This window comes from Neorhizobium sp. 05N33 (assembly GCF_056397445.1).
The window spans coordinates 1-56,957 of the sequence record NZ_JBFTNK010000020.1 but is presented as its reverse complement, the minus strand read 5'-3'; the positions used below and the strand labels follow the sequence as shown (position 1 = coordinate 56,957).

52 protein-coding genes and 1 pseudogene (1 of these 53 running past the window's edge) are annotated in these 56,957 nt (G+C 62.0%); 34 read left to right on the top strand and 19 right to left on the bottom strand.

Annotation, left to right across the window (positions count from 1 at the left end):
- Nucleotides 1-344: the 3' portion of a chromate efflux transporter gene (gene chrA, locus AC1DLT_RS28420; protein ID WP_477488958.1), read on the top strand. The gene continues 1,060 nt to the left of window position 1, outside the view; the window shows 344 of its 1,404 coding nt (coding positions 1,061-1,404); the start codon falls outside the window, past its left edge; it ends in the stop codon at nt 342-344.
- A gap of 113 nt (nt 345-457) precedes the next feature.
- Nucleotides 458-1,279, top strand: coding sequence for a bifunctional allantoicase/(S)-ureidoglycine aminohydrolase (locus AC1DLT_RS28415; RefSeq protein WP_477488957.1), 822 nt, complete (start codon nt 458-460; stop codon nt 1,277-1,279).
- 49 nt (nt 1,280-1,328) lie between these two features.
- Here the strand turns inward: AC1DLT_RS28415 and AC1DLT_RS28410 are convergent, their stop codons facing one another.
- The 6 genes from AC1DLT_RS28410 to AC1DLT_RS28385 form a co-directional block, all read right to left on the bottom strand.
- Nucleotides 1,329-2,165 (bottom strand): GNAT family N-acetyltransferase, encoded by an 837-nt coding sequence (locus tag AC1DLT_RS28410; RefSeq protein WP_477488956.1) that lies wholly within the window; start codon nt 2,163-2,165, stop codon nt 1,329-1,331.
- Nucleotides 2,162-2,908 (bottom strand): aspartate/glutamate racemase family protein, encoded by a 747-nt coding sequence (locus tag AC1DLT_RS28405; protein WP_477488955.1) that lies wholly within the window; start codon nt 2,906-2,908, stop codon nt 2,162-2,164. The genes AC1DLT_RS28410 and AC1DLT_RS28405 overlap by 4 nt, the downstream gene beginning before the upstream one ends.
- Nucleotides 2,909-2,913: 5 nt before the next feature.
- Nucleotides 2,914-3,732, bottom strand: a complete 819-nt coding sequence (locus AC1DLT_RS28400) for an ABC transporter permease (protein ID WP_477488954.1) — start codon at nt 3,730-3,732, stop codon at nt 2,914-2,916.
- A gap of 19 nt (nt 3,733-3,751) precedes the next feature.
- A complete protein-coding gene (locus tag AC1DLT_RS28395) occupies nt 3,752-4,669 on the bottom strand; it encodes an ABC transporter permease (protein ID WP_477488953.1) in 918 nt (305 codons plus the stop codon).
- A 173-nt stretch (nt 4,670-4,842) separates the two neighbouring features.
- The gene (locus AC1DLT_RS28390) at nt 4,843-6,132 is read right to left on the bottom strand and encodes an ABC transporter substrate-binding protein (RefSeq protein ID WP_038547544.1); all 1,290 of its coding nucleotides are present in this window, start codon (nt 6,130-6,132) and stop codon (nt 4,843-4,845) included.
- Between the two features lie 36 nt (nt 6,133-6,168).
- Nucleotides 6,169-7,260 carry an ABC transporter ATP-binding protein gene (locus AC1DLT_RS28385; protein WP_477488952.1) on the bottom strand — a complete coding sequence of 364 codons (1,092 nt, stop codon included), beginning with the start codon at nt 7,258-7,260 and terminating at the stop codon, nt 6,169-6,171.
- Nucleotides 7,261-7,500: 240 nt separating this feature from the next.
- Between AC1DLT_RS28385 and AC1DLT_RS28380 the strand changes: the two genes are divergently transcribed.
- Nucleotides 7,501-8,229, top strand: a complete 729-nt coding sequence (locus AC1DLT_RS28380) for a GntR family transcriptional regulator (protein WP_247136962.1) — start codon at nt 7,501-7,503, stop codon at nt 8,227-8,229.
- Here AC1DLT_RS28380 and AC1DLT_RS28375 read toward each other — a convergent pair.
- From AC1DLT_RS28375 to AC1DLT_RS28365, 3 genes are all read right to left on the bottom strand, one after another.
- Nucleotides 8,226-8,783 (bottom strand): nucleoside 2-deoxyribosyltransferase, encoded by a 558-nt coding sequence (locus tag AC1DLT_RS28375; RefSeq protein WP_477488951.1) that lies wholly within the window; start codon nt 8,781-8,783, stop codon nt 8,226-8,228. The two genes, AC1DLT_RS28380 and AC1DLT_RS28375, sit on opposite strands and share 4 nt — an antisense overlap.
- Before the next feature lie 109 nt (nt 8,784-8,892).
- Nucleotides 8,893-9,996, bottom strand: a complete 1,104-nt coding sequence (locus AC1DLT_RS28370; protein ID WP_477488950.1) for an NADH:flavin oxidoreductase/NADH oxidase — start codon at nt 9,994-9,996, stop codon at nt 8,893-8,895.
- 123 nt (nt 9,997-10,119) lie between these two features.
- On the bottom strand, nt 10,120-11,994 hold the full coding sequence (locus tag AC1DLT_RS28365; protein WP_477488949.1) for an adenine deaminase: 1,875 nt from the start codon (nt 11,992-11,994) through the stop codon (nt 10,120-10,122).
- Between the two features lie 267 nt (nt 11,995-12,261).
- On the opposite strand from AC1DLT_RS28365, the gene AC1DLT_RS28360 reads away from it, so the two are divergent.
- From AC1DLT_RS28360 to ccoS, 12 genes are all read left to right on the top strand, one after another.
- Nucleotides 12,262-13,302 carry an ABC transporter substrate-binding protein gene (locus AC1DLT_RS28360; protein ID WP_038591776.1) on the top strand — a complete coding sequence of 347 codons (1,041 nt, stop codon included), beginning with the start codon at nt 12,262-12,264 and terminating at the stop codon, nt 13,300-13,302.
- 90 nt (nt 13,303-13,392) lie between these two features.
- Entirely contained in the window at nt 13,393-14,217 is an 825-nt protein-coding gene (locus tag AC1DLT_RS28355) for an ABC transporter permease (protein WP_477488948.1), read from the top strand.
- The gene (locus tag AC1DLT_RS28350) at nt 14,214-15,005 is read left to right on the top strand and encodes an ABC transporter permease (RefSeq protein ID WP_477488972.1); all 792 of its coding nucleotides are present in this window, start codon (nt 14,214-14,216) and stop codon (nt 15,003-15,005) included. Before AC1DLT_RS28355 ends, AC1DLT_RS28350 begins: the two co-directional genes overlap by 4 nt.
- Before the next feature lie 6 nt (nt 15,006-15,011).
- A complete protein-coding gene (locus tag AC1DLT_RS28345) occupies nt 15,012-16,070 on the top strand; it encodes an ABC transporter ATP-binding protein (RefSeq protein ID WP_477488947.1) in 1,059 nt (352 codons plus the stop codon).
- Between the two features lie 137 nt (nt 16,071-16,207).
- Complete coding sequence (ccoN, locus tag AC1DLT_RS28340; RefSeq protein ID WP_247137839.1) at nt 16,208-17,833, top strand: cytochrome-c oxidase, cbb3-type subunit I; 1,626 nt, start codon at nt 16,208-16,210, stop codon at nt 17,831-17,833.
- 12 nt (nt 17,834-17,845) lie between these two features.
- The gene (gene ccoO / locus AC1DLT_RS28335) at nt 17,846-18,577 is read left to right on the top strand and encodes a cytochrome-c oxidase, cbb3-type subunit II (RefSeq protein WP_477488946.1); all 732 of its coding nucleotides are present in this window, start codon (nt 17,846-17,848) and stop codon (nt 18,575-18,577) included.
- 12 nt (nt 18,578-18,589) lie between these two features.
- On the top strand, nt 18,590-18,742 hold the full coding sequence (locus AC1DLT_RS28330) for a CcoQ/FixQ family Cbb3-type cytochrome c oxidase assembly chaperone (protein WP_038549889.1): 153 nt from the start codon (nt 18,590-18,592) through the stop codon (nt 18,740-18,742).
- Between the two features lie 2 nt (nt 18,743-18,744).
- Nucleotides 18,745-19,608, top strand: a complete 864-nt coding sequence (gene ccoP / locus AC1DLT_RS28325; RefSeq protein WP_477488945.1) for a cytochrome-c oxidase, cbb3-type subunit III — start codon at nt 18,745-18,747, stop codon at nt 19,606-19,608.
- Between the two features lie 146 nt (nt 19,609-19,754).
- Entirely contained in the window at nt 19,755-21,335 is a 1,581-nt protein-coding gene (ccoG, locus tag AC1DLT_RS28320) for a cytochrome c oxidase accessory protein CcoG (RefSeq protein WP_477488944.1), read from the top strand.
- Nucleotides 21,332-21,841: a FixH family protein gene (locus AC1DLT_RS28315; protein ID WP_051899915.1), complete on the top strand. Its 510-nt coding sequence runs from the start codon at nt 21,332-21,334 to the stop codon at nt 21,839-21,841. The genes ccoG and AC1DLT_RS28315 overlap by 4 nt, the downstream gene beginning before the upstream one ends.
- On the top strand, nt 21,838-24,129 hold the full coding sequence (locus AC1DLT_RS28310; RefSeq protein ID WP_477488943.1) for a cation-translocating P-type ATPase: 2,292 nt from the start codon (nt 21,838-21,840) through the stop codon (nt 24,127-24,129). The genes AC1DLT_RS28315 and AC1DLT_RS28310 overlap by 4 nt, the downstream gene beginning before the upstream one ends.
- Nucleotides 24,126-24,272 (top strand): cbb3-type cytochrome oxidase assembly protein CcoS, encoded by a 147-nt coding sequence (gene ccoS / locus AC1DLT_RS28305; protein ID WP_007757373.1) that lies wholly within the window; start codon nt 24,126-24,128, stop codon nt 24,270-24,272. The genes AC1DLT_RS28310 and ccoS overlap by 4 nt, the downstream gene beginning before the upstream one ends.
- 107 nt (nt 24,273-24,379) lie before the next feature.
- Here the strand turns inward: ccoS and AC1DLT_RS28300 are convergent, their stop codons facing one another.
- Together AC1DLT_RS28300 and AC1DLT_RS28295 are read right to left on the bottom strand one after the other, a co-directional pair.
- A complete protein-coding gene (locus AC1DLT_RS28300; protein ID WP_477488942.1) occupies nt 24,380-26,302 on the bottom strand; it encodes a hybrid sensor histidine kinase/response regulator in 1,923 nt (640 codons plus the stop codon).
- A gap of 11 nt (nt 26,303-26,313) precedes the next feature.
- Nucleotides 26,314-27,069 carry a cyclic nucleotide-binding domain-containing protein gene (locus AC1DLT_RS28295; RefSeq protein ID WP_247031813.1) on the bottom strand — a complete coding sequence of 252 codons (756 nt, stop codon included), beginning with the start codon at nt 27,067-27,069 and terminating at the stop codon, nt 26,314-26,316.
- Nucleotides 27,070-27,188: 119 nt separating this feature from the next.
- Here AC1DLT_RS28295 and AC1DLT_RS28290 point away from each other — a divergent pair, with 119 nt between their 5' ends.
- Nucleotides 27,189-27,914 (top strand): response regulator, encoded by a 726-nt coding sequence (locus AC1DLT_RS28290; RefSeq protein WP_477488941.1) that lies wholly within the window; start codon nt 27,189-27,191, stop codon nt 27,912-27,914.
- On the opposite strand, the gene AC1DLT_RS28285 is transcribed toward AC1DLT_RS28290, so the two are convergent.
- From AC1DLT_RS28285 to AC1DLT_RS28255, 7 genes are all read right to left on the bottom strand, one after another.
- Nucleotides 27,915-29,066 (bottom strand): CapA family protein, encoded by a 1,152-nt coding sequence (locus tag AC1DLT_RS28285; RefSeq protein ID WP_477488940.1) that lies wholly within the window; start codon nt 29,064-29,066, stop codon nt 27,915-27,917. It lies immediately after the preceding gene.
- A gap of 8 nt (nt 29,067-29,074) precedes the next feature.
- Nucleotides 29,075-30,979 carry a CocE/NonD family hydrolase gene (locus tag AC1DLT_RS28280; RefSeq protein WP_477488939.1) on the bottom strand — a complete coding sequence of 635 codons (1,905 nt, stop codon included), beginning with the start codon at nt 30,977-30,979 and terminating at the stop codon, nt 29,075-29,077.
- A 109-nt stretch (nt 30,980-31,088) separates the two neighbouring features.
- Entirely contained in the window at nt 31,089-32,663 is a 1,575-nt protein-coding gene (locus AC1DLT_RS28275) for an ABC transporter substrate-binding protein (protein WP_477488938.1), read from the bottom strand.
- A gap of 20 nt (nt 32,664-32,683) precedes the next feature.
- Nucleotides 32,684-33,739: an ABC transporter ATP-binding protein gene (locus AC1DLT_RS28270; RefSeq protein WP_477488937.1), complete on the bottom strand. Its 1,056-nt coding sequence runs from the start codon at nt 33,737-33,739 to the stop codon at nt 32,684-32,686.
- Entirely contained in the window at nt 33,736-34,707 is a 972-nt protein-coding gene (locus tag AC1DLT_RS28265) for an ABC transporter ATP-binding protein (protein WP_247031825.1), read from the bottom strand. The genes AC1DLT_RS28270 and AC1DLT_RS28265 overlap by 4 nt, the downstream gene beginning before the upstream one ends.
- A gap of 5 nt (nt 34,708-34,712) precedes the next feature.
- On the bottom strand, nt 34,713-35,612 hold the full coding sequence (locus AC1DLT_RS28260) for an ABC transporter permease (protein ID WP_038591825.1): 900 nt from the start codon (nt 35,610-35,612) through the stop codon (nt 34,713-34,715).
- Nucleotides 35,609-36,583 (bottom strand): ABC transporter permease, encoded by a 975-nt coding sequence (locus AC1DLT_RS28255; protein ID WP_038591829.1) that lies wholly within the window; start codon nt 36,581-36,583, stop codon nt 35,609-35,611. Before AC1DLT_RS28255 ends, AC1DLT_RS28260 begins: the two co-directional genes overlap by 4 nt.
- A gap of 209 nt (nt 36,584-36,792) precedes the next feature.
- On the opposite strand from AC1DLT_RS28255, the gene AC1DLT_RS28250 reads away from it, so the two are divergent.
- The 6 genes from AC1DLT_RS28250 to scpA all read left to right on the top strand — a co-directional run bounded on the left by AC1DLT_RS28250 (nt 36,793) and on the right by scpA (nt 45,052).
- Nucleotides 36,793-37,689 (top strand): LysR family transcriptional regulator, encoded by an 897-nt coding sequence (locus tag AC1DLT_RS28250; RefSeq protein ID WP_038591833.1) that lies wholly within the window; start codon nt 36,793-36,795, stop codon nt 37,687-37,689.
- Between the two features lie 134 nt (nt 37,690-37,823).
- Nucleotides 37,824-39,356 carry an acyl-CoA carboxylase subunit beta gene (locus AC1DLT_RS28245; RefSeq protein ID WP_477488936.1) on the top strand — a complete coding sequence of 511 codons (1,533 nt, stop codon included), beginning with the start codon at nt 37,824-37,826 and terminating at the stop codon, nt 39,354-39,356.
- Nucleotides 39,357-39,408: 52 nt separating this feature from the next.
- Nucleotides 39,409-39,783 (top strand): hypothetical protein, encoded by a 375-nt coding sequence (locus AC1DLT_RS28240; protein ID WP_038549891.1) that lies wholly within the window; start codon nt 39,409-39,411, stop codon nt 39,781-39,783.
- Nucleotides 39,783-41,792, top strand: coding sequence for an acetyl-CoA carboxylase biotin carboxylase subunit (locus AC1DLT_RS28235; protein ID WP_477488935.1), 2,010 nt, complete (start codon nt 39,783-39,785; stop codon nt 41,790-41,792). Before AC1DLT_RS28240 ends, AC1DLT_RS28235 begins: the two co-directional genes overlap by 1 nt.
- A 223-nt stretch (nt 41,793-42,015) precedes the next feature.
- Nucleotides 42,016-42,816 carry a DNA adenine methylase gene (locus AC1DLT_RS28230; RefSeq protein ID WP_477488971.1) on the top strand — a complete coding sequence of 267 codons (801 nt, stop codon included), beginning with the start codon at nt 42,016-42,018 and terminating at the stop codon, nt 42,814-42,816.
- A 97-nt stretch (nt 42,817-42,913) separates the two neighbouring features.
- Nucleotides 42,914-45,052 carry a methylmalonyl-CoA mutase gene (scpA, locus tag AC1DLT_RS28225; protein WP_477488934.1) on the top strand — a complete coding sequence of 713 codons (2,139 nt, stop codon included), beginning with the start codon at nt 42,914-42,916 and terminating at the stop codon, nt 45,050-45,052.
- A gap of 3 nt (nt 45,053-45,055) precedes the next feature.
- Here scpA and AC1DLT_RS28220 read toward each other — a convergent pair whose 3' ends face one another.
- The gene (locus tag AC1DLT_RS28220) at nt 45,056-45,994 is read right to left on the bottom strand and encodes a sugar-binding transcriptional regulator (RefSeq protein ID WP_247137817.1); all 939 of its coding nucleotides are present in this window, start codon (nt 45,992-45,994) and stop codon (nt 45,056-45,058) included.
- A gap of 150 nt (nt 45,995-46,144) precedes the next feature.
- Here AC1DLT_RS28220 and AC1DLT_RS28215 point away from each other — a divergent pair, with 150 nt between their 5' ends.
- The 12 genes and pseudogenes from AC1DLT_RS28215 to AC1DLT_RS28160 form a co-directional block, all read left to right on the top strand.
- Nucleotides 46,145-47,470, top strand: coding sequence for an extracellular solute-binding protein (locus tag AC1DLT_RS28215; RefSeq protein ID WP_477488933.1), 1,326 nt, complete (start codon nt 46,145-46,147; stop codon nt 47,468-47,470).
- Nucleotides 47,457-48,449 (top strand): ABC transporter permease subunit, encoded by a 993-nt coding sequence (locus AC1DLT_RS28210; protein WP_477488932.1) that lies wholly within the window; start codon nt 47,457-47,459, stop codon nt 48,447-48,449. The genes AC1DLT_RS28215 and AC1DLT_RS28210 overlap by 14 nt, the downstream gene beginning before the upstream one ends.
- 2 nt (nt 48,450-48,451) lie before the next feature.
- On the top strand, nt 48,452-49,372 hold the full coding sequence (locus AC1DLT_RS28205) for an ABC transporter permease subunit (RefSeq protein ID WP_477488931.1): 921 nt from the start codon (nt 48,452-48,454) through the stop codon (nt 49,370-49,372).
- 16 nt (nt 49,373-49,388) lie between these two features.
- The gene (locus AC1DLT_RS28200; RefSeq protein ID WP_477488930.1) at nt 49,389-50,141 is read left to right on the top strand and encodes a glycerophosphodiester phosphodiesterase family protein; all 753 of its coding nucleotides are present in this window, start codon (nt 49,389-49,391) and stop codon (nt 50,139-50,141) included.
- Entirely contained in the window at nt 50,128-51,654 is a 1,527-nt protein-coding gene (locus AC1DLT_RS28195; RefSeq protein WP_477488929.1) for an alkaline phosphatase D family protein, read from the top strand. The genes AC1DLT_RS28200 and AC1DLT_RS28195 overlap by 14 nt, the downstream gene beginning before the upstream one ends.
- Before the next feature lie 23 nt (nt 51,655-51,677).
- Nucleotides 51,678-52,361 carry an HAD family hydrolase gene (locus AC1DLT_RS28190; protein ID WP_477488928.1) on the top strand — a complete coding sequence of 228 codons (684 nt, stop codon included), beginning with the start codon at nt 51,678-51,680 and terminating at the stop codon, nt 52,359-52,361.
- 113 nt (nt 52,362-52,474) lie between these two features.
- On the top strand, nt 52,475-53,608 hold the full coding sequence (locus AC1DLT_RS28185) for an ABC transporter ATP-binding protein (RefSeq protein WP_477488927.1): 1,134 nt from the start codon (nt 52,475-52,477) through the stop codon (nt 53,606-53,608).
- Between the two features lie 42 nt (nt 53,609-53,650).
- Nucleotides 53,651-54,784, top strand: a complete 1,134-nt coding sequence (locus AC1DLT_RS28180) for an ABC transporter substrate-binding protein (protein ID WP_477488926.1) — start codon at nt 53,651-53,653, stop codon at nt 54,782-54,784.
- 172 nt (nt 54,785-54,956) lie between these two features.
- Entirely contained in the window at nt 54,957-55,778 is an 822-nt protein-coding gene (locus AC1DLT_RS28175; RefSeq protein WP_477488925.1) for an ABC transporter permease, read from the top strand.
- Complete coding sequence (locus AC1DLT_RS28170) at nt 55,775-56,614, top strand: ABC transporter permease (protein ID WP_477488924.1); 840 nt, start codon at nt 55,775-55,777, stop codon at nt 56,612-56,614. The genes AC1DLT_RS28175 and AC1DLT_RS28170 overlap by 4 nt, the downstream gene beginning before the upstream one ends.
- A gap of 7 nt (nt 56,615-56,621) precedes the next feature.
- Nucleotides 56,622-56,810, top strand: a pseudogene (locus AC1DLT_RS28165) (LacI family DNA-binding transcriptional regulator); the annotation flags it as partial.
- Nucleotides 56,811-56,873: 63 nt separating this feature from the next.
- Nucleotides 56,874-56,957 (top strand): transposase (locus AC1DLT_RS28160; protein ID WP_477488970.1); only part of this gene is annotated, 84 nt, incomplete at its 3' end.

Sequence of the window (56,957 nt, the reverse complement as noted above, 5' to 3'; positions counted from 1 at the left end):
CCTTCGTTCCATGCTTCCTCTGGATATTCCTCGGCGCGCCGTTCATCGAAAAGCTGCGTGGCAACATCGCGCTTGCCGGAGCGATGTCGGCGATCACCGCGGCGGTGGTCGGGGTGATCCTCAACCTCGCTATCTGGTTTTCGTTGCATACGCTGTTTGAAGAAGTCCACGTGGTCCGTCTGGGAGCGTTTTGGCTCGACATACCGGTCCTCGGTTCTATCGTCCTTCCGGCCGCTATCCTTTCGACCGCGGCCGCAGTTGCGATCTTTCGGTTCAGAGTCTCGGTGATTACCACGCTGCTCGCCTGCGCACTCGCTGGCATGGCGTGGACGCTCGCGACATGAGCGGAAATATCGGAGCCGTGGCATCCGAGGTCGAGTTTTTAGTTGCTTAGAGATGCGCGGCGCTTAAAGCATATGCGATCAGACGCCGCGAAATTGGACCGCAAAACAGACCCATGACCAACAGAGATTATTATTCGAAACTTGGTGGCCTGCCGCCGCAGACCGAACTGCTTTCCAGCAAGGCTGTTTTCACGACATCCTACGCCGTCATCCCCCGAACCGTCATGTCAGACATCGTGGCCAGCCTGCTTCCCCATTGGCAGGGAACCCGGGCATGGATCATCTCCCGCCCGATGACGGGGTTTTCGGAGACGTTCTCGCAATACATCATGGAGGTTCAGCCTGGAGGCGGAAGCGACCGGCCGGAACCCGATACCCGCGCCGAGGCGGCGATCTTCGTCGTCGAGGGCGAGATGTCGATCGAGTTCGCCGGAAGCGATCATGCGCTGAGGGCCGGTTCCTTTGCATATATCCCGGCCGGATCGCCATGGAAGCTGCGCAATCGGGCCACGGCGCCCGTCAAGTTCCATTGGGTCCGCAAGGCCTTCCAGGCGGTCGAGGGGCTGGATGCCCCGCCGGCGGTCTTCACCCATGAAGACGAGCATCCGATTTCCTGGATGCCGGACACGGGCGACCGCTGGGGAACCACCCGTTTCCTCGATACGTCCGACGTCCGTTACGACATGCATCTCAACATCGTCACGTTGGAGCCGGGCGCGACCATCCCCTTCATGGAGACCCATGTCATGGAGCACGGCCTCTACGTGCTCGAAGGCAAGGCGGTCTATCGGCTCAATCAGGATTGGGTCGAAGTGGAGGCCGGCGACTACATGTGGCTGCGCGCCTTCTGCCCGCAGGCCTGTTATGCGGGTGGTCCGGGACGTTTCCGTTATCTGCTCTACAAGGATGTCAACCGGCACACCCAGCTCTGGTAGTCGCTGGTTTTCGTGAACGCGAGCGGCGTCCGGGTGTCGGGACGCCGCCTCAGCCGAGTTCGAGAGTGGTAATTCCGAACACGCCCGGCATACGTACCGCCGGCGCCGTACCGCGATACATCCGCGCGGTCGTGAAGCCTTTCACGAAACGATGCGCCTCCAGATAGGTGGAAAATTCCGTCTGCGAGGCGGGTACGTCGACGTGCATGGTTTCGTTGCCGATCTCTGCGGCGCAGGCGTTCAGCAGCGTTTGAGCGTCGGCGGCGGTCTGGGCAAATAGCGGACCGATCTTGTAGCCGTCATGGCATTTGCGGCAGACCGCATAGCCGCAGACATTGCCGTCACGGATGATGACCTTGGCAGCCCGCGGTGGCTTCAGCCAGGCGGTCAGGAAAGTATCGCGCTCCGCAGGGAAGAAAGCCTGGTCATAGCCAAGAATGGCGGCCACGAGATCGTCGGTGATCGCGGTTTCATCGGCATCGCGGCTTCCGGCAAGGCTGCCGCTCCAGCGAAACGTCTCGTAGGCCAGCTCGAAGCCCATGCTGCGATAGTTCGCCTGCTGTTCCGGCACGCCGTCGAGGCCGATCGTCCGGCCGTCGAGATGCGCCATGCCGGCATCCCAGACCTTTCTGCCAAAACCTTTGCCGCGAAAATCGGGATGGGTGATGTACAGGCCGATGAAGCCGAAATCGGAACCGTAGCGGACTGCGGATATGCCGACTGCCATCTGGCCGTCCACGAAACAGCCGATGAAACCTTGAGGATCGGCGGCATGAAGAGCCGGCGCATCGGCAAGGCCCGGATTCCAGCCCTCGATCCGTGCCCAGTCGACGAGTTCTTCGACCTCGAAGGAGGTGAGCGCGCGAATGGTGGGTTGGGTTTTCATTTGGCGATGAGTTTCCCCGGCTCGAAATCTTCGAGCAGGCCTTTGTAAGGCTTGCGGACCGGCGAAGCATAAGCGCCTCGCTTGGCCGTCGACAAGCCCAATGTCACCAGCGCCTCGGCCTGTTTCACCGCTGCCGCGACGCCGTCGACCACAGGCACGCCGAATTCGCGGCGCAGTTCGGCCGTGAGATCGGCCATGCCGGCACAGCCGAGCACGATCGCCTCCGCCTTGTCGTCGCGCAGCGCCGTCGCGATCTCGCTGCGCAGCCGGTCGCGGGCGTTGGAATTCGGGTCCTCCAGCGAGAGGACGGGAATATCGGCGGCCCTCACCTTGCATCGGCCGGACATGCCGTAGCGATGAACAAGATGTTCGAGCAGCAGGCGCGAGCGTTCCATGGTGGTGACGATGGTGAAACGCTGGGCGATGAAGGCGGTCGTAGCCAGAGCCGCTTCGCAGATGCCGACCACAGGAATATTGGCCAGCGCCCGTGCGGCGTCGAGGCCGGTATCGTCGAAGCAGGCGATGATCGCCGCATCGGCGCCGGCTTTCTCAGCCTTGGCGATCTCGATCAGCAGGCCGGGCACCGCGAAGACCTCGTCATAATAACCTTCGATCGAGACCGGTCCCATGGAGGAGGTGACGGCAAGGATTTCGGTGCCGGCATTGGCGACGCGCATGGCGGAATCGGCGATCGTCGCCGTCATGCTGGCAGTGGTATTCGGGTTTACGACAAGAATGCGCATTCTGTTCACGACTGCAGGCGGCGGCGATTGAGGTGGACGATCAGGCCGAGCGTGCCGGCGATGACGAGGAAGGAGAATACCGTCGTCACGGTGCCGAGCGCGTAGAGCACCGGCGTCGTGACATTGGTCGTCATGCCGTAGATTTCGAGCGGCAGCGTGTTGAACGAGCCCGCCGTCATCAGCGTGCGGGCGAATTCGTCATAGGACAGCGTGAAGCCGAACAGGCCGACACCGATGAGGCTCGGCGCGATCATCGGCAGCACGACATGGCGGAAGGTCTGCCAGGGCGAGGCGCCGAGATCGCGCGCGGCTTCTTCGTAGGCCGGCGAAAAGCGGTTGAAGACGGCAAACATGATCAAGACGCCGAACGGCAGCGTCCAGGTGAGGTGTGCACCGAAGGCGGACGTATACCAGGAGGGCTGGAAACCGAGCTGCTGGAAGACGACCCCGATGCCAAGCGAGATGATGATCGACGGCACGACGAGGCTGGCGACCGCGAGATAGAACAGAGCGGTGGAGCCGATGAAGCGGCGGCGGAAGGCGAGGCCCGCCAGCAGCGAGACGACGACGGTGACGATCATCACCATGATGCCGAGCATGGCGGAACGGCGGAACGATCCGCCGAAATCGCCGACCGCCTGGGTCTCGAACAGGTTGGCGAACCAGCGCAGCGACACGCCGTTCAGCGGAAAGGTGAGGCCGCCGTTCGGTCCCTGGAAGGAGAGGATCAGGATCGCCGAAAGCGGGCCATAGAGGAACAGCACGAAAATGGCGAAGAAGATGGCGAGGATGTAGAATTCGCGGCCGCGCGTGTCGCTGTGCATCTCGGAGCTCTCCTTTTTCCTAAAGTTCTTTGCGGATGTCGACGATGCGAAGAATGCCTGCGACCATCAGGAGAACGAGGACAAGCAGCACGACCGCGTTGGCGGCGGCTGCCGGGTATTGAAGCAGCGACATCTGGTTTTTCATCATCAGTGCCACCGAAGCGCTCTGGCCGCCCGACATCACCTGAACCGTCGAAAAATCCGCCATGACAAGCGTCACCACGAAAATGGTGCCGATCGCCATGCCGGGCTTGGCAAGCGGAATGATGACGTTAGTGAGGATCTGGGTGCTGGAGGCACCGGCGTCGCGCGCGGCTTCGACCAGCGATTTGTCGATGCGCATCAGCGTGTTGAAGATCGGCGTCACCATAAACAGCGTATAGAGATGCACCATGGCGAGCACGACGGCAAAATCCGAATAGAGCAGCCATTCGACCGGTTCTGGGACGATGCCGGCATTGATCAGCGTCGTGTTGACGAGGCCGTTGCGCCCGAGCACCGGAATCCACGAGATCATGCGGATGATGTTGGATGTCAGGAATGGCACCGTGCAGACGAGGAAAAGCACCATCTGCATTGCGGTGGTGCGGATGTGAAAGGCCAGAAAATAGGCGACCCAGAAACCGACGAACAGCGTGATCGCCCAGACCAGCAAGGCGAATTTCAACGTGTTCAGGTAGGTCTTCCAGGTCACCCACGAACCGAGCGTCTCGGCATAGTTCATCGACAGGAAATCCGGATACATCTGGGCGAAATCGTAGTCCCAGAAGCTGACGACTGTAATCATCAGGATCGGCAGCAGCAGGAAGGCGCCGAGGATCAGCGCCAACGGCGTCGCCTGGAGATAGGAGATCAGCGCCGGCGACAGACGAAAGCTCCGGGGCTTTGTGTCCTCGGCCTTGGCCGTTTCCGGCTCGGATGATGCGATCGTCGCCATGTCTTGATGTCTCCCTGGGTTTGCCCCTCATCCGCCCTGCCGGGCACCTTCTCCCCGTCGGGACGGGGAGAAGGAGACTAGTGGTAAGCCGCTCGGTCCTCTTCAGTGCCTGCTTGGGGCACGTCCCCTCTCCCCGCGAGCGGGGAGAGGGCTAGGGTGAGGGGCAACTTTGTTTACGCCGCGATGAACTCGTTCCAGCGGCGGACCATGTAGCGGTCCTCGTCCATCACCGAGTTCCAGCAGGCCACGTGGCCCATGCGTTCTTCGAAGGAGCCGCCATCGCGCACGGCGCCGGCTTTTTCCATGATCTTGCCGTCCGGAGCGACGATATCGCCCTTGGCCGGCTTTCCTTCGATCCAGTAGCCCCATTCGTCGGCGGACATGTGTGCCTTGGCGGTTTCCATCGCGGCCGAGTAGTAGCCCTGACGGTTGAGATAGGCGCCGACCCAGCCGGACGTGTACCAGTTGATATATTCATAGGCAGCGTCGAGCTTGGCGCCCGAGAGATGGGCGGCAAGGCCCAGACCGCCGCCCCACGAGCGGTAACCTTCCTTGAGCGGCTGATATTTGCAGGCGATGCCCTTGGAGCGGACGGCGGCGACAGCCGGCGACCACATGGACTGGATGACGACTTCGCCAGACGCCATCAGGTTGACGCTCTCGTCGAACGACTTCCAGAAAGCGCGGAACTGGCCGGCCTGCTTGGCCTTGATCAGGAAATCGATCGTCTTGTCGATTTCCGCCTTGGTCATGTTGCCCTTGTCGACATACTTGATGTTGCCCATGGCTTCCATGATCATCGCGGCATCCATGATGCCGATCGACGGGATGTTGAGGATCGAGGCCTTGCCCTTGAACTTCGGGTCCATGATGTCGGCCCAGGTCGAGATCTCGCGGCCGACCAGGTCCGGACGGATGCCGAGCGTGTCGGCGTTGTAGATGGTCGGAACCATCGTGAACCACTTGGTTTCTTCCTTGGCGAAGGTCTTGTCGCCGGGTTTTGCGACGTAACCCACCGTGTGCGGCGCGGTCCCTTGCGCGATCACGCTGTCCGGCTTCAGCTTGCCGTTTTTGAACAGCGGCACGATCTTGTCGTAGTATTTCAGCTTGGTCGTGTCCATCGGCTGGATGACGCCGGCGGGATAAACCTTCTTCAGGATCCAGTATTCGATATCGGCGATATCGTAGGAGTTCGGCTGGGTGACGGCGCGCTGGGCGGCCGCGTCAGAGTCCGTCGCGGTCATTTCGAGCGTGATGCCGAGGTCGGCCTTGCACTTCTCGGCGATCGCGTTGAGGTTCGAAACGCCGGTGCCGAACTGGCGCAGCGTGATCGGGTTCTGCGCCCAGATGGTCGGGAAGCCGGTGATGGCGCCGGAGCCGGCGGCAAGACCGGCCGCAGCGGACGCCGTCTTCAGAAGCGTGCGGCGCGAAATGCCCTTTGTTGGTTTCTTGGTCTCAGTCATTGCCTTGTTCTCCTCTGGTTGAGTTTTTTGGTGGCATCAGTTCTTGAGGCGGCCGAGGACGATGGCGTCCTCGCGGCCCCAGGAAAGCGGGATCGCTTCTCCGACCTTGACCGGATTGGCGAAAAATTCAGCATCGGTCAGGATCGCGGTGAAATCCTCGATCCCGGCGCCGTTGACCGAGAGCTTCACCGAGGAACCGCGGTATTCGACGTTGGAGACCGAACCGGTGAAGCCGAGGCCTTTTTCGGAAGGCTGGCCAATACGGACATGGTCCGTGCGGATGGCGATATCGGCCACGTCGGTCAGCCCGGCGGCTCCATCGTCGGTGGCGAGGAAATCGCCGCCGGCGGGCACTGACAGCATCAGCTTCTCGCCGGAGCTCTGCGTCACCCGGCCGGAGATGACGTTGTGGTCGCCCATGAACTTGGCGACGAAGGCGGTTGCCGGTTTTTCGAACACCACGCGGGGATGGGCGGCCTGCTCGATGCGGCCGTCGTTCATGACGACGATCAGGTCGGCGAGCGCCATCGCCTCTTCCTGGCTGTGAGTCACATGCACGAAAGTGATGCCCAGCGAGGTTTGCAGCTTCTTCAGTTCCGCGCGCATGCGGATCTTCAGGAAAGGATCGAGCGCCGAAAGCGGCTCGTCGAGAAGCAGCGCTTCCGGATCGGTGATCAGCGCCCGGGCAAGCGCCACGCGCTGCTGCTGGCCACCGGAGAGCTGGGCCGGGCGGCGGGTCGCATAGGCTTCGAGCTGCATCAGCCGCAACATGTCCATCGCCTTGGCGCGCCGTTCGTCCTTGTCGACGCCCTTCATCTTGAGGCTGAAGGCGACATTGTCGACGAGGTCGAGATGCGGAAAGAGGGCGTAGGACTGGAACATCATCGCCGTGCCGCGTTTCGCCGGCGGCAGGTCGGTGACGACGGTATTGCCGAGGCGGACGTCGCCTGAGGAGATGCTCTCGTGCCCGGCGATCATCCGAAGCGTCGAGGTCTTGCCGCAGCCGGAAGGCCCGAGCAGGCAGCAATAGGTTCCGGCGGGAATCTTCAGGCTGATCGCATGAACGGCAGTGGTTGTTCCGTAGATCTTAGAGACTGAAGCGATGTCGATTTCGGCGGCTTTGCTCATCAGGCGCTCCCTTGCGTCTGATATTGTTATGCATCAGCCATGCCAACTTGATTAAACGTCCGGAAAGACTTGAATTTACCTGAAAGGGTCAGCGGCGAAGTTTTGCCGGTGCGCAAAAATCAGGCGATCGTTTTCGATCCGTTGGGCAAATCGTATGCAATCTTGCCATTGGATCAAAAACAAGTCGCTTGGCATCCTGTAGACACTCGGGTTACAAAGGCCGTACATTGGACCGCAGCAATGAATATCAGCGAAAAGATCAATCTTACCGATACGACGCCCGAGGATCGCTCCCCGGAAGATCGCTCCATGGCGATCCGGGAAACTTTGCGCAACGCGATCATCGATCGGCGTCTTGCGCCCGGCACCAAGCTGTCGGAAAGCGAAGTCGGCTCTCTTTTCGACGTCAGCCGCACGGTTGCCCGCGCCGCGCTGCAGATGCTTGCGTTCGAAGGCCTGGTGAAGACCGAGCGTAATCGCGGCGCCTTCGTTTCCAATCCGTCTCCGGAAGAAGCGCGTCAGATTTTTGCCTCCCGCCGGTTGATCGAACCCGGCATCGTCGCAGCCGCGGTCGAGCGCATCACGCCCGAGGATATCGCGGAGTTCCGCCGTCAGCTCGACGAGGAAGAGCGGTATCTGAACGAACGTGGTCCGGCTGCGCGGCGCGCCGAGATCAAGGCCTCCGGTGATTTCCACCTGATGCTGGCCTCCGTTGCCGGCAACGTCATCCTGCAGCGTTTCATGGATGAGCTGGTTGCGCGTTCGTCGCTGGTGATCGCGCTTTACGGCCGTTCCGGCGTGTCGAGCTGTGGGCATGCCGAGCATAGCGCCGTTCTCGACGCCCTGGAAAAGGGCGATGGCGAGCGCGCCGCCAAGCTCATGATCCACCACATCGACCATATCGAAGCCGATCTCGATCTTCAGCTGAAGCAGGGTCTTGGCCTTAAGGACGCTTTGTCGCTCGCCTAACCGCGCAAGTGTCGCAAGGCCTCGGTATAAGCGGCCAGGTCCCTTTCGGGATCGGCTGGCAGTGCCGCGGCGCGAATGACCCGGCCGCCACCTTCCTCGATGCCGACATCGATCATCAGATTGTCAGCCTTGCCATGGTTCTCGATCGACAGCCCGTCCGGGCCGCGAGGACGACCGCTGCTCTCGTCGATATCGAGCCCGGAATACCAGATCGACCGCACCCGCGTGCCATAGTCGTCGGGATGGTTGGTATAGGCCCAGACCCGTTTGCCGAGCGCGATCATGAAGCCGATTTCATAGACGGTGCCGGGATCGGCACTGATGCCGCGAAACGGCGTGATATTGGCAAGGCAGACATCCGCGCGCCGCATCGCGCCGTCGTTGCGCTGGTAGATCGCGGCTGCCGTCAGCTGGCCTACCGGCGCCTGGTTCTCATCGCTGCCGGGACCGGTCGGCTCAAAACCGAAGCTGCGGGCAAGCCGGCGTTTTTCGCCCATCACGGCCTGGGCATCGGGCAAAAATACTTCGGGGCCGGCGAGATAGATGGTGGGCATGAAAATCCTTTGATGAATCGGTCAGCACCAATGTTCCATAACGTCCTGTCCGGCGCATTGCGAGTAAGAATGCGCCGGCCGACCGCTTGAGCCGAGGAGGCCTGAGCCCTCAGGAGGTAAACAGGTCCCTGAGCTGCGAAGGCTGGCAGCGGAGATATTGTGGTGCCGGCTTCACCTGGGCGCCGAGTTCCGCCGCGGCATGCCAGGGCCAGCGCGGATCGTAGAGCACCGCACGGGCGATCGCGACGATATCCGCGTCGCCGGTCGAAACGATCGCTTCCGCCTGGGTCGGTTCGGTGATCAGCCCGACCGCCACAACCGGCATCTTCACCGCAGCCCTGACGGCACGTGCCAAGGGCACCTGATAATTCGGGCCGAGCGGGATTTTCTGTTCGATATGCAGCCCGCCACTCGACACATGGATCGCATCGCAGCCCTTCTCGTCCAGCATCTGGGCAAACGCGATGGTCTGGTCGATGTCGAGACCGCCCTCGACCCAGTCGGTCGCCGAGACGCGCACCGTCACCGCCTTGTCGGAGGGGAAGGCCTGGCGCACGGCGTCGAAAACTTCGAGCGGAAAACGCGCCCGGTTCTCCAGCGAACCGCCGTACTCGTCGGTGCGCTGGTTGGAGAGCGGCGACAGGAACTGGTGCAGCAGATAGCCATGCGCCGCATGGATCTGGATCGCATCGAGGCCTATCCTTGCCGCCCGGACCGCGGAAGCCGCAAAGGCGTCGCGCACTTTTTTCAATCCATCTTTGTCGAGCGCGACGGGGGCCACGTATTTCGGATTGAAGGGGATCGCCGAGGCCGACTCGGTCTGCCAGCCGTTCGGGTGATCCGGGGCGATCTGGCTGCCGCCGAACCAGGGCTTGTCGGTCGAAGCCTTCCGGCCGGCGTGGGCGAGCTGCACCGAGATCGGCATGTCCGACCATTTGCGGATGCTGTCGATCGTGCGGCCCATCGCCGCCTCGGTCGCATCGTCATAAAGCCCGACATCCGCATAGGTGATGCGGCCTTCCGGGGTGACCCCGGTCGCCTCGATTGTCAGAAGCGCTGCGCCGGAGAGCGCGAGCTGGCCGAGATGAATGAGGTGCCAGTCGGTCATGCAGCCGTCCTCGGCCGAATATTGGCACATGGGCGCGATGACGATGCGGTTCGAGAGTTCGAGATTGCGGACGCGGAAGGGCGTGAAGAGTGTCGGTTGGGCCATGATTGAGTTCCTTTGCGCGATCGATGGCGCCGAGGCGGGAGGATCGGTGACGCCTGAAATCGATCCCAGCGGTTTTGGCAAATCGGCCGGGCCTCATCAAGTCACGCTGACGAGAGCGGCCTACTACCAGACAACTGGATGGGTTTCGCCGGTGAGCACGTTGACGAACCCCTCCGGCGCTCGTTCCGACGGCGCCACCAGCACCCAGCGCCAGGGCGAACAGGTCAGCGTCGCAAACGACAGCCTCTCCGGAAAGCCCGGCCACCAGCGCGGCGAGAAGGTCGGCTCGTACATCCAGTCGATCGTCTCGCCGGCTTTGTAGAGCGCCTGCATTTCCGCATCCAGTTCCTCCGCCGAGCGCGCCGTCATCAGCCCGCCGACCTCGTAGTGGACGCGGGCGATCACCTTGCCGCCGGACACCAGAACCCAGCCGCCCTGCTGTTCGGCGAGCGCATTGGCCACCATCGCCATCGCCTCGTCCGAGGAGCCAACCACCCAGATATTGTGCTTGTCATGCCCGAGCGTCGAACCGAGCGCCGTATCCGGCGTGCGCGGTCCGGTGCCGAGCCAGAACATTTTTGACACTTTCGCCTCGCCGGAGAACCGGTCGACGATCGAGAATTTCGTGACGTTGCGGTCATGGTCGCGCTGGACGGCGCCATCCCTGACCGGCAGTTCCATGGTGATGAAATCGTCCGACCAGTGGAAGGGCCGCAGCAGGGCGGCATTCGCCGTGGCGCGACCGGCCGGCACCTCGATGCGGAAATCGGCGGCGGTCACCTGGCGGTCGATTTTCACCGTCTTGGTCGCCCATTCGGGCCAGTCGATCTTCGGCCGCGCGCCGGTAAATATCCTGCCTTCCGAAACCGGCGTGCCATCCGCCCAGACCTTGGCGATCGACAGCTTCTGCACATCGTCCAGCAGCACGATATCCGCGAAACGGCCAGGCGCGATCGATCCGACCCAGGGCGTCAGCCGCATATGCCGCGCCGGGTTGAGCGTTACGCACTGGATGGCGATTTCCGGCGAAAGGCCGTTCTCGATTGCAAGGCGGACATTGTAGTCCGTCGCGCCCATCTTCAGCGTATCGGAGGCGCTGCGGTCGTCGGTGACGAAGGCCACCTGCGACCAGTCGGCGAGGTTTTTCTCGATGAGGCCCTTGATCACCTCCGGCAGCGAATGCGGCCGAAGCTCGATGAACAGCCCGTGCTGCAGCTTCTGCCAGATCTCATCTAGGAACCATCCTTCGTGATCGGAGGCAAGGCCCGCGGCGGCAAACGCGTTGATCGAGGCCAGGTCGCGCAGACCCGCGCCATGGCCCTCGACCACGCCGCGTTGCTCGAAGGTAGCGCCGATCATGCCCCAGAGCCGGTCGTAGGAGGGGTTTGAGGGATCGGAGATCGACGGCCAGTCCATGACCTCGTCGAGGCCGGCGACCATCAGGCTTTCGCTCATGAACTGCTTCTGCTCGTCATAACCGAAATATCCGCCGCCCCATTCATAGGCCGTCGGCGGCACGGCCGAGCCCGGCAGCGGGAAGATCTTCATCGGCGAGCCGCGGCGGCGGGCTTCCAGCCAGAATTCCAGGTTGCGGGCGCCGTTGACGTTCGAGAATTCGTGGCTCGCCTCGCACGTCCAGGTGACCCCGTGCGGCATCACGAGCGCCGCTTCCCATTCCGGCGTCAGGTGGGAACTTTCGATATGCTTGTGCGCCTCGCCGAAACCCGGCACCGCGAAGAGATCGGGCTCGTGGCTACGTTCCGCCACCTCGCCTGCAAAACCGCCCGCCGGTCCCATATAGGCGACCCGCCGTCCCTTGATGACGATCTCCTGATCCTCGAGCCAGGTCCTGCTGTGGACGTCGAGCAATCTGCCAACCCTCAGCAGCCGGTCCGCCGGCCGTTTGCCAAGCGCGGTCAGCACCAGGTCCTGGCGGATACGGACTTCGTCGGCCGCGTTGATCAGCAGGTCGTCGGGGAGGAGAGCGGAAACTGTCATCGGAGGAATGCCTGTCGGTTCTGGTCGCCGGACCCTAAAGACGATGCCCGGATGTGTAAACCATCGCAACCGTGCATCGGCTGCCGCCTGATGCCCGAAATCAACCTCCAGTATGAGATGGTTCAAGCCTAAAGAAATTTGGGTCTTGACTGCCTATGCCTAATAATTGGGCTTGCGGGCGGGCCGTTCAAAAAATAGTATCGCCCTCAATTCCCGGGGGTGCCCCAGGGGAGCATCAACGCCGCTTTCGCAAAAGGACCCCGCCTCATGAAGGCCACTCGTTTCACCCAATTGGCAACCCTTGCTCTCCTGGCGACGCTCGGCGGCACGGCAACGGCAAGCGCCCAGTCGAAGACTCTCACTATTTCCTGGTGGGGCTATAACGGCGAGAAGATGACCGCCAACATCATCGATCCGTTCAAGAAGATCTGCGGCTGCGACATCGTTTTCGAAACCGGCAACAATGCCGACCGCCTCAACAAGCTGAAGCTGCGTGACGGCAAGGGCGTCGATGTCATCTACCTGACAGACAGCTTCTCGCAGCTCGGCATCGAGCAGGGCCTGTTCCAGCCGGTCGATCCCGCGAAGATCCCGAACCTCTCCGAAATCTACGAACTCGGCCGCGCGCCGCAGGGCAAATACGGCCCGGCCTATACGATCGGCCGTATCGGACTCGTCTACGACTCGGCCAAGGTGAACCCCCCGGTCACCTCCTGGAACGATCTGTGGCGCCCGGACCTGAAGAGCTCGGTTTCGCTTCCGGGCATCACCACCACCGCCGGCCCGATGGTCGTTGTGCAGGCCGGCAAGCATGCGGGCGTCGATCCTTATGCCAGCACCGATAAGGCCTTCGAAGCCGTCGAAGCCCTGAAGCCGAACGTCGTCAAGAACTACAATACCGGCTCCGAACTGGTGAATTTGATCTCGACCGGCGAAGTGCGCGTCGCAATCGGCCAGGACTTCACGCTCGCCTCCATGCAGGCGGCGGTGAAGACCATGACCTGGGCGAAGCTCAAGGATGGCGATATCGCCACGTTGAACACCGTCAACATCCCGAAGGGTTCGACAAATGTCGAACTGGCCCACCAGTTCATCAACTTCATCCTGTCGAAGGACGTGCAGCAGAAGGAAGCCGAACAGGGCGTCGATGCGCCGATCTCCACCAAGGTCCAGCTCACGCCGGACCAGGCGAAGATCTGGACCTACGGTGCCGATCAGGTTTCCAGCCTGAGCCGTGTCGACTACGCCAAGATGAACGCCGCCAAGACCGATTGGATCGACCGCTGGAACGAGGTTTTCGGCAAGTAATCCCGGATGTCGCCTGACCGGCCACATGGTTGAAATGCAAACGGAGCGCCGCTATCAACGCGGCGCTCCTGCCTTTGAGAGAGACTGTCGATGAACAAGTTTGCCAGATGGAGTTTGACGATGCCGGCGACGATCGCCGTCGTCCTGCTTCTGGTCATCCCCGTCGTTCTGACGATCGCCACCACCTTCGGCGAGGCGGGCGGGCCGTTCTCCACCTATGCGGCCTTCTTCAAGAGCGGCTTCCGCATGGCAGTCCTTTACCGCACCCTTCAGATCGCCCTGATCACTACTGGCATCTCGCTGGTCGTTGGTTTCATTACCGCCTATGTCATCGCCCAGATGCCGGGACGGTTGAAGAGCATCATGATCATCGCCGCAGTGTTTCCGCTGCTGACCGGCGTCGTCGTCCGCTCCTTCGCCTGGCTGATCATCCTCGGCAAGAACGGCATCATCAACAATGTCCTGATGTCGGTTGGGCTGATCGGCGAGCCCTTGTCGATGCTCTACACGCAAGGCTCCGTCATCGTCGCGATGGTCTATCTGTTCGTGCCGCTGATGATCCTGACGCTGGTCGGCGTGCTCGAGGGAATCCCGCGTGACCTGATCGAGGCGTCAGCGTCGCTCGGCGCCCGGCCGATCCCGACCTTCCTTCAGGTCATCCTGCCGCTTGCAGCCCCCGGTCTCATCGTCGGCGCGGTGCTGGTCTTTACCGGCAGCTTCACCTCCTATGCGACCCCCCAGCTCCTCGGGGGCGAAAAGCAGATGATGATGGGCACGTTCCTCTATCAGCGCGCCATGGTGACCTTCGATTGGGTCGGCGCCTCGACGATCGCCGCCATCATGGTGGTCATAACCATCGGCGTCGTGCTCATCATGAGCCGCATGGCACGCCGGCTCAACCCGATGGCGGTCTGATGGCGACGCGTATTCACCCCCTTCTTGGCGCTTTCGCCATTCTCGTCTTCTTCTTCCTGCTCGCGCCGCTGGTGATTATCGTCGGCGCGGCCCTCAGCGACACGACATTCCTGACCTTCCCGCCGCAGGGGCTGACGCTGCGCTGGTTCGCCAACATCTTCCAGATGGAGGCCTTCCGCCGCACGGCGATTACCAGCCTGCAGGTCGCCATCCTCGGTACCGGCCTGTCGCTGCTAATCGGCATTCCGGCTGCTTACGCGCTCAATCGTTATCGGGTCGAGCTGCCCCGCTGGCTCTCGACGCTGTTCGTGCTGCCGATCCTGGTGCCGGAAATCGTCTTCGGCTTCGCACTCCTTAAGTCGATCACGATCGGTCTCGGCCTGCCCGTGTTCGTCAGCCTCGTCGTTGGCCATGCGTTACTCATCCTGCCCTATTCGGTGCGGGTCGTCGGCGCCAGCCTCGCCTCGTTCGATTTCTCGATCGAGGAGGCCGCGAGAAGCCTCGGCTGCCCGCCGCTCAAAACCTTCATGACCGTGGTGCTGCCGAACATCCGCGCCGGCGTCATCGCCGCCTTCATCCTGGCCTTCATCACCTCCATCAACGACGTCTCGGTCTCGGTCTTCCTGACCGGACCCGGCATTTCGACGCTGCCGATCCAGATTCTCGCGCATATGGAGCAGTTCTTCGACCCGACGATCGCTTCCGTTTCCGTGCTTCTGATGCTGGTGACCGTCGGCGTCATGGCGATCGTCGAAGCGACGCTCGGCCTCACATTCCTCACCAAGTAGGTTCCCGTGACCGTATCTCTGACCATCGAAAACCTCTCCGCCCACTACGGAACCACCCAGGTTCTGAAAGACCTGTCGATTTCCGTTGCCGCCGGTGAACTGGTGTCGCTGCTCGGCTCCAGCGGCTGCGGCAAGACGACGACGCTGCGTCTGGTGGCGGGTTTCCTGCAGCCGACCAGCGGCCGGATCAGGCTCGGCGACCGCGATCTGACGACGCTCCCCGCTCATGCACGCGATATCGGCCTCGTCTTCCAGAACTACGCGCTTTTCCCGCACCTGAGCGTGCTCGACAACGTCGCCTTCGGCCTGAAGCAGCGTGGCCTTTCCAAACCGGACCGGGCCAGGCGGGCGATGGCGATGCTGGAGCGCGTCGGTCTCGCGCCGCTCGCCGACCGCCTGCCGGCAGCGCTGTCCGGCGGCCAGAAACAGCGCGTCGCGCTCGCCCGGGCTCTCGTCATCGAGCCGCCGCTTTTGATGTTCGACGAGCCGCTCTCCAACCTCGATGCCAAGCTCAGGATCGACATGCGCGTCGAGATCCGCCAGCTGCAGCGCGCCAACGGCACCACATCGCTCTACGTCACCCACGACCAGGAAGAAGCGTTTTCGATCTCCGATCGCGTCGCGATCATGAATGCCGGCCGCATCCTGCAGCTCGACACGCCTGAGGTGCTCTACCAGAAGCCGGCCAGCGCCTTCGTCGCCCGCTTCGTCGGCTTCGAAAACCTGATCCGCATGAAGGTCATTGAGCGCCAGTCGGCCATCGTCACCGCCGAGGCTGCAGGCGGCACGCGGCTTCATCTTTCCCAGGACCTGTTCGGCCCGATCAAGGACGATTTCATCCTGGCCTGCCGCGCCGATGGGCTTGCGGTCCGCCGCGAGGGCGAAGGCATTCCGGCGGTGCTCGGGACGCGCACCTATCTCGGTCGTGCCTATCAATACAAATGCGAAACCGCTGCCGGCGAAATCACCGCCAATGGGCCGCTTTCCGACCCGTTGGATGCTGGCGCAAGGGCGGTCCTCGCGCCGCTGCCGGAACAGTGCTGCATCCTCGATCCGGAAGACTGAGCCGGTAATAGCATAAGCATGAAGCCGTTTGGGCGGGGCGTTGACGCAGGTCAAACCCCCGGCGCGGTCCGTATGTCAGCACATCATGGTCACAATCCTTCAACCGGCAGCGCATTTGCGCTGTGAGGCCAAAGACCATGAATTACGTCTCAGAAACACTCTGGCTGGCAATCGGCACCTTCCTGGCGTTGCTCGCCGCCGCTTATACCCATGACAGCCTGTTTGCAGCCCATATGTGGGTTCTGTTCTTCGTGCTGCTGATCAGCACGGTCGTTTTGACGCGCAGGATTTCCTTCGCGCCGCGGGCGTCTGCGATAAGCCTGCCGTCAAAATCCGAATATTTCGACGAGGTGGTGAAATACGGCACCATCGCCACGGTTTTCTGGGGTGTCGTCGGTTTTCTGGTCGGCGTCGTCATCGCCCTCCAACTTGCCTTTCCGGACCTGAACATCGAACCCTGGTTCAATTTCGGCCGCCTGCGGCCGCTGCACACATCCGGTGTCGTCTTCGCCTTTGGCGGCAATGCGCTGATCGCCACGTCCCTCTTCGTGGTCCAGCGCACCTGTCGGGCCCGCCTTTTCGGCGGCAATCTCGCCTGGTATGTGTTCTGGGGCTATCAGCTCTTCATCGTCATGGCCGCGACCGGCTATCTGCTCGGCATCACGCAGGGTCGAGAGTATGCCGAACCGGAATGGTATGTGGACCTCTTCCTGACCGTCGTCTGGGTCGCTTATCTCGTCGTTTTCCTCGGCACGATCCTGAAGCGCAAGGAGCCGCATATCTACGTGGCCAACTGGTTCTATCTCGCCTTCATCGTGACGATCGCCATGCTGCATGTGGTGAATAACCTCGCGGTCCCGGTCTCCTTCCTCGGCGTGAAGAGCTATTCGGCCTTTTCGGGCGTGCAGGATGCGCTGACCCAGTGGTGGTACGGGCATAACGCGGTCGGGTTCTTCCTGACCGCGGGTTTCCTCGGCATGATGTATTATTTCGTGCCGAAGCAGGTCAATCGTCCGGTCTATTCCTACCGGCTGTCGATCATCCACTTCTGGGCGCTGATCTTCCTCTATATTTGGGCGGGCCCGCACCACCTGCATTACACCGCGCTGCCCGACTGGGCGCAGACGCTCGGCATGGTCTTCTCGATCATGCTCTGGATGCCCTCCTGGGGCGGTATGATCAACGGCCTGATGACGCTCTCGGGCGCCTGGGACAAGATCCGCACCGACCCGATCGTCCGCATGATGATCATCGCCATCGCCTTCTATGGCATGTCGACCTTCGAGGGTCCGATGATGTCGATCAAGGCCGTCAATTCGCTCAGCCACTATACGGACTGGACGATCGGCCACGTGCATTCCGGCGCACTCGGCTGGGTCGGCATGATCACCTTCGGCGCCGTCTATTACATGACGCCCAAGCTCTGGAACCGCGAGCGTCTCTATAGCCTCGACCTCGTCAACTGGCACTTCTGGCTCGCCACCCTCGGCATCGTCGTCTACGCCGCCGTCATGTGGGTCGCGGGCGTGCAACAGGGCCTGATGTGGCGCGAATACGACAGCCAGGGCTTCCTCGTCTATTCCTTCGCGGAAACCGTCGCGGCCATGTTCCCCTACTACCTGCTGCGTGCGGTCGGCGGCGCCATGTATCTCGCTGGTGGGCTCATCATGGCCTTCAACGTCACCATGACCATCCTCGGTTACCAGCGGCAGGAGAGGGTTCGGGGCGGTGTCTCCCCCGCCGCTCTCCAGCCGGCCGAATAAGGAGGGATACCCATGTCCATTCTCGACAAACATTACTTCATCGAACGCAATGCGACCCTGCTTCTGGTTGGCTCGCTGCTCGTCGTCTCGATCGGCGGCATCGTGGAAATCGCACCGCTCTTCTATCTCGAAAACACCATCGAGAAGGTGGAAGGCATGCGGCCCTATTCGCCGCTCGAGCTGGCCGGGCGTGACATCTACATCCGCGAAGGCTGTTATGTCTGCCATAGCCAGATGATCCGCCCCTTCCGCGACGAGGTGGAGCGTTACGGTCACTACAGTCTGGCGGCCGAATCCATGTACGACCACCCGTTCCAGTGGGGATCGAAACGCACGGGGCCCGACCTTGCCCGCGTCGGCGACCGCTATTCGAACGAATGGCACGTGCAGCATCTGACCGAACCGCGCGACGTCGTTCCGGAATCGGTGATGCCGAGCTATTCCTTCCTCAAGACGACGCCCCTCAAGATCGCTGACGTTTCCATGGATCTGAGGGCGAACCGCGCCGTCGGCGTCCCCTATTCGGACGAGATGATCGCGAGCGCCAAGGCGGATCTGTCCGCCCAGGCGGATCCGAATGCCGACACGTCCGGTCTGCTTGCCCGCTATCCCAAGGCCAAGGTCGGCGATTTCGACGGCAACGCCCAGAGCCTCACCGAAATGGACGCGCTGGTCGCCTATCTGCAGATGCTCGGCACGCTGGTCGATTTCTCGACCTATGACGATGCCGCCGGCTACCGCTGAAGGGACAGGATGATGGAATTCTACACGGCCATGCGCCATTTCGCCGATAGCTGGGGTCTACTCGCCATGACCCTGTTCTTCCTCGGCGTTCTCGTCTTCACCTTGCGCCCCGGCGGAAAAGCCTCTGCAGACGAGGCCGCGCGAATCCCTCTGAAGGAGGATTGAATATGGCGGAAAAACATATCGACGAATTGAGCGGCATCGAGACCACCGGCCACGAGTGGGACGGCATCCGCGAGCTCAACAACCCGCTGCCGCGCTGGTGGCTCTGGACCTTCTACGCCTGTATCCTGTGGGCGATCGGTTATGCGATCGCCTATCCGTCCATTCCTCTCCTCACCAATGCGACAAAAGGCCTGCTCGGATATTCGAGCCGCGCCGAGTTTGCCGCCGATCTCGATGGTGCGAAGATCGCCCAGGGCGGCATCCTCGAGAAGATCTCGACCTCTTCGCTGGAAAACATCGTCGCCGATCCGCAGCTCAACCAGTTCGCAACGGCGGGCGGCGCCGCGGCTTTCCGCGTCAACTGCACCCCGTGTCACGGCACGGGTGCGACCGGCGGACGGGGTTATCCCAACCTCAACGATGACGACTGGCTTTGGGGCGGTGATATCAACGCCCTTTACCAGACGATCGCCCATGGCATCCGTGATCCTGCCGACGGGGAGACCCGCATCTCCGAAATGCCGGCCTTTACCGACATGCTGAAGCAGGACGAGGTGCGTCAGGTCGCCGCCTACGTGGTGAGCCTTACCGGAACCCCGCGCGATCCATCGATGGTCGAGCCCGGAAAACAGCTCTTTGCCGACAATTGTGTCGCGTGCCACGGCGAAAAGGCCGAGGGCAAACGGGACCTCGGCGCGCCGAGCCTTGCCGACGCCATCTGGCTGAAGGTTCACGGCGAAGCGGAGATTGCCAGACAGATCCAGGCCCCGAAACACGGCGTCATGCCGGCCTGGCAAGGCCGCCTCGGCGACGTGGCCGTCAAGCAGCTCACTGTCTACATCCACTCGCTCGGCGGCGGGGAGTAAGAATAAACGGTTGCTCCGTTCGATCTGACGAACGGCCGCCTGTCTATCATCAGCGGGCGGCCGTTTCATCACATCAGCGCGGTTGACTTGCGTCAAGGAGTGGCCGTCGCCGAGATGAGAAAACATGGACCAAAGGAACTGGTCCCATGAATCTCTATACGTCCCCCGCGCTTGGCCCCGGCGACGCCTCCGTCGAACGGATCGATGTCCAGCCCGTGCATTCGCCGAGCAACCCGCTTTACGAGAAGCGCAAGAAGATATTCCCAAAACGCGCCGAAGGGCGCTTCCGCCGCTTCAAGTGGTTGGTGATGCTGATAACCCTCGGCATCTATTACCTCACTCCCTGGATCCGCTGGGACCGCGGTCCCTTCGCACCCGATCAGGCGGTACTCGTCGATCTTGCGAGCCGTCGCTTCTATTTCTTCTTCATCGAAATCTGGCCGCAGGAGTTCTTCTTCGTCGCAGGACTTCTGGTCATGGCCGGTTTCGGCCTTTTCCTGGTGACGTCGGCTGTCGGTCGCGCCTGGTGCGGTTATACCTGTCCGCAGACGGTCTGGGTCGATCTTTTCCTGGTCGTCGAGCGGTTCTTCGAGGGCGACCGCAATGCCCGCATCAAGCTCGACGCCGCGCCGTGGAGCCTCGACAAGCTCTGGAAGCGCGTCGCCAAACACGCCACATGGCTGGCGATCGCAGTGGCGACCGGCGGCGCCTGGATTTTCTATTTTGCCGATGCGCCCTCGCTCGCCTTCGATTTCGTCACTGGTCAGGCGGCGCTGGTCGCCTATTCGACCGTGGCCACCCTCGCGGCCACGACCTACGTGCTCGGCGGACTGCTACGCGAACAGGTCTGCATCTACATGTGCCCCTGGCCGCGTATCCAGGCCGCCATGCTGGACGAGAGCTCGCTGGTCGTCACCTATAACGACTGGCGCGGCGAGCCGCGCAGCCGGCATACCAAGAAGGCGGCGGCAGCCGCGCAGCCGGTCGGCGATTGCGTCGACTGCAATGCCTGCGTGGCGGTCTGTCCCATGGGAATCGACATTCGCGAGGGGCAGCAGCTGGCCTGCATCACCTGCGCGCTCTGCATCGATGCCTGCGACGGCGTGATGGACAAGATCGGCAAGCCGCGCGGCCTGATCGCATATGCGACACTCGACGAATACGACGCCAACATGGCGCTTGCGACAAACGGCAGCACGACGGCGATCGACCCGGTACGGGTGCGCAATCCGGACGGTTCCTTCATCGACAAGATCCGCCACTTCGACTGGAGGGTGATCTTCAGGCTCCGCACGCTGATCTATTTCGGCGTCTGGTCGGCCGTCGGTCTCGGCCTCGTTTTCGCGCTGCTGTCGCGCGACCGGCTGGAGGTCAACGTGCTGCATGATCGCAACCCGCAATTCGTGCTGGAATCGGACGGTTCCATCCGCAACGGCTACACGATCCGGCTGCTCAACATGATCCCGGAGCCGCGCACGATCCTGGTTTCGATGGAAGGCTTGCCCGAAGCGACGATGAAAATTTCCGGCATCACGGATGTTCCGGGTCGTCTTTTCGCGGTGCAGGTGGAGCCCGACAAGACGCTCGCCCTGAAAGTCTTCGTGACCCTGCCCAAGGGTGCAGTTTCCGCCGAGGCCGCCGATTTCCACTTCATCGCCGAAGATCGGTCGAGCCACGAAAAGGACAGCTATTCAGCGGTCTTCAACACGCCGGGAGCCAGAAAATGAGCACGACGAAAATGGATACGATCCCAGCAAAACCTTTCGTCTTCACCGGCTGGCATATGCTCGGTGTGCTGGTGCTCTTTTTCGGCACCATCATCTCGGTCAATTTCTACATGGCCTATAACGCGGTCACCAGCTGGAGCGGACTGGTGGCGGAAAATACCTATGTCGCCAGCCAGCAGTTCAATGGCAAGGCAGCCGAGGCGCGGACGCTGACGGCGACCGGCGTCACCGGCCGCATCACCATCGACGGCTCCGACGTCCGTTACGAGGTCTTCCACCCGAAGAACGGGCCGGTCGCGGCCGATACGCTGACGCTCAAGTTCAAGCGGCCGGTCGGCGAACACCAGGATTTTGAACTCGACCTCGTTCCCGTCGCCAAGGGTGTCTTCGCCGCCACCCATGAAATCCTGCCCGGCCATTGGATCGTCGATGCGAGCGCCATCAGGAACGGCAAGCGCATCCTGCATCAGGCCGAGCGGATCGCGGTTTTGAGGAGAGCGGAATGAGCTGCTGCGCGCCCGGAGCCGAAGGATATTCGGGTCATTCGCTTCCGTCCTCCGAGGAATTGACGCTGTCCAGCCGGATGATCGGCCCCGGCCTGCGCCAGACCGATCTCAGCGTTCCACAGGTCCATTGCGGCACCTGCATCGCGACGATCGAAAAGGCGCTCAATGCCTTGCCGTCGGTGGAGCGGGCGCGGGTCAATCTTTCCACCAAGCGCGTTTCGATCGTCTGGCGGGAGAAGGCCGGAGACGACGCCACGGATCCGGTCGAGCTGATCAGGGCGATCGTCGACGCGACAGGCTACGACGCGCATCTTTTCTCGAATGCCGAGGAGGTTGGCGAAAAACTGCAGCGCGATCTGATTCGCGCCGTCGCCCTTTGCGGCTTCGCGGCAGCGAACATCATGCTGCTCTCGGTCTCCGTATGGTCGGGCGCTGATGCCTCGACCCGCGACATGTTCCATTGGATATCGGCGTTTATTGCCGCGCCGGCGCTGATCTATGGCGGTCGCTTCTTTTATCAATCCGCCTGGAATGCGCTCAGCCGCGGCCGCACCAATATGGACGTGCCGATCGCGCTCGCCATCACGCTCTCTTACGCGGTGTCGCTCTGGGAAACCATGCATCACGGCGAACAGGCCTGGTTCGATGCCACCGTCTCACTCTTGTTCTTCCTGCTGATCGGCCGCACGCTCGACCATGTCATGCGCGACCGTGCCCGCGCCGCGATCAGCGGTCTTGCGCGCCTGTCGCCTCGCGGCGCCACGATCATCGGTCCGGACGGCTCGCGTGAGTATCGCCCCGTGGACGAAATCCGGCCGGGCGACCGGGTGGCGATTGCTGCCGGTGAGCGGGTGCCGGTGGATGGGTTCGTGGAGAGCGGCGCAAGCGACATCGACGTCTCGATCGTCAACGGCGAAAGCGCTCCAAGGCCGGTCCATGTCGGGGATATGATACAGGCAGGAACGCTCAGCCTCACCGGCTCGCTGGTGCTGAAGGCGACGGCTGCCGCGAAGGATTCTTTCCTGTCCGAAGTCATTTCGCTGATGGAGGCAGCCGAGGGTGGACGGGCGCGCTACCGTCGGATCGCCGATCGGGCGGCGCAATATTACTCTCCGGCCGTCCATCTTCTGGCGCTCACCGCCTTTCTCGCCTGGGGCTTCATCGGCGGCGACTGGAAACACGCCATGCTGGTCGCCATCGCCGTGCTGATCATCACCTGCCCCTGCGCGCTCGGCCTTGCGGTGCCGGTGGTGCAGGTGGTTGCGGCTGGCCGGCTGTTCCGGAACGGCATCATGGTCAAGGATGGTTCGGCCATGGAACGGCTTGCCGAAATCGACACGGTGCTCTTCGACAAGACCGGCACACTGACCCTCGGCCGGCCGCGGCTGCTGGATGTCGAGCGGTTCGACAGGAAGCAGCTTGCCCTGGCCGCCGGCCTCGCCGTCCATTCGCGCCACCCTCTTTCGCAGACGCTGGCGGCGGCGGTATCCGGCCCGGTCACGGTTTTCGAAACGGTCACCGAAATTCCCGGTCGGGGCCTGGAAGCGGTGACGCCGGCAGGCGTCTATCGCCTCGGCAACCGACGCTTCGCCCTGTCGGTGCCGGATGACGGAAGCCCGGGCAATACGGTGACTGAAACGGTTCTCTCGCTCGACGCTGAGGAAATCGCCACCTTCCGCTTCGACGATTCGCTTCGCCCCGGTGTCCTGGCCGTCACGGCATCCCTTGCGGCCAGCGGCTTTGAGACGGGCATTCTGTCCGGCGACCGGCGGCGGGTGGTTGCCGATCTCGCCATCCGCCTCGGCCTCGAACACTGGCAGGCGGAGCTTTCGCCGAGACAGAAGGCGGAGTTCTGCGCCTCGTTCGAGGCAAGCGGTCATAAGGTGCTGATGGTCGGCGACGGCATCAATGATGCACCGGCGCTCGCCGCCGCGCATGTCTCGATCGCACCGGCGACGGCGGCGGATGTCGGCCGTCAGGCCGCCGACTTCGTATTCATGCACGACAGCCTCGAAGCAGTGCCTCTGGCGATCGATATTTCGCGGCGCGCTGGCCGGCTGATCCGCGAGAATTTCGCGCTCGCCATCGGCTACAATGTCATCGCCGTGCCGATCGCGCTGGCCGGTTATGCGACGCCTCTGATTGCCGCCGTTGCCATGTCCACATCCTCGATCATCGTCGTCGCCAATGCCCTGCGGCTCAGTGGATCGCGAAGCGCCGCCGAGGCCGATGCGGCGGAGAGCAACAATGAAGCAAAAATTCCTCCCGGTAAGGCCCGCATCGCATGAACATGCTGATCTATCTCATCCCGATTGCGCTTTTCCTCGGCGGTCTTGGCCTCTTCGCCTTTCTCTGGTCGCTGAAGAGTGGCCAATATGACGACCTCGAAGGCGCCTCCTGGCGTGTGCTGCAGGACGATCCGCCGGAATGAATCAGGAGTATTGGACAAACGCAGGCTTCGACGCGGGTGCCGTCAGCCACTCAGGCATTTCTCGAGCGATTGTAAAAAGGCTGCAGACGCAGCCTTTTGAAGTCTACTCAGTCCAGCAGTTCCCGAAGCCGCACCGCGAGCTCCCTTGCGGTATACGGCTTCTTTAGCCAGCTACCGGATTGGGCGAGCTCGCGCCCGGCGATCGCCGGCTCGGCGTAGCCGGAGGTGAACAGCACTTTCATGCCGGGCCGTCTTGCGCGCACTTCAGCCGCCAGCTCGTCGCCCGTCATGCCGCCTGGCATCACGATATCCGTGAAAAGAAGGTGGATGCCGTCGTGCAGGCCGAGCTGGTCCAGCGCTTCCTGGCCGTTCGAGGCCTCGATGACGCCGTAACCGAGCTGCGTCAGCCGCGACACGGCGATGCGCCGGACCCGCGGGTCGTCCTCGACGACGAGGATCTTTTCGTTGCCGCCGGGAATGGAGGCTTGCTTCGAGCCAGCCTCGACGGCAAGCGCACCCGCCGCCTCCGCCTTGTGCGCCACCGGCAGGAAAATTCTGACGCTCGTGCCCTGTCCCGGCTCGCTGTAGAGCTGGATGTGCCCGCCGGATTGCTTGGCGAAGCCATAAACCATGCTGAGGCCGAGGCCTGTTCCGGCGCCCAGGCCTTTTGTGGTGAAGAATGGCTCGAAAGCCTTGTCCTTGACGTCGGGAGGCATGCCGATGCCCGTGTCGGTAACGGAAATCAGCACGAAATCGCCAGTACGGACATCGGGATACATCTGCGCATAGTCGACATCCAGCCTGACGCGGGAGATCTCGATCGAGAGCTTGCCGCCACGCGGCATCGCGTCCCGGGCATTGAGCGTCAGGTTGAGAAGCGCGTTCTGGAGCTGCGATGCATCGACCAGCGCTTCGTTGGAAACGCCGGTCACAGTGGTGCGAAGCTCGATCGTTTCGCCGAGCGTTCGCCTGAGAAGTTCCGAGAAGCCGGACACGAGGTTGCCGACATCCGCAAGCTTCGGATTGAGTGGCTGGCGCCGTCCGAAGGCGAGAAGCTGGCCCGTCAATTTGGCGCCGTCTTCCGCGGCCCCCTGGGCCTCATGCAGCAGTTCGAGCAGTCCCGCATCCGCGAGCTTGTTCTCCATCATTTCGAGATTGCCGCTGATGACGGTGAGAAGATTGTTGAAATCGTGCGCCAGGCCGCCGGTCAGCTGACCGATCGCTTCCATCTTCTGGGCCTGGCGCAGCTCTTCCTCGATCTTGTGACGGCTGGTCAGGTCGCGGACGAAGCCGGTAAAAATGCGTTTGCCGTTGGTGACGGCCTCGCCGACTGAAAGCTCCATTGGAAATGTGCTCTTGTCCTTGCGCTGCCCGGTCACGACGCGGCCGTAACCGATGATCCGGCGTTCGCCGGTGTTGAGATAGCGCGAGATATATCCGTCATGGGCTTCTCGGTCGGGCGATGGCATCAGCATCTTCACATTCTGCCCGCAGACTTCGTCGGACGAGTAGCCGAACAGCTGTTCGGCAGCGGTGCTGAAGGACGAAATGCAGCCGACCTCGTCGATGACGATCATCGATTCCGGAACCGTGTCCAGAATGGAGCGCAGATGCGCTTCGCGTTCAGCAAGATCGTTCTGCACCCTTTTCATCTCGGTGATATCGTTGTTCGTTTGAATGATGATCGAAGGCCCGTCGCTCGATGGATTGACGCCCACCCAGCGGGTCGCCACGAAGACCATGCGGCCGTTCTTGTGCCGATGGACGACCTCGCCTTGCCAGGCATGATAGGTCTGGACGTGACGACGGATCTCGTCGAGCGGCTGGGGAAACTGCGTCGCCAGAAGATCGTGGACGACCTTTCCGAGAGCCTCCTCCCGGCGCCAGCCGTAAAGCTGCTCGCTGCCGCTCGTCCAGCGGCTGATGATGCCGTCCACGCCATGGACGATGAGATTGGCATCGTCGAGAAGAAGAGTGACGGCATCGAGCTGGCTTTCCGTCGTGGCTTCGGGTCCTGTATTGCCGATCATGTCTCTTCCGTTTAATGGCGCCGTCGCTCGCCGAGAGCGATCAGGTCGCGCCGCATGTCTCCACAGTCATCGTCGTCTCCGGCAAGTTGCGCAAGCATTCCCGGCCGTTCGATTCTTATGGAATGACGGGCGGCCGGGTCCAGAACATTCAGCACGCCCTTGCCGATGAGCCTGGTGATAGTACGCGAAACCGTTTCGATCGTCAGGCCGAGATAGTCGGCCATGTCCTGCCGGCTCATGGAGAGCTCGACGATCGGTTGCGCATTGCCTTCGGCCATCGCACGTTTCAGGTATTTCAGCAGGAACGTGCAGATCCGTTCCTCCGCGCTCTTGCTCGACAAGAGCACCATCTGGTCCTGGGCTGCGGCCATTTCGTCGCAGACCCGAGCAAAGACTTTGGGTCTCAGGCTCTCGGAATTGATGATCGCCGCTTCGAACTGTCGGCGCGACAGCCGACGGACTTTCGCCGTCGTGATGGCCTCTGCGGTATAGATATAATTGTCCCGGAGCGAAACGCCGATCATATCGCCGGCGTGCAGAAATCCGGTAATCACCCGCCGTCCTTCCGAAATGATCCGGAAAACCCGCAAATTCCCTTCGATGACTTCGAAAATATGCCTGGCCTCGTCACCTTCGAAAAAGAGGGGCTGGCCGGCCGCGAGATATTCGACAGGCTGCTTTGCAAACAGCGAATGCAGGCAGTCCGGCTCGTCTAGCGGTCTTGCTGCTGCCGAGTTGAAGGTCTTCGCATTATCCGTGACAAACATGAAACTGCCCCTATCCGTTTGGTTGAGGCAGTTGACCGAATCCCGGTAACGCGCGAATGCTAGTCGTGTGAAAGACGGTTCTAATTGGTAACAATCTGTAACACGCCGGTTCCCTGTTGATGTCATCCCCCGCCAGTTCCGCAAATATCCTCGTCGTCGACGACGACCCTCGAATCCGTCAGATGCTGACGCGATATTTCGAGGGCGAGGGGTATGCCGTCAGCGCGGTGTCCGACGGGCAGGAAATGCGCGTTCAGCTGAAAAGGCAGGAGATCGACATCATCCTTCTCGACCTCTCGCTTCCCGGTGGCCAGGACGGCTTCGATCTTGCTCGGGAAATCCGGATGCAATCGGACATTCCGATCATGATGCTGACCGGCCGCGACGACGTGGTCGACCGGATCATCGGCATCGAGATCGGTGCTGATGATTACATCGCAAAACCGTTTCACCTGCGCGAAGTGCATGCGCGGCTGAAATCGATCCTCAGGCGGCGCCAGCCGGCTCAGCCGAAGCTGGAGGAGAACGAGGAGAAGATCGTCCGTTTCGAAGGATGGACGCTCAATCTTTCCAGACGCCAGCTGCTGTCTGCAGGAGATGGCGAAGTCGAACTGACAACCGGCGAATTCGACATGCTGGCGGCTTTCGTCCAGCACGCCGGCCGCGTGCTGACGCGCGATTTCCTGATGGATACGACAAGGGGACGGCAGCTCGACGCCTTCGACCGCACGATCGACGCCCAGATCGTCCGGTTGCGCCGCAAGATCGAGGCGGATGCCAAACATCCCCAGCTGATCAAGGCCGTCCGCGGCGTCGGTTACATTTTCACCGGCAAGCTTGGTTGATCAGACGACGCGTTGCCGGTCTGCAGCCGGAAGCCCGGCGAGCGCTCTTTCCCTGATCTCGTCCGCATCGGAACCCTGCAGCGGAACCGGGCCTGGAGGCAGACCTTGGTCCACCGGCCTGCCGACGGAAATCGGCAGCAGTTCAAGTCTCTCGCACGTACCGTCATCGGCAAGCGTCAGCCGGATTGCGGCGCTGCGCCAGACATCGACACCTTTTTGGTCATAGGTCGCCGGCCGCCGCGTATGGAAAACGAAGTTGCCGAGACCGGCGATGATCGCTCGCCCACGATGAAAGGTGATCGGCTGCATGACCGGTGCGCCGGTGCCGAGAACCAGGTCCGCGCCGCTGTCGATCAGGCCGCGGCACAGATCGAGCAGCCACTCGGGCGTCGTTTTCCAGTTCGCATCCCAATGATGGCCGTGGATCGCAACCGCGACCAGGTCGCCGATCGCCTTCGCCGCATCGACGCCGTCGACGAGCCGCTGCATGTCCTTTTCGTCGGCAGTCCAGCGGGCGCCGATCGCATCGCCGGCAACGACGGGCGTACCGAAGACGTCCAGCTCCGGGCGTTCGCCGAGGTCATAACCGACCGCAGCACGCGCCGCGCCGCGCTTGTCGTCACCGAGCGTCCCGACGATCCGTTTGAGCGTCTCGAATTCCGCAGGCGGCGCGGTTACCGTCCGCCTCATCCGCAAGGGTGTTATGCCGCTGCGATCGACCGAGGCGTAGTTGATGTCCGGCTGAGGTCCGAGATCGACGGAGAAGATAGCGAGCGATCTATGAGGTCCCGGGACGATCGCCGGCGCTGCGGCTTGCTCGATATCCGACCCGCTGCCGGCAAGCTTCAGCCCGGCCGCTTCCACGGCGGCGCGCGTCGATGCGATGCCCGGCGGGCCGAGGTCGAAGGCGTGGTTGTTGGCATGCGTCACCGCATGAAAGCCAAGTTCCCGCACCGAGACGAGAGCATCCGCCGAGGCCAGATGCAGCGTTTTCGTCTTGGTCGGCCATGCCCCTGCCGTCTCCACCGTCGCTTCGAGATTGCCGAAGGCCACATCCGCCTCGAGGAAATCCCGAACCTCGGCCTGCCCCTCGCCACAGAGGTCGAGGGGGCCGTGGATCAGGATTTGGCCGGTAACGGCGACGGTCAGCATGGCCTAGTTCATTTCGCGATGGGCTTCAGCCCCACCATTGCCGCTCCACCGACGATCGGCAGGCGGATGGCAGATGCACGCGTACCATCGCAGAAAACTGTGTTGCGGGCCACTTGGCTTGTGCGCCCCCGGCCCTCCGGCGCATAGCTATTTGGATTTATATCGTACTTCGGGAAGTTGGATGATGAGATATCAACCCTGATGCGGTGGCCCTTGGCGAACAGGTTGGCGGTCGCGAATGGTTCGATCGTCACCTTGAACACCTCGCCCTTGACGATCGGTTCAGGCTTTTCGAAGGAATTGCGGTAGCGGCAGCGGATAATCCCGTCGGTGATATTGAGCGCGTAACCGGTCGGATAATCCTTGCTCGGCGGGTAGACGTCGACGAGTTTCGCGGTGAAATCGGTGTCCGGTGCATCGGACGAGACGTAGAGCTCGACCGTGATCGGCCCGACCACGGCGACATCTTTGGCGAGCGGCTCTGTCTCGAAGGAGAGCACGTCGGCACGCGCCGAAAGTGGCAGGCCCGGATGTTTCGAGCCGTAGAATTTCTCTCCCTCGCGCTGGTCGAAACCGCCGCCTTCGAAAATCGGCTGGCCGCTTGTCAGCGATCCGCCGATGGTCGGAACCGGGTTCTTAGGGTCGAAATCGTAGGTGAAGGGCGCGGCACTCGTTTTCGGCTTGTCGGTCGAAAGCGAACCGTTCTCATGGATGTAATAGTTGCGGAATTCCGTTCCAGGCAGCGGCCAGTCGCTTGCTTCGATCCAGCGTCCGCCATGATCCAGGCGCCCATCCGGATTGCGCATGCCGGACCCGCCGCCCATTACGAAGGCGCGCACCACCGGTTCCTGAGCAACCGTATTGTCCCTGGCCTTCAGCCAATGGTCAAACCAGTTGCGGCGGAAGGATAGCCAGCTTTCCACGACGTTCCCGCCGAGCGGCGCAGTCGGCCCGAAAGATGTATCGCCGGCGAGCGTCGTGTTGCGGTTGCCGTGCAGCCACGGTCCCATGATCAGCTGTAGCGGTCGGCTGTCCTTGCCGGAAAGGCCGCGATAATTGTCGAGCGTCGACTTCACATAGGCGTCGTACCAGCTCGACATCAGCACGATGGGCACTTCCGGAAAAGTCTCGTAGAAACCTTCCATGTAAAGCCCGACACGGCGCCAGTTTTCGTCGAACGTGCCGCTGCGCCATTGGTCGAGCAGGTAGCTTTCGTATTCCGGCATCCAGCGCACCGGAGAATTGCCTTCGCTCCAGGGCATGACGTTGAACCATGCGTGAAGATCCTCCGCTTCGATCGCCGCACGGGCAAATTCATTGCCCTCGCCGATCGCCTGGTTGTAGGCCCAGGTCGCCTGCTTCAGCTCGAATGCGCCGCCCTGGCGGATGCCGCATTGATAGGCGTTGGAAAAACCGCCCGAATCCATGACCATGCAGGCGAGCCCCGGAGGGTTGAGGCAGGCGAGCGCGGCTTGCGTATGTGCCGCATAGGAAAGCCCCATTGTGCCGAACTGGCCGTTCGACCAGGCCTGTTCCACCAGCCAGCGGGCGGTATCGTAGCCGTCCGCGGCTTCTGAAATGTATTTGCTGAATTCGCCCTCGGAATTGTAGCGGCCGCGGCAATCCTGGTAGATCACGGCATATCCGGCCCGGACGAAATAGCTTGCAACCTCATGGCGCTTCATCGGCTCGGTCATGCCCACCTCGATCTCGGATCGCGAGCGTTCCGCCTTGCCGTAGGGCGTGCGTTCCATGATCGCCGGAAGCCGGCCTTTGATCGCCTTGCCGTCCTTGGCCGGTCGGTAGACGTCGGTCGCGAGCTTTATGCCGTCGCGCATCGTCACCATCACATCGCGTTCGACGATCACGTCGTCAGCAATCACCTCGAAGCGCGATGGCGTCAGGGTATCCATGTCCATATCCTCAAAATTGGCAAATCAATACCCGGGCCGGCCCCACCACACGTCAGGCCGGCCCAGGATGCTGCGGCTCCTGAAAAAGGGGCCGCAGCAAAGACCAGGCCTACTTGGCGATGCCGGCAAGCGTCGCGCTGGTGTCTTCCGTCATGTTGGCGACATAGGAGACGTTCGCCTTGCCGGCCCAGTGAACCTTCTGCCAGTAGAGCGGGATGACCGGAACGTCGGCGAACACCATCTTGGTCGCCTTCTGCAGCAGCTCCACGCGCTTCTTGACGTCGAATTCGGCGGTGGCGGCACGCATCGCATCGTCAAAGGCCGGGTTCGAATATTTCGTCCGGTTGAACGAGCCGGTACCGGCATCCTTGTTGGCCGTCATCAGCAGGTTGCGAAGACCGGTTGCCGAGGTCGGCGTAGAGTTGCCGAGCGAGAAGATGAAAGCGGAGAATTCGCCGGCCCCGGCGCCCTTGGTGTAAACGTTATAGGGCTGGGCGACGACGCCGTTCACCTTCAGGCCACCGCGCGCAAACATCTGGCCGAGGGCCTGTGCCACTTCCGAATCGCCCGGGAAGCGGTCGTTGGAGGTGTGGATGGTGATGCCGAAACCGTCCTTGTAGCCGGCTTCCGCCAGCAGTTTCTTGGCGTCCTCGGCGTTCATGGCCGTGGCCGTGATCGACGGATCGTTGCCGGCGACGCCGTTTGGCACCAGCTGGCCAGCGGCTTCCGCCGAGCCGTCGAGAATGCGGTCGATGATCAGCTGGCGGTTGACCAGTTCCGAGAGCGCCTGGCGGATCTTGGCGTCCTTCAGCGGGTTCTTGTCGAGCGGCTTACCCTCCTTGTCGGTGATGAAGGGGCTCTTGTCGCGGGCGCTGTCGAGCGCAAGGTAGATCATGCGGGCCGAGGCGATCGAGAAGACCTTGAGGCCGGAGATTCCCTGGAGGGTCTTCACATCGCCCGGCGGCACGGCGTCGATCAGATCGACGGCGCCGGAGCGAAGCGCGGCGACGCGCGATGCATCGTTGGAGATGAACTTTATCGTGACGTTTTCGAAATCCTGTTTCTTGCCCCAGAAGGCATCGTTGCGGGTGAGCTGCAGGTTATCGCCCGGGGTCCAGGACTTGAATTTATAGGCGCCGGTGCCGATCGCCGCCTTGCCGCTGTTGAAGTCTTCGATCGAGGCGCCTTCCGCGACCTTCTTCTCGACGATGTAGACGAAACCGACCTGTTCGATGAAATCGGGCGTCGGCTTCTTGGTCTTGAATTCGACAGTCAGGTTGTCGATCGCCTTCATGCTGTCGATCGCCCCGACATTGCCGGAAAACGGCGCGGGGCTGTTCGGGATGTCTTTGGCGCGGGTGAGCGAGAAGATCACGTCCTCCGATGTCAACGGGTTGCCGTCATGGAATTTGACACCGTCGCGCAGTTTGATCTGCCAGGTCAGCGGATCGGTATTGGTCCAGGAGACGGCAAGCGCCGGCTCGACATTGATTGCCGGGTCGGTCTGCACCAGGCGGTCGAAGACCTGCATGGCAATGTTCTGGTTGTTGCCGGTGCGCGAAAACTGCGGATCGATCGCCGAGGGCTCGGTGGCGCTGCCGAGTATCAGATTCGCGGCCTGAGCCGAGCTCAGCGCGAGGACCGAGGCCGCAACCCCGGCCAGGAAAAATTTCATCGGTTTCATTATGTTCGTTCCCTTCCTTTTTAGATGACCGGTTCGGCCGTCGCATGTGTTGCCTGATGGGCGGCAAGATCGTTCAGGTGGCAGGCGCTGACATGGCCTGCGGCGTTTTCCTTCAAGACCGGCCGTTCAACGCGGCAGCGGTCGAAAGCCATTGGACAGCGGGGATGGAAATGACATCCCGGTGGCGGATGGAGCGGCGAGGGGATCTCGCCCTTGATCGGCGTGAACACCCGGCGGCGGTCGCTGACCGACGGCAGTTCGCGGATCAGCGCCTGGGTATAGGGATGTTTCGGATTGTCGAAGAGCTCGTCCGGCGTGGCGCTTTCCACCACGCGGCCGAGATACATGACGACCACCCGATCGCAGATGTGTTTCACGACGCCGAGGTCGTGGCTGATGAACAGATAGGTCAGCCCGAACTCCCGTTTCAGGTCCATGAACAGGTTGAGGATCTGCGCCTGGATAGACACGTCGAGCGCGGCGACCGATTCGTCGCAGACGAGCAGTTTGGGCTTTACCGCCAGCGCCCGGGCAATGCCGATGCGCTGCCGCTGGCCGCCGGAAAACTGGTGCGGGAAACGGTCGAGATAGGACGGATCGAGACCGACCCGCTCCGCGAGCGCGGCGACGTAGTCGCGCATCTCCCGGCCCTTGACGATGCCGTGCACTTTCGGCGCCTCGCCGATCAGGTCGATCACCCGCTTGCGCGGATTGAGTGTCGACATCGGGTCCTGGAAGATCATCTGGGCGGAGAGCCGCATGGCGCGTTTGTCCTCGCCCTGCAGCGATGTCAGCGGCCGGCCTTTCCAGCGTACCTCGCCGCCGCTCGCCGGCATGATGCCGGCCATCACCCGCCCGAGCGTCGACTTCCCGCAACCGGACTCACCGACGAGACCGACCACCTCGCCCGGATAGACGGCGAGATCGACCTCGTCGACCGCATGTACGGTCTTTTCCTCGAGACCCGCACCGAACAGGTTGGCGATCTTCTCCGCATAATCGAGCTTGCGGGAAAAACGCCGGCTGACGTCCACGGCTTCTATGAGCGGTACGGTTTCCACGAGCGGGTTTGTCATGCGGCGCTCCAGAGATGGGGGTGGAAACAGCGGAACTCGCGATCGGCGGCGATTTCCAGCATAGGCTCAGTGGCGCAGACATCGGTGGCCCGGGCGCAGCGGTCGCGGAAGGCGCAGCCGGAAGGGCGCGACAGCGGCGAGGGCGCGAAACCGGGGATCGGTCGGAGCGGTTCGCCGCGCGGCACCGCTGCAGGCACGGCGCTGAGCAGGCCGGACGTGTAGGGATGGCGTGGCGCGGTGAGCACCCCATCGACCTGTCCCGCCTCGACGATGCGGCCCGCATACATGACCATGATCCGGTCCGCGAGCGCCGCGACGACGCCGAGATCGTGGCTGATCCAGATCAGCGCCATGCCGAACTCACCGGCCAGCCGTTTGATCTCGAACAGGATCTGCGACTGGATCGTCACGTCGAGCGCCGTCGTTGGTTCGTCGGCGATGATCAGGTCCGGCCGGTGCAGCAGTGCGATGGCGATCGCCACGCGCTGGCGCATGCCGCCGGAGAACTGGTGCGGATAGGAATCCAGCCGCTCCTCCGGCGAAGGGATGCCAACCAGCCCAAGCGCATCGCGTGACCGGGCGCGGGCTTCTGCGCGCGAAACCCGGTCATGCGCCTGCACGGTCTCGATCATCTGGGTGGCGACCGAGAGAACCGGGTTCAGCGTCATCATCGGATCCTGGAAGATCATCGCGATGCGTTTGCCACGGATGGCCCGCATCGCTGTCGGCGATTTCGTCAGCAGGTCTTCGCCGTTGAACAGGATCTGGCCGCTCACCACCCGGCCGGGCGGATCGACGAGGCCGAGAATCGAGAAGCCGGTGATCGATTTGCCGGAGCCGGATTCGCCGACAAGCCCGACGATCTCCCGCTGACCGACCGTGAAGCTCACGTCGTCGACGGCCTTCAGCACGCCGCGACGGGTCATGAAATGGGTGGAAAGGTTCTTGACTTCGAGGACGGGTGTCATCGCGCTCACCTTTCGCCAAGTCGGGGATTGAGGACTTCGCGCAACCGGTCGCCGACGATGTTGATCGAGAACACCAGCACGAGCAGCAGCACGCCAGGATAGACGCTGATCCAGTATTCGCCGGACATCAGAAGCTGGTAGCCGTTGGCGATCAGCAGCCCGAGCGACGGTTCGGTGATCGGCAGGCCGATGCCGAGGAAGGAGAGCGTCGCCTCTGCCGAAATGGCGTTCGCCACCTGCAGCATGCCGATGACGATCAGCGGCGGCAAGCAGTTGGGCAGGATATGGCCGATCAAGATGCGCGGGGTGCCGATGCCGAGTGTCACCGCGGCCTCGACATAGTCCTTGTTCTTCTCGACAAGCGCCGCACTCCTGACGGCGCGGGCAAATGTCGCCCATTGCACCAGGATCAGCGCGAAGATGACCTTCCAGAGGCCCTGGCCGAGAAGTGCCAGCAGCATCAGGGCCACGAGAATGGTCGGAAAGCCGAGCATCAGATCGACGACGCGCATGATCAGCGTGTCGATGCGCCCGCCGAAATAAGCGGCGATCAGGCCAAGCACCGTGCCGACGATCAAGGCCACGAGACCGGAAAAAACACCGACGCCGAGGCTGGTGCGCAGGCCGTAGATCATCGCCGAGAACATGTCGCGGCCCTGGCCGTCGGTGCCGAGCCAGTAGTTCATGCCGTCCATGCTCTGCGAGCCGGGCGGCAGCTTGGAATCGAGGATGTCCAGCACCGCGAGATCGAACGGGTTCTGGGGCGTCAGATAAGGTCCGATGACTGCGGCAAACAGGAGGATGATGCAGACGATGGCGGCAACGACCGCCTTCGGACTGCGGCCGATGCCGGTAAATAGTCTGCCGAGCAGCATGTCTTCAGCAAAAAGGGCGCGAACGGTCATTGGGCACCTCCCAGCCGGACGCGGGGATCGACCAGCGAATAGAGCACGTCGACCACGAAATTGATGAAGATGAACAGGCTGACGATGACCAGCAGATAGGCGACCACGACAGGTCGGTCGAGCCGCATGATGCTGTCGATCAAAAGCTTGCCGATGCCCGGCCAGGCGAAGATCGTCTCCGTCACCACCGCGAAGGCGAGCATGCTGCCGAGTTCCAGGCCGATCACGGTGATCAGCGGGATCAGGATGTTCTTGAACACATGCACGAAGACGATGCGCCGTTCGGAAATGCCCTTGGCGCGCGCGAACTTGACGAAATCGAGCGGCATGGTTTCGCGCACCCCGGTGCGGGTGAGGCGGATGACTAGAGAGAGTTTGAACAGCGACAGATTGATTGCCGGCAGGATGAGATGCGTCAGGCCGTCCAGCGTGAAGAGGCTTGAATGGAGCCCAAGAAATTCGCCCATCTGGCCGCGTCCGGTAGAGGGCAGCCAGCCGAGCCAGACGGAGAAGATCATGATCAGCATCATGCCCTGCCAGAAGCTCGGCAACGAGAAGCCGAAGATCGAGCCGGTCATGATCACTTCGTCGGTGGCGCTGTTCGGCTTCAGGCCGGACAGCAGGCCGAGCGGAATGCCGAGCAGCAGCGCGAAGACGAGGCCGGTCAGCGTCAGCTCCAGCGTCGCCGGCAGGCGCTCGAAGATCAGGCTGATGGACGGACGGTTGAAGACGAAGGAACGGCCGAGATCCCCATGCAGCGCATTCCATGCGAAGGTGAAGAACTGTTCCCAGAGCGGCTTGTCGAGGCCGAGCGAGGCGACCACCTGGGCGCGTTCCGCAGGGCTGGCATCCGGAGCGATCAGCATTTCGGCTGGGTCGCCGATCGCGTAGATGCCGATGAAGACGATGACCGCGGTCACGATGAGGACGGCGATGCTCTGCAGGAAGCGGCGAATGACGAAAACCGTCATAGCATGCGCTCCCGCTTATCCTTCGTCCCGCAGGGACAGAGAATTTTCATGAAAGACGTTCCCTTTTCTCTTTGTTGACGCAGACGATAGCGGTCCGGGAAGGATGCGCAATATTATGCGCGGAACGCATGGTCCTATGCGTTTTGCGCGTGGAAACCTTGTTCGATGTCTTTGCTTGTGTTCGCCGCCGCCTTCCGTAGGATCGCGACATGAATTTCAAGCAGCTCGAAATCTTCAAGACGATCATGGATACCGGCTCGACGATGGCAGCCGCTGCCCAGCTCGGCCTGTCGCAGTCGGCGATCAGCCGCCAGCTCGCGTCGCTGGAAGAGGAGATCGGACGCGAACTTTTCCTGCGCGACAAGGGCCGTCTGATCCCGCGGCCGGAAGCGCATCTCCTGGTCGACGAGGTGGATGATGTCGCCGAGAGCGTCGCCCGGCTGCGCGTCAAGGTCGGCGACGTCCGCTCCGGCGCCTTCGGCGAGGCGCTGATCCGGGTCGCCTTCCCGCACAGCCTCGCGACCACCATGCTGCCGCCGATCCTCGCCCGCTTCAAGGCCGATCATCCGCGCGTCACGGTGGAAATCCTGAGCGGCCCCTATGATGCGATCGAGCGGATGGTGCGCGGCCGCGTCGCCGATCTCGGCTTCGTTCGACTGCCACCGGAGGAACATTCCTTCGACGCCCGCCCGCTCTTTGCCAGCGGCACGACCTGCGTGATGCCGGCCGGCCATCCGCTGGCCGCCAAGCAGGCGATCGACGTCAACGATCTCGCCCGCAACGACCTGATCCTGCTCGGTCGACAGCGCGTCAACCGCAACGAGCTGGAACACGAACTGCGCCGTATGGTGCCGACCTACCGCTGCAGCCTCGAAGTCCATTCGGTCGAAACGGCCTGCGCCTGCGCAGCCCAGGGCCTCGGCATCGCCATCGTGCCGTCGCTGATCGCCGAATTCTTTCGCAGCGATGCGCTCGCCATGCGGCCCTTCGTGCCGGACAAGATCGCCGATTACGGGATCATCACCATGCCCGGCGCGCCGCTGTCCTGGACGGCCGAGGCCTTCATCAACATCATCAAGACGAATTCGGGCGAAACCGCGCTCTAATTGCCGTCGTATGTTTTCCGGCGTTTTGCATTTTCCCGTTCGCGCTCTTATCAATTCGTATAGATGCGCGTTCCGCGGTTTCCCGTCTGAACGCAAGACGCTAAGTAATGCCTAAGGGAATACCGGGAGCAGACATGCGAGCAGTTCTGGGTGAGGTCGAAAAGCGCCGGGCGGAGGCAAGGCTTGGCGGGGGGAGCAAGCGTATCGAGGCGCAGCATGCCAAGGGCAAGCTGACGGCCCGCGAGCGCATCGAGGTCCTGCTCGACGAGGGCTCGTTCGAGGAGTTCGACATGTACGTGACCCACCGCGCGGTGGATTTCGGCATGGCCGAGCAGAAGGTCGCGGGCGACGGTGTTGTCACCGGCTGGGGGACGATCAACGGCCGCCAAGTCTATGTCTTCTCCCAGGACTTTACGGTTCTCGGCGGCTCGCTCTCCGAGACACATGCGCAAAAAATCTGCAAGATCATGGATATGGCGGTGCGTGTCGGCGCCCCGGTGATCGGCCTGAACGACAGTGGCGGCGCCCGTATTCAGGAAGGCGTCGCGTCGCTCGCCGGTTATGCCGAAGTCTTTCGCCGCAATGCAGAGGCCTCCGGCGTCGTGCCGCAGATTTCCGTCATCATGGGCCCCTGCGCCGGCGGCGCGGTCTATTCGCCGGCCATGACCGACTTCATCTTCATGGTGCGCGATTCATCCTACATGTTCGTCACCGGTCCCGACGTGGTGAAGACCGTCACCAACGAGATCGTCACTGCCGAAGAACTCGGCGGCGCGGGCACCCACACGAAGAAGTCGTCGGTCGCCGATGCCGCCTTCGAGAACGACATCGAGGCGCTCGAAGCCGTCCGCCAGCTCTTCGATTTCCTGCCCCTGAACAATCGCGAAAAGCCCCCGGTCCGCCCCTTCCACGACGATCCCGCCCGCATCGAGAACCGCCTCGACAGCCTGATCCCGGACAGCGCCGCAAAACCCTACGACATGAAGGAACTGATCTATGCGATCGCCGACGAGGGCGATTTCTTCGAGATCCAGGAAGCCTATGCGAGAAACATCATCACCGGCTTCATCCGCCTCGAAGGTCAGACGGTCGGCGTCGTCGCCAACCAGCCGATGGTGCTGGCCGGCTGCCTCGATATCGACAGTTCCCGCAAGGCCGCCCGCTTCGTGCGTTTCTGCGACGCTTTCTCGATCCCGATCCTGACCCTGGTGGATGTCCCGGGTTTCCTTCCGGGCGTGGCGCAGGAATATGGCGGCGTCATCAAACACGGTGCAAAACTGCTCTTCGCCTATTCCGAAGCGACCGTTCCCATGGTCACGCTGATCACGCGAAAAGCCTATGGCGGCGCCTATGACGTCATGGCCTCGAAACATATCGGCGCGGATTTCAATTATGCCTGGCCGACCGCCGAAATCGCCGTCATGGGTGCGAAGGGAGCGACCGAGATCCTCTACCGCTCGGAACTGGGCGACGCGGAAAAGATCGCCGCGCGCACCAGGGAATACGAGGAGCGTTTCGCCAACCCGTTCGTCGCGGCCGAACGTGGCTTCATCGACGAGGTGATCATGCCCCATTCGTCCCGCCGCCGCATCGCCCGGGCGTTTGCCTCGCTGCGCAACAAGCAGGTAACGACGCATTGGAAAAAACACGACACGATCCCGTTGTAATGCCCCCCGTTACAAGAGCGGCCGCAGCCACGAAATACCGCAGGAGACCATGATGCCCAAAATCCCCGAAATGACCAAACATCGTGGCTTTCCGTCGGGTTTAACTGGAACGCAGTGGCAGTTCACCATTCGCCGGGCGAATCCCAAGGTGACGGTGCTGGGACAATGGCCGCGCCATCCCAGCCGGGATCAGACGGTCGCCCTGGCCGATACCGCCTTCATGCATTCCCTTTGGCATTATTTCGGAGCGGAACCCTTTGAGCGCGGCAATCTCGATGGCGAACGCTTGTCGCGTTTGCTGGGACGGGAAGTGATCCCGGCAGATCGCGCGTTCGACCCCGCCTCCTACCAGGCGATGTTACGTATCAACGAGAGCCTGGCGCGGAAAAACTTTCCCCAGGCTTTCGAAGACGTTCTGGAGGTTTGATGGCGGCGTTTAAGAAAATCCTCATCGCCAACCGTGGCGAGATCGCCTGCCGGGTCATTAAGACCGCAAAAAAGATGGGCATTGCGACGGTCGCCGTCTATTCGGACGCGGATGCCGAGGCGCTGCATGTACGGATGGCCGACGAGGCGGTGCATATCGGCCCGGCGCCGTCCAGCCAGTCCTATATCGTCATCGACAGGATACTCGAAGCGATCAGGAAGACCGGTGCCGATGCCGTGCATCCCGGTTATGGGTTCCTGTCGGAAAACGCAGCGTTTGCGCAGGCGCTGGAAAAGGCCGGCGTCGTTTTCATCGGCCCGCCTGTCAAAGCCATCCAGGCGATGGGCGACAAGATCACCTCGAAAAAGATCGCCGCCGAAGCCGGCGTCTCCACCGTTCCGGGCCATATGGGCCTGATCGAGGATGCCGAGGAGGCGGTGAGGATTTCCGCCTCGATCGGTTACCCGGTAATGATCAAGGCGTCCGCCGGCGGCGGCGGCAAGGGCATGCGCATTGCCTGGAACGATACCGAGGCGCGCGAAGGTTTCCAGTCCTCCCGCAACGAGGCGAAGAATTCCTTCGGCGACGACCGCATCTTCATCGAAAAGTTCGTCGACCAGCCGCGCCACATCGAAATCCAGGTGCTCGGCGATCAAAACGGCACCACGCTCTATCTCGGCGAGCGTGAATGCTCGATCCAGCGCCGCAACCAGAAGGTCATTGAGGAGGCACCGTCGCCCTTCCTCGACGCGGCAACGCGCAAGGCCATGGGCGAACAGGCGGTGGCACTCGCGAAAGCCGTCGGTTATTTCTCGGCCGGCACGGTGGAGTTCATCGTCGACGGCGCCAGAAATTTCTATTTCCTCGAGATGAACACCCGCCTGCAGGTGGAGCATCCAGTGACCGAACTCGTCACCGGCATCGATCTCGTCGAACAGATGATCCGCGTTGCGTCAGGCGAGAAACTGTCGCTCAGTCAGGACGACGTCAAGTTGAATGGCTGGGCGATCGAAAGCCGGCTATACGCTGAGGATCCCTACCGCAATTTTCTGCCCTCGATCGGCCGGCTGACCCGCTACCGCCCGCCCGCCGAGGGCCGGCAGGACGACGATACCGTGGTGCGCAACGATACCGGCGTCTTCGAAGGCGGCGAGATCTCCATGTATTACGACCCGATGATCGCAAAACTCTGCACCTGGGCGCCTGATCGTCTGACGGCGATCGACGCAATGGGCAAGGCGCTCGACGATTTCGAGGTGGATGGCATCGGCCATAACCTGCCTTTCCTGTCGGCCGTCATGAGGCATGGCCGATTCCGCTCCGGAAACATCACCACCGCCTTCATCGCCGAAGAGTTCCCGGAAGGCTTTTCCGGTGTGCATCCGGACGGGGAGGCGGCAAAGAAGCTTGCCGCCATCGCCGTCCTGGTCAATCAGGCCCTGCAGGAGCGCGCGGTGCAGATCTCCGGCACGATCGGCAACCATCGCCGGGTGATCGGCAAGGATTGGGTGGTAACGCTCGCCGGTTTCGAGGAAGCCGTAACGCTCGAAACCGGGTCTGACGGCACCGGCGTCCGCTTTGCCGATGGAACGCAGCTTTCCGTCGCCGGCGGCTGGCTTCCGGGCCAGCAACACGCCCGCTTCCAGGTCGGCGGCGAGGCGATGGGCGTCAAGGTCAACCTCGTCGGCTCGGCCATCCGGCTGCGCTGGCGGGGCATGGACGTAACCGCCCGCGTGCGTTCCCCCCGCGTCGCCGAACTCGCCCGCCTGATGCCGAAAAAACTGCCGCCGGACACGTCGAAGATGCTGCTCTGCCCGATGCCCGGCGTGATCACATCCGTCGCTGTCAAGGAAGGCGACATGGTCGAGGCTGGCCAGACGCTGGCCACCGTCGAGGCGATGAAGATGGAAAACGTGCTGAAGGCGGAGAGGAAGGGCATCGTCAAGCACGTCGCCGCGAGCCAGGGCCAAAGCCTGGCGGTCGACGAGTTGATCATGGAGTTTGAGTAGGCTTGCTTCTACCGCCGATGCCGCAATCCCTCTGTATTCCAGTAAATAGCGATCGCAAGAGTAGGTGGATGCAAATATCGGGAGGTATTTAAGAATACAGTTACTTGGCAAAAATTTGCCTTGGTTCTTTCCTCATCTCGCTTACTCAAGCCTACAATCTTCCGCATTCCGTTGCGGGCTCACCGTTCAGCGGAACCAGTATGACGGGATAGAGGCTATTGACATGGTGACTGTACGATCGACTGAGCTAGGCAAGCCCGCAGCGCCCTACATCGGGGGTAAGCGCCTACTTTCGAAGAAAATTATAAGCAGCATCAACCAGATGCCGCATGGGATTTATGCTGAGCCATTCGTGGGCATGGGTGGAGTTTTCTTACGCCGAAACCCCCACCCCAAAATGGAGGTAATCAACGATATTAACGGCGATATTACAAATTTCTTTCGCATTTTGCAGCGCCACCATTCACAGTTCATGGAGGTGCTACGTTTTCAGATCACTTCAAGGCATGAGTTTGATAGGCTTTCGCACACCGACCCATCTACGCTTACGGATCTGGAACGAGCTGCACGCTTTCTTTATCTCCAATGCCTGGCTTTTGGAGGTAAAGTCCGAGGGCGGACATTTGGGGTATCGATGGGTGGCGCACGCTTTAATTTGCTGAGGTTAACGCTCCTACTCAGGGAAATCCATGCGCGGATGGCGGGAGTGGTGATCGAAAATTTGCCCTGGCGAAGCTTTATTGAGCGATACGACCGGCCAAATACGCTGTTCTATCTCGATCCTCCCTATTGGGGCCATGAGGATGATTACGGAAAAGGGGTATTCAGTCGCGATCAGTTCCGTGAAATGGCGGACGTTCTCTTACATCTCAAGGGCCGCTTCATTCTCTCGATAAACGACGTAGCTTACGTTCGGGATGTATTTGCCGAGTTCGAGGTTGAAGAGGTGGTTCTCAAATATTCCATCGGTGGAGAGCGAAATACATCGGCCAAGGAACTCATCATAACCGGGAAAGGTTCGTGACGGGTTTAGTTGATCGGAAATATTGAGCGAGCAAACGTTGAGGTACTCGCAGCGTTTCTTACACGCATGATACAACCGCATACTCGAGGAGCATTCGATGGCCGAGAAGACCGTAAAGGATTGGCAGGCGCTTGCCGAGAAGGAGCTGAAGGCTTCGCCGGAAACGCTCGTCTGGCACACGCCCGAAGGCATCGACATCAAGCCGCTCTATACGGCGGAAGATATCGAAGGCATCGATCACCTCAATTCGCTGCCCGGCATGAAGCCCTTCGTGCGAGGCCCGCGCGCCACCATGTATGCCGGCCGGCCCTGGACGATCCGCCAATATGCCGGCTTCTCGACCGCCGAAGCGTCGAACGCCTTCTACCGCCGCAATCTCGCCGGCGGTCAGAAGGGCCTGTCGGTCGCCTTCGACCTCGCCACTCATCGCGGTTACGATAGCGACCATCCGCGCGTCGAGGGCGATGTCGGCAAAGCGGGCGTTGCGATTGACAGCGTCGAAGACATGAAGATCCTGTTCGATGGCATTCCGCTGAAAGACATGTCCGTCTCCATGACCATGAACGGCGCGGTCATCCCGATCCTCGCCTCCTTCATCGTCGCCGGCGAGGAACAAGGCTGTTCGCGGGCCGAGCTGTCCGGCACCATCCAGAACGACATTTTGAAGGAGTTCATGGTCCGCAATACCTATATCTACCCGCCCGAGCCCTCGATGCGGATCGTCGCCGACATCATCGAATATACGGCAAAGGAAATGCCGAAGTTCAATTCGATTTCGATATCCGGCTATCATATGCAGGAAGCGGGTGCGACGCTCGTCCAGGAACTCGCCTTCACGCTGGCCGACGGCCGCGAATATGTCCGTGCCGCACTTGCCAAGGGTCTCAGCGTCGACGAGTTCGCTGGCCGGCTGTCGTTTTTCTTCGCGATAGGCATGAATTTCTTCATGGAGGCGGCCAAGCTGCGCGCCGCCCGGCTTCTATGGTCGCGGATCATGGAGGAGTTCAAGCCGCAAAAGGCGTCCTCGCTGATGCTGCGCACCCATTGCCAGACGTCGGGCGTCTCGCTGCAGGAGCAGGACCCCTACAACAACGTCATCCGCACGGCCTATGAGGCCCTGTCAGCGGTGCTCGGCGGCACGCAATCGCTGCACACCAACGCGCTGGACGAGGCGATGGCTTTGCCGACCGATTTTTCCGCCCGCATCGCCCGCAACACCCAGCTGATCCTCAGCCACGAAACCGGCGTGACGAAGGTCGTCGATCCGCTGGCCGGATCCTATTATGTCGAGAGCCTGACCAACGAGCTTGCCGAAAAGGCATGGGCGTTGATCGAGGAGGTCGAGGCCATGGGCGGCATGACCAAGGCGGTCGCCGACGGCCTGCCGAAACGGTTGATCGAGGAGGCCGCCACCCGCCGCCAGGCCGCCGTCGACCGCGGCGAGGAAATCATCGTCGGCGTCAATAAATACCGGCTGGAAAACGAGGACGAGATCGACATCCTGGCGATCGACAATTCCGCGGTCCGCAAAGGCCAGATCAAGCGGCTGAAGGAGGTTCGCCGGCAGCGGGATCCGAAGCGGGTGGCGGCGGCGCTCGCGGTCCTGGAGGAAGCTGCGGAAACCGGCGAGGGAAATCTGCTGCAGGTGGCGATCGAAGCGGCCCGCGCCCGCGCCACCGTCGGCGAAATCTCCGATGCGATGCGGCAAGCCTTCGGCGATCATTCCGCCGTGCCGGAAGTGGTCAGCGATATCTATGGACCCGCTTATGAGGACGATCCGGAATACAAGACGATCGTCTCGCGGCTTGGCAGCTATGCTCAAACGCTTGGCGCTAAGCCGAAGATCATGGTCGCCAAGCTCGGCCAGGACGGACATGACCGCGGCGCCAAGGTGATCGCATCGGCCTTTGGCGATATCGGCTTCGAGGTTCTTGCCGGCCCGCTGTTCCAGACGCCGGAGGAGGCGGCCGACCTCGCGGTCAGGCAAAACGTCCAGGTCGTCGGCATGTCGTCGCTCGCGGCCGGTCACAGAACTCTCGCGCCCCAGCTCGTCGAAGCGTTGAAGGCGAAAGGTGCCGAAAACGTCATCGTCGTGGTCGGCGGCGTCGTGCCGCGACAGGATTACGATTACCTGATGGAGCACGGCGTCGCCGCCGTCTTCGGCCCGGGCACCAATGTGCTTGATGCCGCAAACTCGATCATCGACCTTCTGGAAGGCAAGCGCCGCAATATCTGAGGGCTATTTCGCCGCCAGCATCGCCTTGGCGCTGTCGGCATCTGTGATCAGCACGTTGATCAGCCCGTTCTGCGCCACAGCCTGCAGGATCTTGTGCTTGTGCGGCCCGCCCGAGGCGACGATGCGGCAGCCGATGCGGCGAAAATCCTCCATCTCGGGGGCCAGCACCTGGCGGTTCAACGGATGATCGATCTCCTTGCCGGAGGCGTCGAGATAACGGCCCATTAGGTCGCCGACCGCCCCGGCTTGTCTGAGGATCTGTTCGGTCATGCCTTCCGGCAGGCCATAGCGCACCTGCAGCGACTGCTGCGATACGTCACCGACGCTGAGGTAAGCGACATCCACCTCGCAGATCTGCTTGAACGTCCGCTGGAACACTGCCTGGGAGATGATCGCATCGCGCGATTCCGGGCTCTCGGCATAGATCGGCGCCACGAAATAGCGGCACTGGGCGTTCAGCACTTGCGCGAAGCCGCGCACGATCTCGAACGTGTTGATTTCGGAGCCCTGCGTCAGTCCGCCCATCATCGAGCGCACCTTGATCTGCGGTTCGTTGAGCGAGGGGATGTGCTGGATCGTCTCGCGCAGCGTCGAGCCCCAGCCAACGCCGATCGAGGCGGGTTTCTGCGTCTGGATCAGCCGGCCGAGAAAGCCGGCGGCCCCGCGTCCGAGCACCGAATGCAGAAGCGCCGGATCCGTCGGCGTCGGCACCACGACTGCATCCTGCAGGCCGAATCGCTTGCGCAATTTCGCCTCCAGCTCGACGCTTTCGGCCAGCACGGAATCGAAGCTGATCCTGACGACGCCCGCTTCCAGCGCCTCCGAGAGGATCTCGTTAACACGCCGCCGCGTGATGTTCATCCGCTCGGCGATCTGCTGCTGGGTAAGGCTTTCCACGTGATAGAGCCACGCGGCCCGCACCATCAGCTCACGATATTCCATTGTCCCCACCTTTGAAGTATCATATGTCACATGTGTGTAACATGTGTAACCTAACCCATCCAAGTCATGGCTAACCCAGACTGATGGAGATGGCCAGAACCGAAACAGGGCGGGTCGCGTGAAAGACCCGATTATGGAGGGATCCGAAACATGGCTTCGACATATGTGAAATCGATAACCGGCCTTCTTGCCGCCGGCGCGCTGCTGGTGGGCGCGACGGGTGCGACTGCCGCCGACCGAGTCAAGATCGAATGGTGGTATGCGATCTCCGGCAAGCTCGGCGATACTGTCCAGCAGTTGATCTCCGACTTCAACAAGTCGCAGGACAAGTACGAGCTCGTCGGCACGTTCAAGGGCAATTACGAAGAGACCATGGCGGCCATGGTCGCGGCATACCGTGTCAATCAGCAGCCGGCTATCCTTCAGTCCGCCGAGCGCGGTTTCATGACCATGCTGAACTCCGGCGCCGTCATCCCGGTCGATCAACTGATGGCCAAGCAAGGCTACAAGATCGACTGGAACGATTTCGTCAAGCCGGTCGCCGGCTTCTATATCGTCAACGGCAAGCCGGCGGCGCTTCCCTTCAACTCGTCGACGCCGATCCTCTGGTACAATGCCGATGCCTTCAAGGCCGCCGGCTTCGATGCGCCCTCCGACACCTGGCAAGGTCTCGAAAAGCCGCTTTATGCGCTGAAGGAAAAGAAGATCACCAATTGCTCGATGGCATTGCCGGGTGATTTCCAGTGGAGCCTGATCGAGAACTATTCGGCGATCAACAACTATCCCTTCGCCACCAAGGCCAACGGTTATGCCGGCCTCGACACCGAATTCGTCTACAACAAGACCGGCGTCGTCGGCCAGGTTGCCCGTCTCAAGAAATGGGTTGATGACGGCGTGCTGAAGATCGCCGGCCAGGGCGTGGCCCCGATCAGCCTCTTCACCTCCGGCACCTGCGCGACGATCATCAACTCCACCGCCAGCCATTCCGGCGTCGAAGCCGACGCGAAATTCAAGTGGAGCGCTGCGGTCATGCCGCATGAGGAAGGCGCCGATGTCAGGAACGGCACGATCGGCGGCGCCTCGCTCTGGGCCGTCAAGGGCAAGTCGGAAGAGGTCCAGGCCGGCGTCGCAGCTTTCTTCAACTTCGTTGCCCAGCCTGATACCCAGGAATGGTGGAGCAAGGCGACCGGCTACGTTCCCGTCACCAATGCGGCCTATCAGAAGATGAAGGCCGAGGGTTATTTCAAGGATCATCCGACCCGCGAGATCGCCATCGAGCAGCTGTCGCGCGGCGAGCCGACCGATAACTCCCGCGGCTTCCGCTTCGGCAATCACAACCAGTCGACCGCCATCCTGATCGAGGAAATCCAGGCCGTGTGGACCGGCAAGAAGACCCCGCAGGAAGCGCTCGACAGCTCCGTCAAGCGCGGCAACGAAATCCTGCGCCAGTACGAGAAGCTCCATGCCGGCAAGTGATGCCATCATGACCAACAGCGAGGGCGCGGCGACGCGCCCCCGTTTCCTCTTGCGGCGGAGCCTGAGCTCCCTGGTCGGGACGTCGGAAGCGGGGCTCAAGGCTTCGCATTTCCGGCGGCCCTGGCTGGCCGCCGGCCTACTCGCGCCGCAGCTGCTGATCCTGCTCTTTTTCTTTTTCATCCCCACTTGGAAGGCGCTGTCACTCGCCTTCGTGCAGGTGGATCCGTTCGGCGGCACGATGATCTTCGTTGGGCTGGAAAATTTCACCACCCTGTTTTCGAGCCCCGAATATCGCGACAGCGCCATCCTCACGCTATGGTTCACGGTGGTGCAATGTATCGCCACGCTCGTCATCGCCGGGCTGCTCGCCTTTGCCACCGATAACGTCATGCGCGGCAGGGCCATCTACAAGGGTGTCATTCTGCTGCCGTATGCGATCGCGCCGGCAATATCGGGCGTGCTCTGGGCTTTCCTGTTCAACCCGACCGTCGGCCCGCTCGCCCAGATGCTGCATCAGCTGGGCTTCGCCTGGGACCCGAACCGCCGGCCGTTCGACGCGCTGCTGCTGGTCTCGGTCGCGGCGGTCTGGAAACATGTCTGCTATGATTACATCTTCCTCGTCGCCGCGTTTCTGGCCGTGCCAGCTTCGGTGATGGAAGCGGCCGCGATCGACGGCGCCCGTCCGGTCCGCCGCTTTTTCACGATGACGTTGCCCATGGCGGCGCCCACCATTTTCTTCCTGATCGTCATGAATTTCGTCTACGGGCTGTTCGAGACCTTCGGTATCATCGATACGGTGACGCGCGGCGGACCCGCCGGCAGCACCAACACCCTGGTCTACAAGGTTTATCAGGACGGTTTCCGGCAGCTCGACCTTGGCTCGTCTGCCGCCCAGTCGGTGATCCTGATGGCGATTGCCGTGCTCTTCACCATCCTGCAGTTCCGCGCCGTCGAGCGCAAAGTCAATTATCAGGTGTGACCATGGTCGAACGTGACATGGGCCTGTCGATCTTCTGCCACGTCGTTCTGCTGATCGGCGCAGCCGTCGTCTGCATGCCGCTCTATTTCGCTTTCGTCGCCGGCTCGCTGACGGTCGGCGAAGTGCAGCAGGTGCCGTTTCCGCTGGTTCCAGGCGGCCATTTCGTCGAGAACACCGTGCTGGCCTGGAACGAAGGCCAGTTCAGCCGGCTCTACGTCAACTCCCTCATCGTCACCGTCGGCATCGTCGTCGGCAAGCTCACGGTCTCGCTGATAGCCGGTTTCGCGGTTACCTATTTCCGCTTTTCCTTCCGCATGACCGCCTTTTGGCTGATCTTCATCTCGCTGATGCTGCCGGTCGAAGTCCGCATTATCCCGACCTATGAGGCGGTGGCCGATGCCGGCGGTCCGCTACGGGCGTTGTTTGATGCGATCGGCCTCACTGGCTTCGTTGCAGACGCCACCGGCTATCAACTCGACGCGGCGCTGCAATGGAACATGATCAACAGCTATGGCGGCCTCATCCTGCCGCTGATCGCCTCGGCGTCCGCGACCTTTCTGTTCCGCCAGTTCTTCCTGACCGTGCCGGACGAACTCTGCGAGGCAGCCAAACTCGATGGCGCCGGGCCATTGAAATTTTTCTGGGACGTGCTGTTGCCGCTGTCGCGCGCCAATATCGCGGCGCTGTCGATCATTCTGTTCCTCTACGGCTGGAACCAGTATCTCTGGCCGCTCCTCTTCACCACCGAAAAGGCGATGTCGACGGCGATGATCGGATTGAAGGACCTGATCCCGGTTGCCGACGCCCAGCCGGCCTGGAACATCGCCATGGCCGCTTCCTTTTTTGTGATGGCGCCGCCGGCTCTCGTCATCCTTCTGATGCAACGCTGGTTCACCAAGGGCCTGGTAGACTCCAGCAAATAGAAATGAGGTATTTCCAATGACCAATCCCATCATCGTCGGCCATCGCGGCGCCCGCAATCTCTGGGCCGAGAACAGCCTGACCGGCTTTCGCAACCTGCTCGGCCTCTCCGTCGAATCGGTTGAATTCGACGTGCATCTGAGCGCCAGCGGCGAACTCCTCGTCATCCATGACGCGACGCTTGACCGCACCACCGAGCGCTCCGGCCGGGTGACCGATCTTGCCGCCGGCGAACACCGCTCGGTGATCCTCAAGGGCACCGACGAACACATCCCGACGCTCGAAGACGTACTCGAAATCTACGCCCCGACCGGCCTCGAACTGCATGTGGAACTGAAGGCGGATGCCGATGGCAAGCCTTATCAAGGCCTCGAAGCCAGGGCTGCCGCGACGCTCGATCGTTTCGGCGTTGCGGAGAATTCCTTCCTGACCAGCTTCAGCGGCGAAGTCCTGAAGACGATCGGCGAGGTCGCGCCGCATATCCGCCGGCTTTCCTCGCTTAATCACAAATCCGTCCAGGCTCTCGGCCTGCGCCAATCCGTCGAAGCCATGCTGTTGGTCTCCGACGTGCTGGCGATCGAAAAGGCGCTGCTGCTGGAGGAATGGGAATTGCTCTCCGCGCTTGTCCCACCCGAAAAGCTCGGCGCCTGGGTTCCGAACGAACTGGAAGACCTGTCCTTCTGGCTTAAGCGCCCGCTCCGTCAGATCACTACCGACCGGCCGGACCTCGCGGTCAAGGCCCGCGAAGGACTGTTCGATGCCGCTCATTGATCGTCGAAGCCTGCTGCTGGGCGGATTGGCGGCAGCTGCCATCTGGCGACCGCTCGGCTCCGCCCGTGCGGCGAGCTTCAGCACCGATCCTTTCGCTCTCGGCGTCGCCTCCGGCGCGCCGAGAGCCGATAGCGTAGTCCTTTGGACGCGGCTGATCCTGGAGAACGCATCGGCCGCCACCTCCGCCGATCCCTTCGCCCCGGCGCCGAAGCCGAACCTCGATCCGATCGACGTGCAATGGATGGTTGCCGAGGACGAGGCTTTTTCAAAGCCGGTCCAGTCCGGCCTATTCCGTGCAGTCCCGGAATTTGCCCATTCGGTGCATGTGGAGGTCACGGGCCTTTTGCCCGGTCGCTGGTATTTCTACCGCTTCCGCTCTGGCAATGCGGAAAGCCCGGTCGGCCGCACCCGAACAGCACCGGCCGATAGCGTCGATAGGCTTCGCCTCGCCTTCGCCTCCTGTCAGCAATACGAGCAGGGGTTCTACAGCGCCTATGCCGACATGGACGGCCGCGACCTCGATCTGGTCGTCCATCTCGGAGATTACATCTATGAGCGGAGTTATGGTGCGCAGCTCGTGCGCAAGCACCAGACCGGCATACCATCGATGCTTTACGAATTCCGCGATCGCTACGCGCTCTACAAATCCGACCCGCAACTGCAGGCAGCCCACGCCGCCTTTCCTTGGCTCGCCGTCTGGGACGACCACGAGGTTACCAACAATTACGCCAATGACCGCGCCCCCGACGCGCCGAACCCGGCGGAGTTTCTCACCCGCCGCCGCGCCGCATATCAGGCCTGGTTCGAGCACATGCCCGTACATCCGAGCCTTGCTGCCGGGTTCGATGCGCTCCGCATCTACGACCACTATCGGTTCGGCAAGCTGGCCGGCGTGACGCTCCTCGACACGCGGCAATACCGCTCGCCGGAACTCGAAGGGTCTGCCGGCGACGACCGGCCGGAGCGGACAATGTTCGGCCCCGCACAGGAAGAATGGCTCGGCAAGACGCTTGGTGCCAGCCAGGCGAAATGGAACATCATCGCCCAGCAAACGCTGCTTGCCGAACGCGACACCAAGGCCGGGCCGGGAACCGCGTATAATCTCGACGGCTGGGACGGATACCGCGCCGCCCGCACCCGCCTCTTGGAGGCGGTGCAGGCTTCGGCGGTCGAGAACCCCGTAATCATCGGCGGTGACCTGCATGCTTTCTACGCCGCCGACATAAAGCGCGACTTCGCCGACGAAAAGGCCCAGGCAATCGCCAGCGAATTCGTCTGCGGCTCGATCACCTCGGACGCGCCGTCTGCCGCAAGCCTTGCGACCGCCCTTGCCGAAAACCCGCATCTCAAGTTTGCCTCGGACAAGCATGGTTATGCGATCATGCGCTTGAGCGAGCGATCGGCTGAGGTGGATTTCATCGGTGTCGCCGACCGTAAGCAGCAGAATTCCCCCGCCACCGTTTTCCAGAGCTTTGCCGTCGCCGACGGTTTGGCCGGCGTCAATCGACTTTGACGCTTCACCCAAGTTGGACTTTCATGCAGATAGATCTCCTGATTTTCGATTGTGACGGCGTGCTGATTAACAGCGAGCCGATCGCCAGCCGCACGCTTGCCAAGGCCCTGCAGGATGCCGGCGCCGCTATTACCGCCGACGAAGTGCTGGTCCGCTTTACCGGCAATTCGGCGAGCGCCATCCGCCGCATCTGCACTGAAGAGCTTGGCATTGCCGATCTGGATACGGTCTTCGAGGCCTGGCATCTCGACATCTATCCGGAATTCGCCCGCTCATTGGAGCCGATGCCGGGCATCGAAAAGCTCGTCCATGCGCTGCCGCATCGCAAATGTGTCGCCTCCAACAGTTCGACGGACCGGCTGTCGAAAAGCCTTGGTCTTTTGCCCCTCTGGAACGCTTTCGCGCCCTCCATCTTCAGCGCCGACATGGTGGCACGGCCGAAACCGGCGCCGGATCTCTTCCATCTCTGCGCCGAAACGCTCGCCGTCGATGCGGCCCGTTGCGTCGTGATCGACGACAGCGCCCACGGGATCACCGGGGCGAGGGCGGCGGGCATGACGGCGATCGGTTTTGTCGATCCTGCCGATCCGCGGCCCGGCCGCGCGAAGATCCTGGCGGAGGCCGGTGCCGTTTTCGTGGCGACCGGTGCCGACGAGCTTCAGGAAGCGCTCGCCCGGCTCGAAACCCCGCTCTCCGTGGAAGCCTGAGCGGCCACCTTCCGAACATCCGGCAATAAAAAATCCAAGGTGTCATCCGCCTGTAAAACTCCGGCCCTAAGAAACGCCCAGCAAGATTGCACGGCTGTGCAAAAGGGGGTTCGATGGAACGGGACGGTTTTCTGGAGTTGCGCGGTGTCGCCAGCCGTTATGGCGCCACGCAGGTTCTGACCGATATCGATCTGTCGATCGCCAAGGGGGAATTCGTGGCGCTGCTCGGTTCGTCCGGCTGCGGCAAGACCACGCTTCTGCGTCTGCTGGCCGGCTTCATCAGCCCTTCGGCTGGCGAAGTGAAGGTGCGCCATCGCGACGTGACTTACCTTCCGCCCGACAAACGCGGCATGGCGCTGGTTTTCCAATCCTATGCGCTTTGGCCGCATATGACGGTGGCGCAGAACATCGGTTATGGACTGAAGTTGAAGGGCATTTCTCGAACCGAGATCGCGGCCCGGGTCGCCGCCATGCAGTCGCTGCTCGGCCTCGACGGTCTGGAGGCGCGCAAGCCGCAGGCGCTCTCGGGCGGTCAGCGCCAGCGTGTCGCGCTCGGCCGGGCGCTTGCCATCGATCCGGAAATCCTGCTGCTCGACGAGCCGCTGTCGAACCTCGACGCCCGCATCCGCCTGACTGTGCGCCACGAGTTGCGGGCGCTGCAGAAGCGGCTTGGGATCACCGCGATCCATGTTACCCACGACCGCGAGGAGGCTATGGTGATGGCCGACCGGATCATCATCCTGAATGCAGGCAGGATCGCTCAACAGGGCACGCCGGAGGAAGTCTATAACCGTCCGGCCTCAGCCTTCGTCGCCGCCTTCATGGGTGCCGAAAATGTGCTTCTCCTGAACGGTGCGCCACAGGGTGACCAGTTCGCGATCGCCGCCGGCCCGGCCAATGCGGCCTGTTCCGTGCCGCTGCTCGGCCGTCCGCTGGCCGCCGGTCCGGTCGAAGCTCGCTTCCGCCCGGAGGCCGCGCGCCTTTTTTCGACCGACGATATCGCCGTGATCGGCCCCGGCATCACCTTCGGGGGCGAGGTCGCCGCCGTCAGCTATCCCGGCGGCTATTGGCGTCATGTCGTCAAACTCGGCGATCACGAGATCATGGCCGATGCCGAGCGCGCCTTCGAGCCGGGCGCCCGCGTCGCCGTGTTCGTGCCGGCTGAGGCGCTCTTTCTGTTCGGTTCGCCGGAGGCTGCTTCGGCCTCCCCCATTTCTCGGGCGCCATCCGGGAAAGTCCACGCCTGACCTTTCGATACCTCTGCCTTTTCAACTCACGGAGAAGCACTCATGAACAAGATGTCCTACGCAGCCTTGGCCGTCGCTTTCGCAGCCCTTCCGGTCCATGCCGAAGAGCTGACGGTTGCGACCGCCGGCGACCAGAACATGGTCGATTACATCAACCAGTATCTGGGACCGCTTTTCGAAAAGACCTATCCCGGCAACACGGTTCGCGCCGTCGGCACCGGTCCTGGCGACGCAGGTTCGCAGAAGATCCTCGAGCGTTTCGACGCCCAGTCTGCCGCCAAGTCCGATAAGTGGGATGTCGACGTTGCCGTCGTCCACGAAAAATTCGTCGGCCCGATGGTGACCAAGAGCTATCTCGACAAGTATCGCGGCGATATCGACACCGGCAAGCTCGTTTCGCGCGACAACGCCAAGATGGCGCTCGGCACCAATGTCGACGGTTATGTCATGCCGATGTTCAACAGCCAGACCGCGATCGCCTACAACCCTGCGCTCGTTCCGAACCCGCCGAAGTCCTATGCAGAACTCGCAGACTGGGCCAAAGCCCATCCGAAGCAGTTCGGTTATAACGGCATCAAGGGCGGCGCTTCCGGCGTCTCGTTCGTCATGGGCTGGATCTATGCCTTCGGCGGTGGCGATGCCAACACCCTGATGAACGGCCCGTTCAAGGAAGAAGAAACCAAGAAGTGGGATGCGGCCTTCAAGAGCCTCGCCGCCTTCACCACCAATGCCACGCTGACGCCCGGCAATGCCGGTACCCTCGACCTGCTGTCGCGCGGCGAGATTGCCATGGGTCCGGTCTGGGTGGACATGTTCTACTCCTGGCAGGCCAACGGCCAGCTGCCGCCGACCATGAAGCTGGTTCTGCCGGCCCCCGGCATGCCGGGCCAGCCGATGCACTACGTCCTGCCGGAAAAGGCGGCTCACAAGGCGCTGGCGGAGAAGTTCATTGCGCTTGCCACCAGCCCCAAGGTCCAGGCCGAAGGCATCGTCAAGCGTTTCAACTGGTATCCGGGCATCGACGCGGACAAGGTAAAGGTCGAACTCGACGACGCCACCTGGAACAAGCTGTTCGTCGACATCTCGCCGGCCGACCTTGCCGCCAAGGGCAAGCCCTTCCCGATCGCGCCCTACAACACCGCGATCCTCGAAGCCTATGAGAAGTCCGTGAAGTAAACAGTCAGCGTCTGCCCCTCATCCGCCTGCCGGCACCTTCTCCCCGCTCGTGGGGAGAAGGACCGATGCCGCGCCCTCTCCGCCCGATTGACGGTCGGGTGGGGCACGTCCCCTCTCCCCGCATGCGGGGAGAGGGTTAGGGTGAGGGGCAAACTTCAGCGAGCGTGAACCCATGCCAAAACGCCTCCTCGGTCTCCTTCTCGTGCTGCCGGCACTCGCGGTGATCGCCTTCCTTTTCATCCTGCCGCTGATCATGTCGGCGGTTGGTGCCTTCCAGGTGGAGGGGGCTTTCGGCTGGGGCAATTTCACCAAGACTTTCGACCTCTACACCAAGGACATCATCTTCACCGTCGTGATCGTCAGCCTGTCGACCGTGCTGATCGGCATCGCCTCGATCGCGATCGGCGGTTATCTGACGCTCGGCGAACATCCGGTCGCCGTCGCAATCCTGCGCTGGCTCTATCGTTGGCCGATGTTCATTCCCTTCATCGTCGTCGGCCAGATTCTCCGCACGTTCCTGTCGAAAAACGGCATGATGAACAATACTTTCATCAACCTTGGTCTCATGACGCCGCTCGATGCGGTGAGCTTCCTCGATTGGCGTGGCATCGTCATCGCCTTCGTCTGGAAGCAGACACCGTTCGTGGCGCTGCTCGTCGCCGGTGCCATGGCCTCCATCAGCCGCGATACGATCGAGGCAGCCCGCAATCTCGGCGCTTCGCGGCTGCGGCTCCTCGTCGAGATCGTCGTGCCGCAGGTGGCGATGACGCTGACGGTCGGCCTCATCCTCTCCTTCATCACCATGATGTCGGTTCTCTCGGTGCCGCTGATGATCAACGCCCAGTCGCCGACCATGCTGACCGCCGATATCGCCTTCCGGGTCAATTCCTACGGGGATTACGGCGTCGCCAATGCGCTCGGCCTGATCTCGCTCGTGCTCGCCGCCTCCGTCGCATGGATCTACCTGCGCGCCAGCCTCAAGGAGCGCGCATGACAGCCGCCCATAATCCCGCCGCCCGCAATCCTCTCGCGGCCCTCTGGTGGGTGCCGCGCGGCATCATCTTCGGGCTGATGGCCTTCTTCATCTTCGGGCCGCTCTTTAACCTGCTGATCTGGACGGTGGCTGAGAAGTGGTATTTCCCCCACAGCCTACCGCTGGAATACGGCTTCAGCTCCTGGGCAAAAGTGTTTGCACCGCGCGGCGGGGCGATGGAATCGCTGACCAATTCGCTGCTCGTGGCCCTGCTGACCGTTGTCGTCTCGCTCTTGCTGGCGATCCCTGCCGGCTACGCGCTGGCGCGGTTGAAACTGCCGTTCCGCGGCCTCATCCTGCTCGCCTTCCTCATTCCGCAGGCCTTTCCGAACCTGACGGTCTACGTCAACGTCGCCCGCATCTTCTACGAGATCAGGCTCAACGGCACGATTCCCGGCGTCGTGCTGGTGCATGTCTCGCACGGCCTCGTTTATGCGGTCTGGATCGCGACGGCCGCCTTTTCGGCGATCGACGCGGAACTCGAACAGGCGGCGCGCAATATCGGCGCCGGGGCCTTCCGGGCCTTCCTCGACGTGACGCTGCCGTTGGCGGCGCCGGGCCTGATGGCAAGCGCCATCTTCGTTTTCCTGGAATCGCTCGACGAATTCACCGGCAGCTATTTCGTCGGCGCGCCCGACGTGAACATGCTGCCGCTGCTGCTCTATACGACCGCTGCCGGCGGCAATTATCAGATCGCATCGATCACCGCCCTCTTGCTGCTCGTTCCCTCTCTGGTGTTCATGTTGATCGTCGAGCGATTCCTGAAGGCGGACGTCCTTTCGCGCGTGGGGCATTGAGGAAAGCATGAAGGACGAAAAACGGATGCGTTTCGTCAGCGCCGAACAGGTGGCGCAACTTGCCGGCGTCTCCCGCTCGGCGGTTTCCCGCACGTTTACGCCGGGCGCCAGCGTCGCGCCGGCAACGCGAGAAAAGGTGCTGCGGGCGGCGGAAGAGCTTGGCTATCATGTCAACGACCTCGCCCGCGGCGTGCTCTGACCTGCCACTGAGAATTTCCTCCAGAATGGATTAGAGTCCGGCCTGTTAAGGGACGGACGAATGAAGAAGCAGAGATTTACGGAAGAGCAGATTATCGGTATGCTGAAGGAGCAGGAGGCTGGCGTGAAGGCGGCCGACCTCTGC

Bases quoted from the DNA above. Each gene is read 5' to 3' on its own strand.
- AC1DLT_RS28415 (WP_477488957.1), top strand. From the start codon at position 458: ATGACCAACAGAGATTATTATTCGAAACTTGGTGGCCTGCCGCCGCAG.
- AC1DLT_RS28410 (WP_477488956.1), bottom strand. From the start codon at position 2,165: ATGAAAACCCAACCCACCATTCGCGCGCTCACCTCCTTCGAGGTCGAA.
- AC1DLT_RS28405 (WP_477488955.1), bottom strand. From the start codon at position 2,908: ATGCGCATTCTTGTCGTAAACCCGAATACCACTGCCAGCATGACGGCG.
- AC1DLT_RS28400 (WP_477488954.1), bottom strand. From the start codon at position 3,732: ATGCACAGCGACACGCGCGGCCGCGAATTCTACATCCTCGCCATCTTC.
- AC1DLT_RS28395 (WP_477488953.1), bottom strand. From the start codon at position 4,669: ATGGCGACGATCGCATCATCCGAGCCGGAAACGGCCAAGGCCGAGGAC.
- AC1DLT_RS28390 (WP_038547544.1), bottom strand. From the start codon at position 6,132: ATGACTGAGACCAAGAAACCAACAAAGGGCATTTCGCGCCGCACGCTT.
- AC1DLT_RS28385 (WP_477488952.1), bottom strand. From the start codon at position 7,260: ATGAGCAAAGCCGCCGAAATCGACATCGCTTCAGTCTCTAAGATCTAC.
- AC1DLT_RS28380 (WP_247136962.1), top strand. From the start codon at position 7,501: ATGAATATCAGCGAAAAGATCAATCTTACCGATACGACGCCCGAGGAT.
- AC1DLT_RS28375 (WP_477488951.1), bottom strand. From the start codon at position 8,783: ATGCCCACCATCTATCTCGCCGGCCCCGAAGTATTTTTGCCCGATGCC.
- AC1DLT_RS28370 (WP_477488950.1), bottom strand. From the start codon at position 9,996: ATGGCCCAACCGACACTCTTCACGCCCTTCCGCGTCCGCAATCTCGAA.
- AC1DLT_RS28365 (WP_477488949.1), bottom strand. From the start codon at position 11,994: ATGACAGTTTCCGCTCTCCTCCCCGACGACCTGCTGATCAACGCGGCC.
- AC1DLT_RS28360 (WP_038591776.1), top strand. From the start codon at position 12,262: ATGAAGGCCACTCGTTTCACCCAATTGGCAACCCTTGCTCTCCTGGCG.
- AC1DLT_RS28355 (WP_477488948.1), top strand. From the start codon at position 13,393: ATGAACAAGTTTGCCAGATGGAGTTTGACGATGCCGGCGACGATCGCC.
- ccoN (WP_247137839.1), top strand. From the start codon at position 16,208: ATGAATTACGTCTCAGAAACACTCTGGCTGGCAATCGGCACCTTCCTG.
- ccoO (WP_477488946.1), top strand. From the start codon at position 17,846: ATGTCCATTCTCGACAAACATTACTTCATCGAACGCAATGCGACCCTG.
- AC1DLT_RS28330 (WP_038549889.1), top strand. From the start codon at position 18,590: ATGGAATTCTACACGGCCATGCGCCATTTCGCCGATAGCTGGGGTCTA.
- ccoP (WP_477488945.1), top strand. From the start codon at position 18,745: ATGGCGGAAAAACATATCGACGAATTGAGCGGCATCGAGACCACCGGC.
- ccoG (WP_477488944.1), top strand. From the start codon at position 19,755: ATGAATCTCTATACGTCCCCCGCGCTTGGCCCCGGCGACGCCTCCGTC.
- AC1DLT_RS28315 (WP_051899915.1), top strand. From the start codon at position 21,332: ATGAGCACGACGAAAATGGATACGATCCCAGCAAAACCTTTCGTCTTC.
- AC1DLT_RS28310 (WP_477488943.1), top strand. From the start codon at position 21,838: ATGAGCTGCTGCGCGCCCGGAGCCGAAGGATATTCGGGTCATTCGCTT.
- ccoS (WP_007757373.1), top strand. From the start codon at position 24,126: ATGAACATGCTGATCTATCTCATCCCGATTGCGCTTTTCCTCGGCGGT.
- AC1DLT_RS28300 (WP_477488942.1), bottom strand. From the start codon at position 26,302: ATGATCGGCAATACAGGACCCGAAGCCACGACGGAAAGCCAGCTCGAT.
- AC1DLT_RS28295 (WP_247031813.1), bottom strand. From the start codon at position 27,069: ATGTTTGTCACGGATAATGCGAAGACCTTCAACTCGGCAGCAGCAAGA.
- AC1DLT_RS28290 (WP_477488941.1), top strand. From the start codon at position 27,189: ATGTCATCCCCCGCCAGTTCCGCAAATATCCTCGTCGTCGACGACGAC.
- AC1DLT_RS28285 (WP_477488940.1), bottom strand. From the start codon at position 29,066: ATGCTGACCGTCGCCGTTACCGGCCAAATCCTGATCCACGGCCCCCTC.
- AC1DLT_RS28280 (WP_477488939.1), bottom strand. From the start codon at position 30,979: ATGGATACCCTGACGCCATCGCGCTTCGAGGTGATTGCTGACGACGTG.
- AC1DLT_RS28275 (WP_477488938.1), bottom strand. From the start codon at position 32,663: ATGAAACCGATGAAATTTTTCCTGGCCGGGGTTGCGGCCTCGGTCCTC.
- AC1DLT_RS28270 (WP_477488937.1), bottom strand. From the start codon at position 33,739: ATGACAAACCCGCTCGTGGAAACCGTACCGCTCATAGAAGCCGTGGAC.
- AC1DLT_RS28265 (WP_247031825.1), bottom strand. From the start codon at position 34,707: ATGACACCCGTCCTCGAAGTCAAGAACCTTTCCACCCATTTCATGACC.
- AC1DLT_RS28260 (WP_038591825.1), bottom strand. From the start codon at position 35,612: ATGACCGTTCGCGCCCTTTTTGCTGAAGACATGCTGCTCGGCAGACTA.
- AC1DLT_RS28255 (WP_038591829.1), bottom strand. From the start codon at position 36,583: ATGACGGTTTTCGTCATTCGCCGCTTCCTGCAGAGCATCGCCGTCCTC.
- AC1DLT_RS28250 (WP_038591833.1), top strand. From the start codon at position 36,793: ATGAATTTCAAGCAGCTCGAAATCTTCAAGACGATCATGGATACCGGC.
- AC1DLT_RS28245 (WP_477488936.1), top strand. From the start codon at position 37,824: ATGCGAGCAGTTCTGGGTGAGGTCGAAAAGCGCCGGGCGGAGGCAAGG.
- AC1DLT_RS28240 (WP_038549891.1), top strand. From the start codon at position 39,409: ATGCCCAAAATCCCCGAAATGACCAAACATCGTGGCTTTCCGTCGGGT.
- AC1DLT_RS28235 (WP_477488935.1), top strand. From the start codon at position 39,783: ATGGCGGCGTTTAAGAAAATCCTCATCGCCAACCGTGGCGAGATCGCC.
- AC1DLT_RS28230 (WP_477488971.1), top strand. From the start codon at position 42,016: ATGGTGACTGTACGATCGACTGAGCTAGGCAAGCCCGCAGCGCCCTAC.
- scpA (WP_477488934.1), top strand. From the start codon at position 42,914: ATGGCCGAGAAGACCGTAAAGGATTGGCAGGCGCTTGCCGAGAAGGAG.
- AC1DLT_RS28220 (WP_247137817.1), bottom strand. From the start codon at position 45,994: ATGGAATATCGTGAGCTGATGGTGCGGGCCGCGTGGCTCTATCACGTG.
- AC1DLT_RS28215 (WP_477488933.1), top strand. From the start codon at position 46,145: ATGGCTTCGACATATGTGAAATCGATAACCGGCCTTCTTGCCGCCGGC.
- AC1DLT_RS28210 (WP_477488932.1), top strand. From the start codon at position 47,457: ATGCCGGCAAGTGATGCCATCATGACCAACAGCGAGGGCGCGGCGACG.
- AC1DLT_RS28205 (WP_477488931.1), top strand. From the start codon at position 48,452: ATGGTCGAACGTGACATGGGCCTGTCGATCTTCTGCCACGTCGTTCTG.
- AC1DLT_RS28200 (WP_477488930.1), top strand. From the start codon at position 49,389: ATGACCAATCCCATCATCGTCGGCCATCGCGGCGCCCGCAATCTCTGG.
- AC1DLT_RS28195 (WP_477488929.1), top strand. From the start codon at position 50,128: ATGCCGCTCATTGATCGTCGAAGCCTGCTGCTGGGCGGATTGGCGGCA.
- AC1DLT_RS28190 (WP_477488928.1), top strand. From the start codon at position 51,678: ATGCAGATAGATCTCCTGATTTTCGATTGTGACGGCGTGCTGATTAAC.
- AC1DLT_RS28185 (WP_477488927.1), top strand. From the start codon at position 52,475: ATGGAACGGGACGGTTTTCTGGAGTTGCGCGGTGTCGCCAGCCGTTAT.
- AC1DLT_RS28180 (WP_477488926.1), top strand. From the start codon at position 53,651: ATGAACAAGATGTCCTACGCAGCCTTGGCCGTCGCTTTCGCAGCCCTT.
- AC1DLT_RS28175 (WP_477488925.1), top strand. From the start codon at position 54,957: ATGCCAAAACGCCTCCTCGGTCTCCTTCTCGTGCTGCCGGCACTCGCG.
- AC1DLT_RS28170 (WP_477488924.1), top strand. From the start codon at position 55,775: ATGACAGCCGCCCATAATCCCGCCGCCCGCAATCCTCTCGCGGCCCTC.